This window comes from Pseudomonas sp. P4_C1, assembly GCF_056402155.1.
On the sequence record NZ_JBFUHY010000002.1, the window covers coordinates 177,636 to 226,420 of the forward strand.

Here is a 48,785-nt window from a genome sequence, read left to right on the forward strand (position 1 = left end):
CTTGCCGATGCCCGCAAGGAATTGCAGGACGCACTCGATGAGCTGGATAAATAAGAACAGATAACGAGCAAAGATCTTTGGTGTTGCCGAAGCAGTCTTCGCGAGCAAGCTCGCTCCCACAGGGTCATGCGCTCACCTGTGGGAGCGAGCCTGCTCGCGAAGACGCCAGACCGGGCACCGCTGGGTCAATGATCCCGAAACGCCTTATGACAAGCACTGCAAGCATCTTCGACTTTCTGCACCGACGGCCCCAGGTTACTGGCCTTGTAGGGTTGAACCTGGCTGGCGATCACCAATTCACCGGTGGCGGATTCAAGGTCACGGGCCATGGCCTGGAAGCGCGCCTGCTGCTCCCAGACATCGCTCTTGGCGCTGGTGTGATCTTCTTCGCGGACCTGCGGAAAGTGTTGCCACGGCTCACGGGACAGCGCATCGAGTTTCACCGAGCCCTCGGCGAACTTCGGGCCATCGAACGCAATGCGCCCACGCAGCATGCCGCCCAGGTCTTCGCCAGTCTTGAGCATTTGCTTGAAAATGGCCTTGCGCTGGCCGAGCGGCGAGTTGGGGTCGACTCCGCCACAAGCGGACAACGTCAGGCAGGCCAGCAATACAACAGAAAGTCTTTTAAGAGTCATGGTGGCTTCAGGTCACGGGAAACGGCGGCCAGTATCCTCGCGTCATCGGCAAAGACCAATAGCCCTATTATCAATAAGGGTTGCTTGAGCGCATGGAGCACTCAAGCAACCGGCAAAGGAATCACTCCATGAACAGCCGTATCAAGGCATGGCGTCACAGTCTGGCCTGGACCCTGCCGATGGTGGCCCTGCTCGCAGGCTGCACCGGTGGCGACAACCAACAACCGAAGACCCATGCTCTGGCGACCTATTCCAGTGCCACATGGGAAGCGCTGCCGACGGTGTCCGACATCGACCTGGTCGCCGGCTTCGGCTCATGGCGTAGCGCCTGCACCCGACTCAAGGCCGACCCGGTCTGGGGTGGCACCTGCGCAGCGGCTGCCAACGTGCCGCAAACCGCCAGCGACATTCGCGGTTTTCTCAAACAGAACCTCGATGTCTATGGCTTGCGCGCCGCCAACGACAACCCCAGCGGTCTGATCACCGGCTACTACGAACCGGTCTATCCCGGGAGCCTGACCCAGACCGGCGCTGCCAATGTCCCGGTCTATGGCGTCCCCGAAGACATGATCATCGTCGCCCTCGACAGCATTTACCCGGAACTCAAGGGCAAACGCCTGCGCGGTCGGCTCGAAGGTCGCGTGCTCAAGCCGTACGACGATGCGGCAACCATTGATAGCAAAGGGGTCAAGGCGCCGGTCGTGGCCTGGCTGACCGATCCGATGAACCTGCAGTTCCTGCAAATCCAGGGTTCGGGTCGTATCCAGCTCGACAATGGCCGCCAGTTGCGCATTGCTTACGCCGATCAGAACGGCCATCCGTATCGACCGATCGGCCGCTGGCTGGTGGAACAGGGCGAGTTGAAAAAAGAAGACGTGACCATGGGCGCCATCAGCACCTGGGCCAAGGCCAATCCGTCGCGGATTCCCGAACTGCTCGGCAGCAACCCCAGCTACGTGTTCTTCACCCGTAACCCGGACAGCAACGAAGGCCCCCGCGGCTCGCTGAACGTACCGCTGACCGCCGGTTACAGCGCGGCAGTGGATCGCAAGGTCATTCCGCTGGGCAGCCTGTTGTGGCTGTCCACCACCAAACCGGACGGTACCGCCCTGGTTCGCCCGGTGGCCGCACAGGACACCGGCGGCGCCATTGCCGGCGAGGTCCGGGCGGATCTGTTCTGGGGCACCGGCGATGCGGCCGGGCAATTGGCCGGGGACATGAAGCAGCAGGGACAGATCTGGATGCTCTGGCCCAAAGGTGCGGCGCTGCCGCAAGTGCCGCAGGTGGCGGATGCGGTGAAGGCTAATCCTTGAAATCAGCATCGCCAGCTAGATAGTTATCGCGGGCAAGTCGAATCGTCGCACCGCCGCTCCCACAGGGTTTTCGGTGTACACAGAATCCATATTCACTATAGAAACCTGTGGGAGCGGGCTTGCCCGCGATAAGGCCATCAGCATCACCCGAGATTCAGACCGACACCACAAAGAAACTCACGATCAACGCCATCCCCACGAACCACACCAGCGACCGCAGCGCCGCCCAGTCCGCCAGGTAGCAAATGATGTAGAGCAGGCGGCTGGTAATGAACAACACCGACAGCACATTGACCGTTACCAGTTCGGCATTGCCGACCAGGTGCGCTACGATCACCGCCGCGGCGAACGCCGGGGTCACTTCGTAACTATTCAACTGCGCCGAGTGTGCCCGCCTGCCCAAGCCTTCCAGAGAGTCGAGAAAATCCCGAGGGTCATGATTGTCTTTCAGCCGGAACCCGCCACTGATCTTGGCGATCCACGTACACATATACGGCAGTAAAATCGCAATCAAAATGCACCACAGAGCCACCGTCATAACGTCGTCCTTTCTTCTGGTTGTCTAGTTGTGGAGAGTTGAATTCCATCCGGGCGATCAAAACTTCATCACCAGTATGCCGATCATCACAAGGCTACAGGCGAGCAACCGTGGCCCGCCAAGCGGTTCTTTCAGGTAACGCATGCCAAACAGCACCACCAGAATCACGCTGATCTCGCGCAACGCTGCCGCCTCGGCTATCGAACCCAACTGCATCGCCCACAGCACCAAAGCGTAGCTGAACAACACGCAGAACCCGACCGCCAGGCCCAGCCGCCACTGCTCGCGCCAGAACAGCAAGAACGCGGGTCGTTTACGCACCAACGCCAATAGAGGAAACGGCCAGGCGCTGAGCAGAGTGACCCAGACCAGGTAATCCAGTGGATGGGACCAGCGCCGCAATGCCTGCCCGTCGATGTAGGTGTAGCAACCGATGCACAGGCCGATCAGCGCCACCACCGGTAGCATCGACCATGGAAGGCGCGTTCCGCCGCCGCCCTGCCAGAGCAGGCACAGCATGCCGAACGGGATCAGCAGGATTCCGAAAATCTGTTGGTGGGTCAGCTCTTCCCCGGCAAAGATCAGCGTCAGCGCCAGCACCACCAACGGCGACAGGCCGCGCATCAACGGGTAAACCAGCCCGAGGTCGCCGACCCGATAGGCCTGGATCAACAAATAGCGATAGAGCAACTCGAACGCCGCCGATGCCAGGATCCACGGCCAGATCTCCAGCGGCGGCACGCTCAGCAATGGCAACATCAGCGCGACAAATAGCAGCGCCACGCTGTCCATGCAGGCCACCACCAACAACCGCTCCGCACTGAACTTGATCAGGGTATTCCACGCCGCATGCAACAGCGCCGCCACCAACACCAACGCCGTCGCAAGCACGGCCTACTCCTTTTGTTGTCTCCACGATCCTGCAAAACTCGCGCAGAGAATTGGTTCGCCATATGTCAGTGGCTGTTTATACTGCAAGCGACCACGCCGCACTCAGTTGCGCACAGACTAATTCCTATAAAAATTCTGCCCGGCCCGCACTCCTCGAGAACGGTCGTCGGCCTGCGTATGCCTGATCACAGCGTCAAGACTACCGACAGAGACCTTGCGCATGCCACTCGCTTTGCTTGCCCTCGCTGTTGCCGCGTTCGGCATCGGCACCACCGAATTCGTCATCATGGGTCTTTTGCCCGATGTCGCCCGCGACCTCGGCGTGAGCATTCCCGATGCCGGATTGCTGATCACCGGCTACGCCCTGGGCGTGGTGTTCGGTGCACCGATCCTCGCCGTCGGCACCGCCAACATGCCGCGCAAAGCCACGCTATTGGGCATGACGCTGATGTTCATCCTCGGCAACATGCTCTGCGCGCTGGCGCCGAACTACGCCACGCTGATGGCCGCGCGCGTGATCACGGCACTGTGCCATGGCGCATTTTTCGGCATCGGTTCGGTGGTCGCCGCCGGGCTGGTGGCACCCAACAAACGGGCCCAGGCGATTGCCATGATGTTCACCGGCCTGACCCTGGCCAACGTGCTCGGCGTACCGCTGGGCACCGCACTCGGGCAATACGCAGGTTGGCGCTCGACCTTCTGGGCGGTGTCGGTGATCGGCGTACTGGCGGCGATTGCGCAATGGGTCTGGTTGCCGAAGAACATCGCGATGGATAAAGCCAACCTGGCCAGCGAGTTCAAGGTGCTGGGCAAGGCCAACGTACTGCTGGCGCTGGGCATGAGTGTGCTGGCCTCGACCAGCCTGTTCAGTGTGTTCACTTACATTGCGCCGATCCTGCAGGACATCACTGGCGTCAGCCCGCACGGTGTCACCATCATGCTGCTGTTGTTCGGCGTTGGCTTGACCGCCGGCAGCATGCTCGGTGGTCGTCTGGCGGACAGCCGCTTGCTGCCTTCACTGGTAGGCATGGCGCTGGCGGTACTGGTGGTGCTGGCGGCGTTCACGCAAACCAGCCATTCGGCCATTCCGGCAGCGATCACGCTGGTGCTGTGGGGTACGTTCGCCTTTGCGCTGTGCCCGATCCTGCAACTGCTGATCATCGATCAGGCCATTGAGGCGCCAAACCTGGGTTCGACCTTGAACCAGAGCGCCTTCAACCTCGGCAACGCCGCCGGAGCCTGGATCGGCGGCCTGGTGGTGGCCAGCGGCGCGGACCTGGCGGACTTGCCGTGGACCGGCGCGTTGGTCAGCGGGCTGACCGTGTTGACTGCATTGTTCTTCATCTATCGCCAGCGTCGCGTTGCGGCTGCGCTTGATGTGGCGGGTTGAGCATCAACTTGATTGCATGCTCGCGATGGGAACACCACCGATCTCACTGAGCGGCATCATCATCCTTGAACTGGTCTTTGACGTACTTGATCTCGGTTCGGCCATGGGGCGCGGGCAAGCCGTCTTCACCCAGGTTGACGAAGACCATTCTCTCCACCGTCAGGATGCTTTTGCGGGTGATCTTGTTGCGCACTTCGCATGTCAGGGTGATCGAGGTGCGGCCGAATTCGGTCGCCGTGATGCCCAGTTCGATGATGTCGCCCTGGCGCGAGGCGCTGACGAAGTTGATTTCGGAAATGTACTTGGTGACCACACGCTGGTTGCCCAACTGGACGATGGCGTAGATCGCCGCCTCTTCGTCGATCCAGCGCAGCAGGCTACCGCCGAACAGCGTGCCGTTGGGGTTGAGGTCTTCGGGTTTTACCCATTTGCGGGTGTGGAAATTCATGTTCACTCCTGACCATCTTGCCGATTGATGCCTGGCATCATGGCAGAGCCCGGGCTAGAGCTCTATCAAGCTTCGACTATGGTCTCGATTACCGTTCGGACATTGACCAACAGAAACGCTTTGGAAGATCAGCATAGCCCGCTATAATCGCCACCGTTTCAAAACGGTCATCATCGCTTGATACCGTTTTCCCGCCACCTGTCCGAGGGGCGCTGCAGCAGGTTCGACCTGTCAGGCTCGGATGGGGCGTTGCCAGGCCTTGATCGGCCCGACACTAAACGCACAACGGCGCCCATTCGCATACATTACGAATGGAGGCTCTTCATGAGCGCTGTTATCACGCCTGCAGATTTTACCGATTACAAAGTCGCCGACATGTCCCTGGCTGCCTGGGGCCGTCGCGAAACCATCATCGCTGAATCTGAAATGCCAGCCCTGATGGGTCTGCGTCGCAAGTACTCCGAAGAGCAACCGCTCAAGGGCGCGAAGATTCTCGGCTGCATCCACATGACCATTCAGACTGCCGTGCTGATCGAAACCCTGGTTGCCCTGGGTGCCGAAGTACGCTGGTCGTCCTGCAACATTTTCTCGACTCAGGACCAGGCCGCCGCTTCCATCGCCGCTGCCGGCATCCCGGTTTTCGCCTGGAAAGGCGAAACCGAACAAGAGTACGAGTGGTGCCTGGAGCAGACCATCCTGAAAGATGGCCAGCCATGGGACGCCAACATGATCCTCGACGACGGCGGCGACCTGACCGAGCTGCTGCACAAGAAGTACCCGCAGGTTCTGGATCGCGTCCACGGCGTGACCGAAGAAACCACCACCGGCGTTCACCGCCTGCTGGACATGCTGGCCAAGGGCGAGCTGAAAATTCCGGCCATCAACGTCAACGACTCGGTGACCAAGAGCAAGAACGACAACAAGTACGGCTGCCGTCACAGCCTGAACGATGCCATCAAGCGCGGCACCGACCACCTGCTGTCCGGCAAGCAAGCGCTGGTCATCGGCTACGGCGACGTGGGCAAGGGTTCCGCTCAGTCCCTGCGTCAGGAAGGCATGATCGTCAAGGTTTCCGAAGTCGACCCGATCTGCGCCATGCAAGCCTGCATGGACGGTTTCGAAGTGGTTTCGCCATTCATCGACGGTATCAACAACGGTACTGAAGCAAGCATCGACAAGTCACTGCTGGGCAAGATCGACCTGATCGTGACCACCACCGGCAACGTCAATGTTTGCGATTCGAACATGCTCAAAGCCCTGAAGAAGCGTGCCGTTGTCTGCAACATCGGTCACTTCGACAACGAAATCGACACCGCTTTCATGCGCAAGAACTGGGCATGGGAAGAAGTGAAGCCGCAGGTTCACAAGATCCACCGTACCGGCGCTGGCGATTTCGACCCACAGAACGACGACTACCTGATCCTGCTGGCCGAAGGCCGTCTGGTTAACCTGGGCAACGCCACCGGCCACCCGAGCCGCATCATGGACGGTTCGTTCGCCAACCAGGTTCTGGCGCAGATCTTCCTGTTCGGCCAGAAGTACGCCGACCTGTCGCCAGCCCAGCAAGCCGAGCGCCTGACCGTTGAAGTACTGCCGAAGAAACTCGACGAAGAAGTGGCCCTGGAAATGGTCCGTGGCTTCGGCGGCGTCGTGACTCAACTGACCAAGACCCAGGCCGACTACATCGGCGTGACCGTCGAAGGCCCGTTCAAGCCGCACGCTTACCGCTACTGATCGGCCGGATCTTCCTGTGTAGGAGCGAGCTTGCTCGCGATGGACGTTAACGAAAACGCGCGCTATCTGGCTAAACGCGTTGCCCTGACGTTTTTCGCGAGCAAGCTCGCTCCTACAGGGGCCAGCGTCCGCCTTACGCGTTTTCAAGGGTATTCCCATGTCCCAAGATCGTCGCTACAGCTTCGAGTTCTTCCCTACGAAGACCGATGCCGGGCAAGAAAAGCTGCTCGCCACTGCTCGCCAGTTGGCTACCTACAACCCCGATTTCTTCTCCTGCACCTACGGCGCCGGCGGTTCGACCCGTGATCGCACGCTGAACACCGTGTTGCAGCTCGAAAGCGAAGTCAAAATCCCTGCCGCTCCGCACCTGTCCTGCGTGGGCGACAGCAAAGCTGACCTGCGCGGCCTGCTGGCCGAGTACAAGGCTGCCGGCATCAAGCGTATCGTCGCTCTGCGCGGTGACCTGCCTTCAGGCATGGGCATGGCCAGCGGTGAATTGCGCCACGCCAACGACCTGGTTGAATTCATTCGTGAAGAAACCGGTGATCACTTCCACATCGAAGTCGCCGCTTACCCGGAAATGCATCCGCAAGCGCGCAATTTCGAAGACGATGTTGCCAACTTCGTGCGCAAGGCCAACGCTGGCGCCGACAGTGCGATCACCCAGTACTTCTTCAACGCCGACTGCTACTTCTACTTCGTGGAACGTGTGCGGGCGCTGGGTGTGGACATCCCGATCGTGCCGGGCATCATGCCGATCACCAACTACAGCAAGCTGGCGCGCTTCTCCGATGCCTGCGGTGCAGAAATCCCGCGCTGGATCCGCAAGCAACTGGAAGCCTACGGCGACGACACCCAGAGCATTCAGCGCTTTGGTGAACAGGTCATCACCGAAATGTGCGAACAATTGCTGCAGGGCGGCGCTCCAGGGCTGCACTTCTACACATTGAACCAGGCTGAAGCGAGCCTGGCGGTGTGGAGAAACCTGAAATTGCCGCGTTGAGGCAGCTACAAGCTGCAAGTTGAAAGCTACAAGCAAGATCAAAAGATCGCAGCCTGCGGCAGCTCCTACCCCGGAATGTGTATTCCCTGCAGGAGCTGTCGCAGGCTGCGATCTTTTGCTTTCAGCGCACTATTAATGTGCAGCAATCCACGGAGTTAGAGCATCTGCGGTCAGTTTCTGGCTCTTTCCGGTTTCTCGTCGTAATCTCAAACCCATGCCTTTGATCACGCAGTTAATCGCCATGCTTGTCTTCGCTTGCCTGAGCTTCGCCGCTCGGGGCGAGAAGCTGCGCATTGTCACGGAACCGTGGGCGCCTTATGTGTACGAAGACAACGGCAAAGCGCTGGGCCTGGACTACGAAACCACCGCCATTGTCTTCAAGCGCCTGGGCATCGAAGTGGAGTGGCAGTTCCTGCCATGGAAACGCTGCCTGTCGATGCTTGAAACCGGGCAGGCCGACGGCGCGCTGGACATCTTTCACAGCGACGAACGCGATGCGACCCTGCTCTACCCCAGCGAACCACTGTCTGAAGTCCAGTTCGTGATGTTCTACGCCAATGACCGACCCCATCCGTTTCGCACCCTTGATGACTTGCGCGGCCTGACCATCGGCACCTCGCCGGGTTACCTGTACAGCAAGGACTTCAGCGATTCGACGCTGTTCACCCGCGAGCCGGCTCCCACCCATGAAGCCAACTTCGGCAAACTGGTGCGCGGGCGCATTGACCTGCTGATTACCGACCGCCGGGTCGGCCAGCATTTGCTCGATGAACTGGGCATCCGCGGCAAGATCACCGAAAACCCCACCGTCATCAGCCAGCAAAGCCAGTTTCTCGCGGTACGTCGCAATGCGGGCATGGATCTGCTGGTGCAGCGTTTCGGCGCCGAACTCAAACGCTTCAAGCGCGAGCCCGCCTATGCTGAACTGAGTGCCCGCTACGGCGCGGAACCGGCCGCCAGCGTGAAGACTGAAAAAACCACGGCTGCCACGGAAAAAACCGTTGAGCAGCAGGAAAGCGGCGCGCAGTGATTGCTCTGTTATACTCCGGCCTTCCCGCCAGGCTCACGCCCGGACGCTCGGAATCGTTAAAGGCATCTCAACCCCGCTACTGCGCAGCTTTCAGCCCGCGCGAGCGCTTGCAGACGAGCCTTCGAGACCCAGCAGGACCGGACGGGATTGCGTCCTCTTAAACGCCATTCGCGCCAGGCAAGACTCCCATTGGGCCAAGCCCTAACTTAAAACAGGATTACTCATGTCCTTTGCTTCCCTCGGTCTCTCCGAGGCTTTAGTCCGCGCCATCGAGGCAGCGGGCTATACCGAGCCTACTCCGGTGCAACAGCGGGCCATTCCCGCCGTGTTGCAAGGTCGCGACCTGATGGTCGCGGCACAGACAGGTACTGGTAAAACCGGCGGTTTCGCCCTTCCGATCCTGGAGCGGTTGTTTCCCAACGGTCACCCGGACAAATCCCAGCGTCACGGCCCGCGCCAGCCGCGCGTACTGGTCCTGACCCCGACTCGCGAACTCGCCGCGCAAGTGCATGAAAGCTTCAAGGTCTATGCCCGTGACCTGAAGTTCGTCAGCGCCTGCATCTTCGGCGGTGTCGGCATGAACCCGCAGGTTCAGGCCATGTCCCGTGGCGTGGATGTGCTGGTGGCCTGCCCTGGCCGCCTGCTCGACCTCGCCGGCCAAGGCAGCGTCGATCTGTCCCACGTGGAAATCCTCGTGCTGGACGAAGCCGACCGCATGCTCGACATGGGCTTCGTCCATGACGTGAAAAAGGTCCTGGCCCGTCTGCCGGCCAAACGCCAGAACCTGTTGTTTTCGGCGACCTTCTCCAAGGACATCACCGACCTCGCCGGCAAGCTGCTGCACAACCCGGAGCGCATCGAAGTCACGCCGCCGAACACCACGGTCGAGCGTATCGAACAGCGTGTGTTCCGTCTGGCCGCCAGCCACAAGCGTTCGCTGCTGGCGCACCTGATCACCGCCGGCGCCTGGGAACAGGTGCTGGTGTTCACCCGCACCAAGCACGGCGCCAACCGCCTGGCCGAGTACCTGGACAAGCATGGCCTGAGCGCCGTCGCGATCCACGGCAACAAGAGCCAGAACGCCCGCACCAAAGCCCTGGCCGACTTCAAGGCCGGCGAAGTGCGCATCCTGGTCGCCACCGACATCGCCGCTCGCGGTCTGGACATCGACCAGTTGCCTCACGTGGTCAACTTCGAACTGCCGAACGTCGATGAAGACTACGTGCACCGCATCGGCCGTACCGGCCGTGCCGGTCGTTCGGGCGAGGCGATTTCGCTGGTAGCCCCGGACGAAGAAAAACTGCTGAAAAGCATCGAACGCATGACCCGACAGAAAATCGCCGACGGCGACCTGATGGGCTTCGATGCCAGCGCCGTGGAAGCCGAGAAACCGGAAGTGCGCGAGCGTCCGGACATGCGTAACCCGCGCAATCCACGTGGCCCGCGCGGCGACGGTCCGAACGGCAGCGGTGGCGGCGGCGGCGGCGGTCGCAAGGACAAAGGCAAAGACAAGGGCAAGGAAAAACCGGCCGGCGAACGCGGCGAGCGCCCTGCCCGTCAGCAAAAGCCCCGCGAAGGTACTCCGGCCCGTGAACAGCGTCAGCCGAGCCAACAACCCCGTGCCGCCGCTGACCGTGCCCCGGACGAGTTCCTGGACGACGATATCGATAACTTCGGTAACCGCGTCGACTACGTGCCGCAGCAGAAACCTGCTCAAGGCCGTGGTCGCCGTCCGGGTGCTCCGGCACAAGGCACCGCCGCCGGTTCGGGCGCTCCACGCTCCGGCAAACCACAAGGTCGCCAGAGCGGTCCGCGCAGCAGCGATGGCGCCAGCACCGGCACCCCACCGGCCAAGCGTAGCGGTCCTCGCAGCGGCGCACCGCGCGACGGCCAGGCTCGCCGCGAAGACTCACGCAACCGTCGCCCGGCCCGTGACGACCAGCCTCTTTCGGAACCGGCCGTGCAGAACCCGCGTGGCCCCGCGCCGAAGATCATGCACAAGGAGTCGAAGGCCGACCGCTTCCCGACACCTGAGCAGCTGGATCAACTGCCAAGCCGTCCTCGCGGTGAGAAACCAGCGTTGCTGACTCGTAATCGCTGAGTTATCGCTGCAATGAAAATGCCCCGAACCAAAAGGTCCGGGGCATTTTTTATGGCTGATGAAATCCTGTAGGAGCGAGCCTGCTCGCGATGGCGTCTGTTCAGCCAACATGGATATCGACTGATACACCGCTATCGCGAGCAAGCTCGCTCCCACAGTGAATTTGTAGTGTTGATAAAATTTCGCCAGCCAAAAAAACGCCCCAGACCTTTCGATCAGGGGCGTTTTTATGTCAGAGCGAAAATTACTTCGCCTTGACACCTTCAAACGAGATGTACAGATCAACCGCGTCGGACTGTGGACCCAGGTCCATCATCTTGCCGAAATCGGAACGCTTGATGCTGGTAGTACCCTCGAAGCCTGCACGGTAGCCGCCCCATGGATCCTTGCCTTCACCCAGGAAAGTGGCCTTGATCACGACTGGCTTGGTTACGCCAGCAATAGTCAGGTCGCCGGCCACGTCGGCTGTGTCTTTGCCAGCAGCGTTCTTACCGGTGGCTTTAACGCTGGTGGACACGAACGTGGACTTAGGGAAATCAGCCACTTTCAGGAAGTCTTTGCTGGAGACGTGCTTGTCACGTTCGGCGTTGTTGGTGAAGACGCTGGCAGGGTTCACGTTGAACTCGATCTTGCTGTCTTCAGGCTTGGCAGCGTCGAAGCTGAACTTGCCGTCCATGGTCTTAAAGGTACCGGTGATGAAGCTGTAGCCCAGGTGGCTGATCTTGAAGTTGACGAAGGCGTGCTGGCCTGTTGTGTCTACAACGTAGTCAGCCGCCATCACGTTGGCGGACAGCAGAGCGGAACCGATTGCCAGAGCGGCGAGAGTCTTTTTCAACATGCTTTGTTTTCCTTGGGAGTCGAGGTTGAACTTCAGGCTTTGCGACCCAGCATTCGCTTGAGGGTCGCATCACGGTCGATAAAGTGGTGCTTCAATGCTGCCAATGCATGGAGGCCGGAAAAAATTACCAGCACCCACGCCAGGTAGAGGTGAATCGCACCGGCGTTATCTGCCTGGTCCGGTAGTCCGGAAACCAGGGCAGGCACTTCAAACCAGTCAAACACCGGAATCCCGGCACCTTCTGCGGTGGAAATCAGGTAACCGGCAATCATCACGGCGAACAGACAGAAATACAGAAAGGCATGACCGAACATGGCGCCAAGACGCGTCATGCGGCTGTAACTGGCCAAGGCCGGTGGTGGCGGGCTGATGAAACGCCACAATACCCGCAGCACCATGACGCCCAGCAAGATCAAGCCAATGCTCTTGTGCAGATCCGGCCCGGTCTTGCGCCAAGGGTCGTAATAGCCGAGGCCGACCATCCACAGCCCGAGGGCGAACAAACCGAACACGGCCAGTGCCACGCCCCAGTGCATGAAGATGCTGACCCAGCCGTAGCGGGAGGTAGAGTTACGTAGCTGCATTGCCTAGATCCCTGTAAGTGCTGGCCCAAGACTATCGAGTTATCTATCGAATTAAAGCGGAAAATTTCGCTTTGAAATATCGAAAAATGCGATCAAGAGTCTGAAGCCGACGAGTTAAGGAAAGATTAAAGTCGAAAAGTGTTAGAAAAAATGAATACAAACCGGAGAACACCTGTACCAAATGTTTTATTCGATTTTTGATCTCGGCCTTCTTCAGGCAAAAAAAACGCGGCATTTACGCCGCGTTCTTTTTGTCCCAGGGCTTACTACGCCTTGGCATCCATTGCCGGAGTCGCCGCAGGTTTAGCTGCTGGCTTCTTCACCGCCTCGGTTTTCTTGGCCGGTGCCTTGACCGGGGCTTTTTTCGCCTCGGTCTTGGCAGCCGGTTTTGCCGGAGCCTTTTTGGCCGGTTCGGGTTTTACCGGGGTCGCAGGCTTCGGTGCTTCCACCGGGGCTGGCGCGATGGCCGGGGCTGGCGCCGGAGCAGGCGCTGGCGCTGGCGGTGCAACCGGCTCGGATGCCTTGACCAGCTCTGGCTTCTTCTCGTCATCGGAGCCGCCAAACAGGTTGCTGAAGAAATTGCCTTTCTTCGCCGCCACCGCACCAGTGCCCGCCGCAGCGGCAGCGGCCGGGACCACTTTCGCCGGTTCGAACGACTTGCCCGCCGCCAGGTCTTCAACCTGGCTGGCTGCACGCTGACCAGTGCGCAACGCGCCTTCCAGGGTGCCCGGGTACAGGGTGTCGGTGTGTTCGCCAGCGAAGGTTACGCGCTGAATCGGGCGTTCCCACAGGCGCCAGAACTTGCTGATCTGGCCCGGACCGAAGGCCAGGTAGGCGCCGCCAGTCGACGGATCGGTGCTGTAACGACGGATTTCATAACCGGTGAACGAACCGCGAGCCTGTGGATAGAACTCATGCAGGCGAATCAACACCTGATCGACCATCTGCTTGTCGCCGAACGCCTGCATCACTCGCGCATTGTCGCCGGACAGGTTGATCACCACATTGGCACCGCCCTTCAGGGCAGGCTCGATCCACAACATGCCCAGGCCGGTGTTGCTGTAGATCTCGCCGGACATGCGCGCCTTGGATTCCCACACCGGCGTCTTGAACTTCAGCATGATCTGGTCACGCCATCCGTAGTTGGTGCCCTTGATCGCCGCCAGGTGCTGGGCGTCCAGCGCCGGGATCATCTGGATCTTGTTCAGGGCGCGCAGTGGCACGGCCAGCACGACGTAGTCAGCCTGATAGCTGACGCTGTCGACTTTGACGGTCACACCGTCCTTGTCCTGAATGATCGACGAGACCCGGGAATTGGTCTTGATGGTTTTCAGCTGCTTGACCAGGGCCTGGGCCAGCACCGGGCTGCCACCGACCAGGCGCGAAGCCCGCAGGTCACGATCGGAAACACCACGGTAAACGCGGCTCTGCTGCGCGAAGTACAGCAGCGACAAGCGCGAAGGTTCGTCGTAGCGGGTACGGATCTGCTGGTTGATCAGCTGGCGGGCGGTGGCCGGCAGGTTCTGCTTGTCGAGCCAGCTCGACACGTTGATCTGATCCAGCGCGTACAGCGTGTTGTTGGCGGCCGGGTTCTGCGGGTCGTCGATCGAGCGCGCCAGATCGTCCACGGTCTTGTCGAAGCGCTTGAGCGCCTCGGCGGTGGCCGGCTGTTTGGTCGCAAGGTCGGCGGTGGAGAAATACTCACCATCGATCAGGTAACCTGGAGTCCGCACGAATTCAGGGGCCGGGGTGGTGCTCAGCTTGAAGTTCGATACGTATTTGTTCAGCACCGGTTGAGCCTTGTCGTTGCCGATCCATTCGCTGGTGGCCATGCCGGAACGGCCGCCCAGGCTCGACTTGGCTTCCAGCAGAGTGACCTGCCAGCCCTTGTTCTGCAGCTCGTACGCGGCAGTCAGGCCCGACAGGCCGCCGCCGATCACGATCGCGGTTTTATCCTTGGCCAGCGCAGACACGCTGAACAGCCCCAACATCACCAGCGCACAGGCGCGCAGCCAACCCACAGACATTCAGCGAACTCCGGAATTACACGAGGAAAACAGCGGTTTTTGCGAGCCAGACGGCTCAAGAACCGCGAAGGATACGTCAGCCTTCAAACACCCGCCAGCAACGTCTATCGGCCTGGATAAAGTAGCTCATTCGACACAATGGGTTGTCCCCGTGGCACGCATTGCATAGGCTTGCGCGATTGTTTGTCCGCGCTGGTCACGGACCGCCTCCAGGAGAGTGAAAATGGGCCTGAATAATCAGTGGATGCAACGCGATCTCGCCGTGTTGTGGCATCCCTGCACCCAGATGAAAGATCACGAACAACTACCGCTGATCCCGATCAAGCGCGGTGAAGGCGTGTGGCTGGAAGACTTCGAAGGCAAGCGCTACCTCGATGCGGTCAGCTCCTGGTGGGTCAATGTGTTCGGGCACGCCAACCCGCGGATCAACCAGCGCATCAAGGACCAGGTCGATCAGCTCGAACACGTGATCCTCGCCGGTTTCAGCCATCAACCGGTGATCGAACTGTCCGAGCGCCTGGTGAAGATGACGCCGGAAGGCCTGACCCGGTGCTTCTACGCCGATAACGGTTCGTCCTGCATCGAAGTCGCGCTGAAAATGAGCTTTCACTACTGGCTCAATCGCGGTACGCCTGCCAAGAAGCGCTTCGTCACCCTGACCAACAGCTACCACGGCGAGACCATGGCGGCGATGTCGGTGGGCGACGTGCCGCTGTTCACCGAGACCTACAAAGCGCTGTTGATGGACACCATCAAGGTGCCGAGCCCGGACTGTTACTTGCGTCCGGAGGGCATGAGCTGGGAAGAGCACTCGCGCAACATGTTCGCCGCGATGGAGCAGACCCTCGCGCAGAACCATGACAGCGTGGCGGCAGTCATTGTCGAGCCGCTGATCCAGGGCGCCGGTGGCATGCGCATGTACCACCCGGTGTATCTCAAGCTGCTGCGCGAAGCCTGCGACCGCTACGGCGTGCACCTGATCCATGACGAAATCGCTGTCGGCTTCGGCCGCACCGGGACGATGTTCGCCTGTGAACAGGCCGGCATCCGCCCGGACTTCCTGTGCCTGTCCAAAGCCCTGACCGGCGGTTACTTGCCCCTGGCCGCGTGCATGACCACCGACGAAGTCTACAGCGCCTTCTACGACGACTACCCGACCCTGCGCGCCTTCCTGCACTCCCACAGCTACACCGGCAACCCGCTGGCGTGCGCGGCGGCCCTGGCGACCCTGGACATCTTCGAAGAAGACAATGTCATCGAGAACAACAAGGCCCTGGCGCAGCGCATGGCTTCCTCCACCGCGCATCTGGTCGACCACCCGAACGTGTCCGAAGTGCGCCAGACCGGCATGGTGCTGGCCATCGAGATGGTCAAGGACAAGGCCAGCAAAGAGGCTTACCCATGGCAGGAACGTCGCGGCCTGAAGGTGTTCCAGCACGCCCTGGAGCGCGGTGCTTTACTGCGTCCACTGGGTAGCGTGGTGTACTTCCTGCCGCCGTATGTGATCACCCCGGAGCAGATCGATTTCCTTGCCGAAGTGGCCAGCGAAGGGATCGACATTGCGACCCGTGACAGCGTCAGCGTAGCGGTGCCGAAGGACTTCCACCCGGGGTTCCGTGATCCGGGTTGATGATGCGGTCAATGTGGGAGCGAGCTTGCTCGCGATAGCGGTTTTTCAGACACCATCAATGGTGAATGTCAGATCGTCATCGCGAGCAAGCTCGCTCCCACAGAAGTCCCACCGATCCATGACCAACACCCTTTTTCAGAGACCCAGCATGAGACTGTCCCGCTTCTTCATCGACGCCCCCCTGAGCACCGGCGAGCACGAGTTGCCCGAAGCCCAGGCCCATTACATCAGCCGTGTGCTGCGCATGGCCGAGGGTGATGCGTTGCAACTGTTCGACGGCTCGGGCCAGGAGTTTTGCGCCCGGCTGGTCGAAGTCGGCAAAAAGCGCGTGGTAGTGCAGGTCGACGAAAGCTTCGCCGGTCAGGTCGAGTCGCCGCTGCAAATCCATCTCGGCCAGGGCCTGTCCCGGGGCGAGCGCATGGACTGGGCAATTCAGAAAGCCACGGAACTGGGCGTCACTGAAATCACCCCGATCTTCACCGAACGCTGCGAAGTCCGGCTCAAGGACGAGCGCGCCGACAAGCGCCTGCTGCATTGGCGCCAGGTGGCGATCAGCGCTTGCGAGCAATGCGGGCGTTCAAGGGTACCGGTGATTCATCCGCCGTTGTTGTTGGCCGATTGGTTGAAACAGACCCAGGCCGAGTTGAAACTGGTGCTGCACCCGGTGGCCGAACCGCTGGTGAGCCATGCCAAGCCTGCAAGCCTGGCATTCCTTATCGGTCCGGAGGGTGGTTTGTCCGATGCCGAAGTCGATCAGGCCAAGGCCAGCGACTTCCACGCCGCCCGCCTCGGTCCACGGGTGCTGCGCACCGAAACCGCGCCGGTTGTCGCACTGGCGGTGGCCCAGCAACTCTGGGGTGACTTCTAGGCCCTCATCGCGAGCAGGCTCGCTCCCACAGTAGATCTCCAGTGATCACAAAATTTGTGAGCACCACAGGTCCAAGGTGGGAGCGAGCCTGCTCGCGAATGGCCACGACACAGTCTGGATGACTACTGCACCGGATCACTCACCGGCTTGGCAATAATCGCCTTGAGTTCGCTGGTCATCGGGAACTCGAGGTTCAAACCCTTCGGCGGGATCGGCTGCTCGAACCAGCGTTTGTAGATGCCGTTGATCTCGCCCGAGCTGTACAGATCCGCCAACGCGCCGTTGACCAGCGCCAGGAACTGCGGGTCGTCCTTGCGCACCATGCAGCTGTAGATCTCCCGCGATTGCTCCTCCCCGACCACCACCCACTTGTGCGGGTCATTGGCCTTGGCGCGCTCGCCGTAGAGCAGCGAGTCGTCCATGTAGAACGCCACCGCCCGGCCCGATTGCAGCATCTGGAAGGCTTCGCCGTGGTCCTTGGCGCTGATCACGAACATGTCGATCTTGTGATCGACGTTGTAGCTTTTCAGGTAGCGCTCGTTGGTGGTGCCGGCAGTGGTCACCACGTTCTTGCCGCGCAAGTCTGCGAAGCTCTTGATCCCGCTGTCTTTCGCGGTCAGCAACTGGCCTTTGACGTAAATGAAGCCATAAGAGAACGCCACCTGCTTCTGCCGTTCGGCGGTCACGCCGGTGGAGCCGCACTCCAGGTCCACGGTGCCGTTCTGCACCAGTGGAATGCGGGTCTGCGAGGTCACCAGGTTGTACTTCACCTTCAAGTCTGGCAGCGCCAGTTGCTGCTGGATGCGCTCGACGATCTTGCCCGCCAGATCCACCGAGTAACCCATCGGCTTGCCGCTTTGATCACCCACGTAGGAGAACGGCACCGAAGCATCGCGATAGCCCAGGGTGATGCTGTTGGCGCTGGCGATCTTGCTCAGGGTGCCGGTCAGCGGCGCTTCATTGGCCTGAACCTGACTGCCGAGCAACAGGCCAAGCGTACAAGCGAGCAACGTGATTTTTTGCATTGTTATTCTCCGTTGTGGGTGTTGGTTTATCAGACGCGTGCAGCGATGACGGTGATTTCCACCAGCACCTGCGGGCGGGCCAGTTCGGCCTGCACGGTGGTACGGCTCGGCGCCTGCCCCGGCGACAGCCAGGCCGACCAGACCTCGTTCATCGCGGCGAAATCCGTGGTGATGTTCTTCAGGTAAATGGTCGCGCTGAGCAGATGATCCTTGTCGCTGCCCGCCTCGGCCAGCAATGTATCGATTTTCGCCAGCACTTCGCGGGTCTGGCCGCCGGCATCCCGGGCATCGCCTGGCACCTGCCCGGAGAGAAACACCAGGCCGCCAAAGGTCACGGCGCCGGACAGGCGCGGGTTGCTGTGCAGTAAGGTAATGGTCATTGCAATGTCCTCTTCAGAAGTCGGTGTTCAGGCGGCCCGGTGGTTGAAACCGAGCAGGTCGATGGAAGGCTCGCGCTCGCCGATCAGCTCGCTGAGCAAGCGCCCGCTGCCGCATGCCAGGGTGAAGCCCAGCGCACCGTGGCCGAGGTTGAGCCACAGATTGCGATACGCCGTCGCACCGAGCAACGGCACGCCGCTGGGGGTGGCCGGGCGCATGCCGGCCCACTCGACGGCTTCGTCATAGGCGCCGGCATTTGGAAAGGTGTCATGGGCCTGACGCTTGATCAGCGCCAGGCGCTTGGGGTCTAGCGCAGGGTCGAAGCCGACGATGTCGACCATCGCCGCCACTCGCAATTGCTCGCCGATGCGGGCGTAGACGATCTTGCGGTCGTAGTCGGTGATGCTCACGTCCGGCGCCCGGTGACCGGCGCCGATCGGCACGGTCAGGCTGTAGCCCTTGAGCGGATAAAGCGGCAGTTGCAGCCCGGGAAGCGCCAACAGCGGGCTGCGGTGGCCGGCGGCGATCACCAGTTGCTCGACCGGCAGCACATGTTCGCCCAGTTCGATGGCGTTGACGCTGCCGTTGCTGTGACGAATGCCGGTCACCGCTTGCCCAAGGCGAAATTCGCAACGGCCAGACGCCTTCAGTCGTGCGGCCAGTTGCTGGCAGAAACCGTGGCAATCGCCGACCTCTTCGTCCGGGGTGTAGATCGCCCCGACAAAGGGCGCATCGATCAGCGCCGGTTCCAGCTGCGCGCATTCGGCCGGCGACAACACCTGCTGTTGCTGCGGGTCGGCCAAGCCCTGACGCGCATGCTCGAAACTGCTGTTCCGGCGGAAAGTCACCAGCTTGCCATTGCGCCGCCACTGGAATCCCGCCAGTCCATCGTCCTCGCGCCAGGACTTCAAGGTGTCCTGGCTGAACAGCGCCAGGCGCAGCAAGTGCGCGGTGTTCTCGCGGTTGACTGAGCGGCGACAGGCGCCGAGGAACGCCGCCATCCAGCGCCACTGGGCCGGGTCGAAGCGCGGGCGCAGCTTCAGCGGTGAATCGCCGCGCAGCATCCAGCCGATGGCTTGCCAAGGCACACCGGCGTCGGCCAGGGGCGCAACATAGCGATAAGACAACTGGCCGCCGTTGGCGAAGCTGGTTTCACTGCCCAGCGAATCCCGTGCCTCGACCACCGTCACCTCGAAGCCGTCGCGCACCAGCGCATAGGCCGTTGCCAGGCCAATCACGCCGCCACCGATGATGCACACACGCTGAGCCATGTCCGTCCCTAAAACCGTTGTGAAGACAAGGCCAAGGTTAGAGCCAGGTGACAGACGTTGAACAATGCATAAAGATGGCAACCCCATAAACAAAGGTTATGGACTTGCCATGCGCCTTCGCCATATCGAAATTTTCCAGGCCATCCGCCAGACCGGATCGATCAGCGCTGCCGCGCAATTGCTGCACGTCTCGCAACCAGCGGTGAGCAAGGTGTTGCAGCACGCCGAGCAGCAATTGGGCTTCCCGTTGTTCCTGCGGGTACGCGGCAAGTTGCAGGCGACGCCGGAAGCGCTGGAGCTGGAGCGCGAAGTGGACAAGGTCAGTGAAAGCCTGCAAGGCGTGCGACGCCTGGCGCAGAGCCTGCGCCGCGAGCCTGGCCACAGCCTGCGCATCGGTGCCACCCCGGCACTGGCCCTGTCATTGCTGCCGCCGGCCATTCACGAGTGGACCGGGCGTTACCCGGACATCGTTTGCGAACTCTCCAGCGCCCACAGTCGCGAACTGGTGCAGAACCTGTTGATGCGCGAAGTGGATGTCGCCCTGACCCTGCAACGCCCGGATCACCCGGGGCTCAAGGCCCAGGCGCTGGCGTCCGGCGTGCTGGTGGCGCTGGCGCCGAGTGGTTACTGGCCTCAGGAAGAGGCGGGTAAACCGTTGCCGCTGATGGCGCTGGCGGATGCACCACTGATCGGTTTATCCAGCGCTGATCCGCTGGCCGCGCGGCTCGACAGTTACCTGGAAGCGGTCGAACCGCCGCCGCGGGTACGCATCGCCGTGCAAACCTACTCACTGGCACGGGCGATGGTGGAATCCGGCGCGGGCCTGGCGGTGATCGATCCGTTCACCGCCCTTGGCGCCTCTTGCGCCAGCACAACCATCCGCCCTCTGACACCGCCGCTGCCCATCACCCTGTACGCAGTGACCCGCGCCGCCGAACCACCGCCCCACACCTTGAACGACCTGTTGCAGGTGTTCAGCCGTCGAGCCCGGGAGCAGCTGGATCGCCTGGTTCCGGTACAGCCTTAAAGCACATAAAAGAAAATCGCCACAAAGTGCAGCAGGCTCCCGGCGATCACGAACAGATGCCAGATGCCGTGGGCATGCCGCAGCCTGTCGTCCAGGGCAAAAAAGATAATCCCGACGGTGTACAACACCCCGCCTGATGCCAGCCACGCAAATCCGGCGGCGCCCAGCGCCGCGAGCAGCGGCTTGACCGCCACCAACACGATCCAGCCCATCACCGCATAAATCACGATCGACAGAATTCGTGCTTCCGAACGCGGCTTGATCTCTTGCAGGATGCCGATCAGCGCCAGGCCCCAGACAATCCCGAACAACGTCCAGCCCCACGGCCCGCGCAGGGTCACCAGGCAGAACGGCGTGTAGCTGCCGGCGATCAACAGGTAGATCGAGAAGTGATCGACCTTCTGCATGATCTCTTTCTTGCGCCCGCGCACGCTGTGGTACACGGTCGATGCGCTGTAAAGCACCAGCAAGGTAAAGGCGTAGATTGCCATGCTGACAATCTTCCACGGGCTGCCGTCGAGACTGGCCAGCACAATCAGCCACACTCCGCCGACAAACGCCGCCACTGCCCCGACCAAATGCGTCCAGGCGTTCAGTCTTTCCCCGTGATACATGCGCTACTCACCTCGAAGTTCATTGCCGCAGAGCGCAAGGCTCAGGCTTCAAGCGTAAAAGCGCAATGTTTCTGTACGACGGGCCCGGCGTAATTGGGCACAATCGAGTCATTCCAGAAAGAGTCCGCCCCATGCTGATCGATGAAGAGTTGACCCTGAAAAAACTCGAGGTGTTCCTGGCCTTCATGCGCACCGGCAACCTGGCGCGGGCCGCTGCCGAGTTGCAGACCAGTAACGTCAGCGTGCATCGGGCGATCCATTCCCTGGAAAGCGCCCTGCGCTGCCCGTTGTTCAAGCACGAAGGCCGCAGCCTGACGCCGCTGGAAAGCGCTTATGTACTGGAAGAGCGGGCGCAGAAGCTGATTCAGGACGTGGTTGAAAGCGTGCGCCTGACCCGCGAGGCCGCCGGGTTTTCGGCCGAACGCTTCAAGTTAGGTTCGCTGTATTCACTGACGGTGAAGACTGTGCCGCAGTTGATCATGGGTTTGAAGATCCGCCGCAGCGAGCTCAACATCGACCTGATTCTGGGTTCCAATATCGACCTGCTCTACAAGCTCAAGAACATGGAAGTCGATGCGATCCTGGTGTCGCTGGACGACAGCGTCAACGATCCGGATTGCGAGCAGATCCCGCTGTTTTCCGACGACATCTTCCTCGCCACGCCCGCCGATTCGAAGTTTGCCCAGCGAACCGAAGTCGACCTGGCCGAAGTCCGCGACGAAACCTTCATCACCCTGACCCAAGGCTTCGCCACCCATCAGGACGGCAAGCGGGTATTCGAGCAGGCAGGGTTCGAGCCGAAGGTGGCGATGCAGGTCAACGACATCTTCACCTTGCTGAGCATGGTCAGTTCGGGTGTGGGTTATGCGTTGCTGCCGGGGCGGATTGCGGCGGTGTACGAAAACCGGGTGAAGCTGATCCCGCTGCAGGAAAAGTACCGGTTGCAGCAGCACATTGGCGTGGTGTTCCTGAAGGCCAAGGAGCGAGATCCGAATCTGCTGGCGTTGCTGGCGGAGTGTCGGATGTATGCCAATCGGCAGGTCTGAAACCGAGTCGCGGCCATCGCGAGCAAGCTCGCTCCCACATTGGAATGCAATCCCCTGTGGGAGCGAGCTTGCTCGCGATGACGTCGGTACAGTAAGCGAAGATCCCGCGGCTTACCCGACAATCCCGCGAACAATGAAGAACAACAGCGAAGGCCCCAGCAGACAGCCCAGCCCGGTGTGGAAAGTCGCGGTCAACGCGCCATAAGGCACCAGGCGCCGATCCGTCGCCGCCAGCCCGGCGGTCACGCCACTGACAGTCCCGGCCAGCCCACCGAACACCATCGCCGAGCGCGGGTTGTCCAGGCCCATCCAGCGCGCCGCCATCGGCGTGCCGACCATCACCAGAATCGCCTTGATCAGGCCGGTGGCAATCGACAGCGCCATCACATCCGAGGTTGCACCAATTGCCGCACCAGTCACCGGGCCGACGATATAAGTCACCGCACCGGCACCAATGGTGGTCATGCTCACCGCGTCGCGGTATCCGAATGCCCAGGCCATGCACGCGCCGACAATAAACGGCAGCACCGTGCCCAACAGCAGCGCGATCACGCCGATCAAGCCGGCCTTTTTCGCTTCTGTGGCCTGCACCTCGAATGCCGTGGCAACGATGGCGAAGTCCCGCAGCATGGCGCCGCCCATCAGCCCGATGCCGGAAAACAGCGTGAGGTCCGCCAGGCCTTTTTGCCCGCCAGTCAATGTGCCGCCGACCCAGGCCAGCACCAGGCCGATGACGATGGCAATCGCCGAACCGTGGATGCGTCCGAAAGTCAGGCGCTTGGAAAGAATGACCGACACCCACATGATGATGCCGACGAAAGCGAATGCTGTGACCAGACTGTTCGTGGCCAGGCCTTTCTCGATGAGTTCCCACATATCAGCGACCTCCTGCCGGTGCGCCAACCGGCGTTACATCCGCCGGTTCATCGGGCAAGGGTTCGCCTTTATGGGTCCGACTGATCAGGGCAATGGTGCAGCCGCAGATCACCACCGATCCTATCGCCGCCAACACCGCCACCGGACCGCCATGCAGCGCCGTGACCACGTTTTGTTGCGCCGCCATCGCCACCACCACCGGGATGTACATCGCGCCCCAGAAGCCGACGCCCAGCTCGCAATCCTTGGTCATGCCGCCACGGTTGTGCATCCACAACCGTGCGCAAATCAGCAGGATCATCGCGATCCCGACACCGCCGACGTTTGACTTCACTCCCAGCAACACACCGAGCATGTCACCCATGATCACCCCTGCCAGCGTACAGATCGCCAACAGCGCCACACCGTAAATAATCATTGTTGTAGTCCTCAAAGTGCATCGTCGAATGTTGTTTTTGTTGTTCGAAGCCTGAGTCGGTTTTAGGAGTGACGGCTTCCCTCCTCACGCATCAGCGCCTGCAAGGTATCGAGCCGTGCACCGTCGAAGGCAATCACGGTGCCCTGCTCGAACACCCGGCGCGCCAGCCCGGTCAACACCGCGCCGGGCGGCAGTTCGATCTGCAGACGTACGCCGCGCTCGTAGGCGCTTTGTACCGTGCCGCGCCAATCGACGATGCGGCACATGTTGAAGGCCAGGTCGTCACGCAAGGCTTCAGGCTTGATCAGCGGACGCGCACGACTGCCGCTCAGGTAACCGATCTTCGGGGTGTGCAGCGGCACCTTGGCGAAGGCTTCGGCCAATCGTTGCGCAGGGGCATCAAGCAAAGGGCAGTGGGACGGCACGCTCACTGCCAGACGCTTGGCCAAGCCAGCCCCGCAACCTTTCGCCAACTCCGCCACCGCTTTCATCGCCGCGTCGCTACCGGCAATCACCACCTGGTTATCGGCATTGATATTGGCCAGATAAACCGGCATTTGCGCGCTGTGTACCTGGGCCAGTAATCCTTCCACCGTGGCTAGGTCCAGACCGATGATCGCGGTCATGCCATAGCCCTGTGGATATGCCTGCTGCATCAGCTCACCGCGCAGGCTGACCAGATGCAACGCATCGCTGAAACCCAGGGCGCCAGCCACCACCGCTGCCGGGTAAGCGCCGATCGACAAGCCGGCCACGTAGTCCGGGGCCATGGTCAACTGACGTGAAGCGGCGACCCCGGCGATCAGCAGGCAAAGCTGAACCGCCCTCGTCGACTGCAACGCCTCGGCAGAATCCAGCCGCGTGACATCTTCACCGAGCAGGTCGCTCGCTTCGTTCAATGTTTCCCGAGGCAAACGCGCCAGCATCCCGGGTTGTTGCGCGCCCTGCCCGGGGAACACCAGCAAGCTGCTCACGCTGCTTGCTCCTGTGGATTCCACGGATCAGTGACCAGGCTGGCCTGAGTGGCACTTTTCAACAGGACCCGCGACGAAGCACCGGCCCATTCGCGCAAGGCAACGGCGCCCGACGGTGTCTGCAATTGCAGGTCCACGCGGCACACGGCTGAATCAAGAACGGCCACCAACGCCCGCGCGTCGTCACGACTCAACGGACGCGGTGTACGCAAGATCAGATCGAGATCGCTGCCCTCATGCAAAGCGGCAAATCCACTGGCCAACTCGAACCCGGCGCTGCCGCTGACACCCCAGACCCAATCACAGTTTTCCAGGTGTGGGCGCAGTTGCGCCAAGGCTCGCAGCGCAGGGAAATCGCGCAGCCCTTGAACATGGCAGAGTTCTTCCGGCCGCACCTGCCGCGTAATGGCGGCGACGCCCATCACCGCCGCAAATCGCTGTTCGTGCATCGGCCCGCGCACGCCCACCGCCACCTGCCCCGCCGCGCACAAGGCGCGACGGACCACCACCGGCTGGCCGGCACTGATCGACTCGATCACCCAGGCAGGCGCATCCGCAGGCAACTGCTGCGGGGTCATGCCCCACAGCAGGTCATGGGCCAGTAGCGTGTTCACCACTGCGCTCTCAGCAATTGGCGAACCTTGCTCGACGCCGCACGATTGGCCGCACCGAGACGACCACTCAGATCACGACCACCGGCGGCCACATCGCCAATTGCCTGAAGCAGGCACTCGGTTACCCGCGCCAGATCCCCCGCCGTCGGCTGCTCGATCTGCTCCACCGACAAGGTTTCCCACAACAAACCCAGGCTGGCATAGCTGTCGATGTCATAGGCCATCGGCGGCACGCTGGCAGCCAGGGCTTCGAGCTCCTCAACGCTGCGCAAAGTCACCCGCGCCGCCGACGCCTTGCCCATGGCATGCACCATCACCCCCGGATCACGCAGGGCGATCAAGCGATTGGCCTGATAGCCGTGGGCCAGAAACGCCCCGGACATCGCCTTGCCCACCAGCAGACCGATCACCGCATGACCAGCGAGACGGGCGCGGGCATAACTGTCCGCCGCAGCGGCCAGCGCCTGATGGATACCGAGGGCTTCCTCGCGTCGACCGTAAGCCTGGCTCGGCACGTCGACGATGGCGATCAGGGCGCGTTTGTGTGCCTTGTTCTGATCGGCGGCGATGACTTCATCCACAGCCTTGGCCAGGCCCCAGCCTTCGAGCAAACCCACTTCGCCGTTGCGGGCACGGACGAAGCGGTTTTCCGGGTCGGCCACCACCGCGATGAAGCGCACAGGCTGAGCGCCCAGCGAACCGTCCGCGACCTTCAGTGAAGCCGGCAAACCCTCGACCGCTTTGGCCCCGGTACTCAAGGCGTTGAACCAGTTCAGGCCTCGCAGGGAATACGAACTCATGGGCGTTCTCCTTGGTACAGATCGCGAACCACGGACGGCTCGATTTGCGGTTCGGCGTCCAGACGCGCCAGGTGTTGCAGGAACAACTCGGCCTGCTGGCTGCGCGGCTGTGCAGGCAAACCCTGCTGGAGCAACTCAGCCACCTGCTGGCGAATCTGCGCCACATCGTCATCCACGTAACGATCCACCAGACCACTGGCGAAACGCTGTTCACCACCGGTCAGGCTCCAGATGAAGGGCCGGTCGCGGGAATCGTATTCTTCGAGTCCGGCTTCCTGCTCGATTACCTGCGGACCGTTCAAGCCGAGTCGCGCTTCCTGGGTCACCAACAGGTAGCTGCACAAGCCGGCGGCAATCGACATGCCGCCAAAGCAGCCGACGCTGCCCGCAACCACACCGACCACGGGTTGGTACTGCTGCAAGTCAACAATCGCCGCGTGGATGTCGGCAATTGCCGCCAGGCCGAGGTTGGCTTCCTGCAAGCGCACGCCGCCGGTTTCCAGCAACAGCACGGCGCGGGTCGGAATGCCGTTGCGGTTGTCTTCAGCGGCCAGTTCCAGTGCACCGGCAATTTTTGCTCCGCCGACTTCACCCAGGCTGCCACCCTGGAATGCGCCTTCAATGGCCGCAATCACCACCGGCAAACCATCGAGATTGCCCTTGGCGATCACCACGCCGTCGTCGGCTTGCGGCACCACGCCCTGGCGCGACAGCCATGGCGACATGATGCGCTGGAACGGATCGAGCAATTCGCGGAAGGTGCCCGCATCGAGCAGGGCCTTGGCCCGTTGCCGGGCACCGAGTTCGACGAAGCTGTGCTTGTTGAGCAAGGCTGCGCTGTCAGTCATGGCCGATCTCCTCGAAGCCCTGTTCCAGGCGCAGGCGCACCACGCCGGGTGTCGCGCCGAAATCGTGGATATCGATATCCATGGCCGGTGGCGTCTGGCCGTCGAACATCCGTGCGAACAGATGCTGCCAGCGTTGTTCGCTGCCATTGACCGAGGTCTGCACGTTGATCGTCAGCTTGCCGGCCTGGCCCGGTTCGATCAGCACTTCCAGATCACCAGAGCCGACACAACCCACCAGGGTGCGACCGCGTGGCGGCTGTCCGGCGGGGAATTCAAAGGATAAGGTTTCCATCAAAACACTCCCTGGATAAGGCCGTCGTCCGACCCGATACGGTCGACGAACAGGCAGGCTGCGAGCAGGTCGGCAGCGCCGCCGGGCGAGGCATTCAAAGCGATGAGTTGTTGGTCCAGCTCATGCAGGCGGCGACGTCCGGCGAGGCTGGCACTGCCACCCGCGTCGAGTACCGCCCGGGCACCCCGCTGCATGGTGCTCAGCCCTTCTTCCCCGGCGCGGTAAAGCACGCAGGTGTCGGCCAGATTGGTCATGATCGCCAGCAGCGCGTCGAGCCGGGCGTTCTGTTCGCCATGACCGGCTGCACGACTGCGTAGCAGTTGTGGCAGACCACGTTGGGTCACCGCCGGAAAACCCAGTTGCGCTTCTTCACGAGCACCCCGAGCGCCGTAGCGTTGGGCCACTTGCGCACCGTGACTGAGCGGACGTGGTGCATAACGGTCGTCGAGCAAGGCCAACCGCGCCACACGCAACGCCACGCTATTGGCGCTACAGGATTGAGGTTCCAGCGCAGCAGCCGTTACCAACAAGCCCAAGGCCCAGATTGCCCCACGATGAGTGTTCACGCCGCCCGTGGTGTCGAGCATCGCTTGCTCGCCTTCGCGACCGATGCGGCCCACGGCTTCGCGCAGGGGCAAGCCGACCTCGCCGAACTCGATGGCGGCTTCAGCCATATCTTTGAAGGCGGGCCACAAGGACAGCGCCGAAGCGTGCATCAACCCCAGATGCAAATCGGTGTGGGCGCCATTGCCGCGACGGTCGACCAGTGCCGGCTTCGGCGACAGATCAGCCTCGTCGATCAATGCGTCCACCGCCAGGTCCGCCAGCCGTTCGGTCAGGCTCAGGCTTTTTGGTTGCAGGTTAAGTGCGTGCATTACCAGCTCCTGAACTTGGCGGGCGGGTTGTAGAGGCCACCGGACCATTCCACCAGATCGGCCACGCTTTTCGCCGCGAGCAATTCGCGAGTGGCGTCGGTGCGGCGGATGCCGAGGTCTTCGGGCAAGGCGATCAGACCTTCGCGACGCATGCGTGCGGTGTCTTTGGGGTTGTGGCGCAGGCCGATGGCGGTGACCCCGGCGACGGCGGCGATCATCGCCTGGCGCTCTTCCAGCGAGCGCGCCTTGTACAGGTAGGCAATGCCTTCTTCAGTCAGCAGGTGGGTGACGTCGTCGCCATAAACCATGATCGGTGCCAGCGGCATGCCGCTTTTCTTCGCCACATCAACGGCATCGAGGGTTTCGACGAAGGTCGGTTTGCCGCCCTCCTGGAAGGTCTCGACCATCTGCACCACGAGTTTTTTACCGCGTTCGAGCATCGGCTCAGCCACATCTGTGTTGCGCATGTCGAGCCAGGCCGGTGTGCCGTGGCGACGACCGCGCGGGTCGTGGCCCATGTTCGGTGCCCCGCCGAAACCGGCCAGGCGCCCGCGCGTCACGGTGGAGGAGTGGCCGTCGCCATCGACCTGCAAAGTCGCGCCGATGAACAGGTCTACTGCGTATTGCCCGGCCAGTTGGCTGAACATCCGATTGGAACGCAGGGAGCCATCGCGCCCGGTAAAGAACACATCCGGCCGCGCCGCAATGTAGTTTTCCATCCCCAACTCGGTGCCGAAGCAATGCACGCTTTCGACCCAGCCGCTTTCAATCGCCGGAATCAGGGTCGGGTGCGGGTTGAGCGTCCAGTTGCGGCAGATCTTGCCTTTGAGGCCGAGGGATTCGCCGTAGGTCGGCAAGATCAGTTCGATGGCCGCGGTGTTGAAACCGATGCCATGGTTGAGCGACTGCACGTTGTGTTTTTCGTAGATCCCGCGAATCGCCATCATCGCCATCAGCACGTGCACGGGCTTGATGTGCCGAGGGTCGCGGGTGAACAGCGGTTCGATGTAGAACGGCTTGTCGGCCACCACCACGAAGTCGACCCAGGAGGCGGGAATGTCGACGCGCGGCAGGTCGCTGACATCGTCCACCAATTGGTTGACCTGGACGATGACGATGCCGTCGCTGAAGGCCGCCGGCTCAATCAGCGCCGGGGTGTCTTCGGTGCTTGGCCCGGTGTAGATGTTGCCGGCGCGGTCGGCCATGAACCCGGCCGAAAGCACGACGTTGGGAATCAGGTCCACCACCAGTCGTGCGTAGAGTTCGATGTAGGTGTGGATCGCGCCGATTTCCAGCAGGCCGTCTTCGAGCAACTGGCTGATGCGCAGGCTTTGGGTGCCGGCAAAAGAGAAGTCGAGCTTGCGGGCGATGCCGCGCTCGAACAAGTCCAGGTGCTCGGCGCGACCGACGCTGGGCATGATCATGTGCAGGTCATGCAGCTTCGCGGGGTCGGCCTTGGCCAGGGAGCGCGAGAGGAAATCCGCCTGCTTCTGGTTGTTGCCTTCGAGCACCACGCGGTCGCCAGGCAGAATCAACGCCTCCAGCGCCGCGACGATGTTGTCGGTGGGCAACACCACGCCGTCGGCAAGCCCTCGCACCAGCTCGAGGCGCCGCTGCTTTTCGCTGCGCCGCCGCGTCCATCGCGAGTCGGGGGATATTGTTGTTGTCATGACCACTCCACGGGTTCGCTGTCGTGGAGCTACCTTAGGAGCGTTGGGTGGGTGTATCAATCAAGCAGAGTGGTGGATCGTTACGCTCAGGGTAATGGTTGTCAGAACTGACGCCTTCGCGGGCAAGCCCGCTCCCACAGGGTTAGTGGTTGCCGTTGAATTTGGGCAACACACGGACACTGTGGGAGCGGGCTTGCCCGCGAAGAGGCCGGTCAGATCACCGCTGAATCGGGATCAGTTGATTAACCCGGCATCCACCAACAACGCCTCCAGCGCCAACAGATCCGGCACCTTGGCCACCTGCTCGCCCACCTGCACCGCCGCCTGTTCCAACGAACACAACGGCACATCCACATAACTCAACTGGCTATCGAGCTTGCAGGAGCGCGGAATGCCCTGCACCAATAGCGCGATGAACTTCAGCTCGGGGCGCCCGCCGAGGGCGTTGAGGATCACGATCCGCGCACGTTCGCCGATGACGACTTTCTGCGCGCAGGCCGATTCGAAACTCAGCAGCGGAATCTGCCGTTCGCGCCACATCACCAGGCCCAGGTACCACGGCGGTGTGTCAAGGTCGAAAGTCCCCGGCGGCTGGTAATCGATCAGCTCGGCAACGGCGACGTTGGGCAGGATCAGGTTACGGTCGGCCAACGGCAGCAGCAGGCCGGTGAGGTTGCTGGTGCGGTGCTCAAGCATGGGTCTTGCTCCACAAGGCGATGCTTTCGAGCAGCACCGATTCCTGGTACGGCTTGCCGAGGTAGTCGTTGACGCCGATGGCCATGGCGCGGTCGCGGTGTTTCTGTCCGGTGCGGGAGGTGATCATGATGATCGGCAGGTGTCGCAGGCGTTCGTCGTTGCGCACCTGGGTCGCGACTTCGAAGCCATCCATGCGCGGCATCTCGATGTCCAGCAGCATCAGGTCGGGCATGTGTTCTTCCAACAGCAGCATGGCATCGACCCCGTCCTTGGCGGTCAACACGTTCATGCCGTGGCGTTCGAGCAAGCGGCTGGTGACCTTGCGCACGGTGACCGAGTCGTCGACCACCATCACCAGCAGCGGCCGATGCGGTTCGGCCTCGACCTCTTGTCCTGCCGGACGCTGGGGCACACGGGCCTGCATGGCGCGGATCGGCGCCAGCAAATCCAGAATCAGCACCACCCGGCCGTCTCCGAGAATCGTCGCCCCGGACACCCCTTGCACCGCCGCGAACTGCGGCCCCAGGCTCTTGACCACGATTTCGCGAGTGCCGGCCATGGCGTCCACCAGCACCGCGATGTGCCGTTCGTTGCACTGCACCAGCAACACCGGCAATGGCAGGCTCTGGCCCAACAGCTTCGGGCGCGGGCTGGTTTTCAGCAGCTCACCCAGATAGCACAGCTCGTAACGTTGTCCGGCGTATTCGTAGGTTGGCGAATCGAAACGGAAATACCCTTCGAGTTCATTGGGCAGGACGCGCACGATGCCGTCGATGGTATTGAGCGGGATCGCGTATTGGTCCTCACCGCACTGCACCATCAGCGCCCGGTTGACCGATACGGTGAACGGCAGGCGAATGCGAAAATGCACGCCCTGCCCCGGCACCGAGTCGATGCTCATGGTGCCGCCCAGTTGCCGCACCTCTTCGTGCACCACGTCCATGCCGACGCCGCGCCCGGAGATCTGGGTGATTTTTTCGGCGGTGGAAAACCCCGGTTGCAGGATGAACTGCAACACGTCGTGATCACTGATGACACTGTCCGGGGCGAGCAGACCGCGCTTGATCGCCTTGCGCCGCACCGCGTCCAGCGGCACACCGGCGCCGTCGTCGCGGATGTCGAAAATGATGTCGCCCCCTTCGCGCAGCAGATCGAGGGTGATCTTGCCCTTGGCCGGTTTTCCCGCCGCCAGCCGTGCTTCGACGGACTCCAGGCCGTGGTCGACGGCGTTGCGCAGCATGTGTTCCAGCGGCGCGGCCATGCGTTCGAGAACGTTGCGGTCCATCTCGCCTTCGGCGTTATCGACGATGAAATCCACGTCCTTGCCCAGTTCGCCGGCCACCTGCCGAACAATGCGCTGCAAACGCGGGAGCATGCGCTCGAACGGCACCATGCGCGTGCGCATCAGGCCTTCCTGCAATTCGGTGTTGATGCGGCCCTGCTGTTGCAACAGGTTTTCCGCATCCTGATTGCGTCGTTCGAGGGTTTCCTTGAGGTCGAGCAAGTCAGAGGCCGATTCGAACAGCGCCCGGGACAGTTGCTGCAATTGAGAGTGGCGGTCCATTTCCAGCGGGTCGAACTCTTCGTAGCCCAGGCGCTCGGCGTCGACTTGCTGGCGGCTGAGGATCCGCCCCTGGGTTTCGGTATCGAGGCGACGCAACTGGTCGCGCATTCGCTCGATGGTGGTCTCCATCTCATTCAGGGCGATGTGCGCATCGTTGACCTGCTGCTCGATCCGGCCACGGAAGATCGATGTTTCACCGGCCAGGTTGACCAGATCATCGAGCAGCTCCGCCGAGACCTTGACCATGTCGGCGCCGGCATCGGACGGCGGCGTCAGCGGCTCGGCCTTGGGCGTGGCCGGCAGAGCAATCGGCGCGGGGGCTTCAGGCACGGCCGGGTGGCTGAAGTTCTTGATGGCATCGATCAAGCGATCGGCCGGCGGCATCGGCTCACCGGCGCGGGCCGCATCGAGCATCTGCGCCAGGCGGTCATGGCTGCGCTGCAACAGCGCGAACAACGGCTCCGTCGGTTGCAACACGCCGGTGGACAGGCCTTCGTAGAGGAACTCCAGTTCATGGGCCAGATCACCAATCGCGGCGATTTCCATCATGCGCGCGCCGCCCTTGAGGGTGTGCAGGTCGCGCAGCAGGGTTTCCACTTCCTGCCGATTCGAAGGCTGGACCTGCCAGCGCTCCAGCGCCGCCCCGGAGCTTTCAATGATGTCGAAACCTTCCTCGAGGAATATTTCCAGCAATTGCGGATCGTGCGCAGCCGAGTCGTTGTCGGTCGCCTGCCGGGCAGACTCGGCGATACCCGCATGCCCTTGACGGTAGGCACGAATGGCTTCGATCAGCTCTCGGGCATCGTCCAGTGGCTGGTTGAGCTGCAACTGTTCGAAATACAACGCCAGTCGCTCATGGCTCTGTTTAAGCAACACCGCCATTGAATCGCTGAAGGCATAACGACGGTCCACCAGGCCCTGGTAAAGACTTTCCAGTTCATGGGCCAGATCGCCGACCGGCCCGACCTCGGCCATGCGTGCGCCACCCTTGAGGGTGTGCAAATCCCGTTGCAGGGACGACAGCGGCGCGGCGTTGTCCGGGTCGCGCAACCAACGCTGCAAGGCATGACCGGCGCTTTCGAGGATATCCACCGCTTCTTCGAGGAAGATCGCAACGATTTCATCGTCCGGCCCCGTGGCCGTGGTGGCTTGGGCCAGCTCCTCGGTGGCAGAACCCAATTCGCGGATGCTCAGGCTACGGCTGCCATCACTGCGGATCAGGCCCATGGCCGACGGGTCGAGGCTCTCGTCGAGCAGTTCGCGCAAGGCCCTGATCCGTTGCGGTTGCGGGCTGACTTCCTGACCGGCGGCCAGTTCGTCGAGCATGTTGATCAGTGCTTCGTGGGCACCCTGTGCTTCATGGAAAAACCGCTCGCTGACCGCGAGGCTGCTTTCCTCCACGGCACCGTACAGGTCGAGCAGCGCTTCGCACAGCTCATCCACCGGGTGCAGGTCGGCCAGATGGGCGCCTTCGCCGAGGGTGGTCAATTCGTCCAGCAGTGCGCTGAGTTCCTGACGTTCGCCGGGGTGTTGCTGCCAACGCTGCAACAGGCTTTCGGCGTCCAGCAGGATGTCCATGCCCTGGGCGAGGAAGTTGTTGATCAGTTGCGGGTCGCGCTTGATCCGCAGCCCGGTGTTCGGCGTGAGGTTTTCCAGGCGCTCGGCCAACAACGCCTTGGCTCGCTCGGTCAAACCCCGGGCGCCGGGAATTTCCGCCAGCGGATCGCGTTTGAGCTGGCGTAAGCCGAGGCGGAACAGCCCTTCTGCCTCCAGCAGCAGTTCAACTTCGTCCAGATCCAGCGCAATCAGGTGTGCCTTGTATTCCCGGGCCAGTTGATCCAGCGGCGCGGCCAGTTCGGCAATCGGCAACACGCCGGCCATGGAGGCGCTGCCCTTGAGGGTGTGCAAGGCGCGCTGCAATTGGTCGCTGGCCTGCAACGGCACATGTTCGGCGGCCTGATCAAGGAAGCGATTGAGGCTGCCCAAGTGGGTTTCGGCCTCTTTGCGGAAGATCTCCAGCAACAGCGGGTCGAGGGCCGCGACATCCTGCGTATCCTCATCGGACACCGGCTCATCGCCCTTGGCCAGGGCATGGGCACGCGCTGCCAACTGGTCGACATCGTTGCGCTGACGCTGGGCATTGGCGGCGTATTCCGCCACCAGTTCCGGCAGCAGCTGCAGCACATCGCCGATCAGTCGTTGCACCGTAGCGCCCGGCTCCACGCTGTCTTCCAGTACGCGGTTGAGCAGGTTTTCCACAGCCCAGGCCAGCTCACCCAACACCAGGGCGCGCACCATCCGGCCGCTGCCCTTGAGGGTATGAAAGGCGCGGCGCAGCTCACTCAGGGCCGAGCGGTTGTCGGGGTTGACCGACCAGCGCGGCAAGTACTCGCGCAGGATTTCCAGGACTTCGTCGGTTTCCTCGAGGAACACCTCACGCAGTTCCTCGTCCACCGATTCTTCGCCTGCAGGTGGCGGCAGCAGGCTGCCCGGGGTGTTCAGCGCGGGCGGGTTCAGGCTCGAAACCGGGCTGGCAAGCACGTCGGCCAGGGTCTGGACGGTCTGCGGATCATCCAGCTCCTGCATCATCTGCATGACCTGCGCTTCGGTCGGGTTGAGCACATCATCAAGCACTGGCACATGCTGCTCACTGGGGAAAAACCCGAGGCTGGCCAGGCTTTTTTCCGCGACATCGAGCAGGTTTTCACCCTGTGCTTGCGGGTCATCGCTGAGGCGCTCGAGGTAGTACTCGATGCTGGTGATCACGTCGGCCAGGCTGTCCAGTTCCTGCCAGCCCGGTTGACCCGGTTCGAGCAACAGGTGCTCGCGGATAAAGTGATTGCAGGTTTCGACCAGACTCGCCGCCCGGCCCAGCGGAATCATCGCCAGCGCGCCGCGCACCTGGGTCAGCAAGGCCGGCAGCGCCTGCAAATGCTGGCGGTCCCAATCGGCGTCGATGTAGTCGACGATCATGTCTTTGGCCTGCTGCAAACAGATGCGGGCCTCCTTGATCACAATCTGATGGATCTGCGTCAGGTCGGTGGTCGGCAGGCGGTTGTCTTCCTGGCTCTCCGGCTCCACGGTACCGACCATGCCGGCCAGCGTCGCTTCGACGTACAACAAGGCCCCGGCAACGTCCATGAGGATCGCATCGTTGGGTTCGCGCTGGCCCTGGGCGAGGCTGAGCACCACCGCCAATTGATCGATGATCACCTTGCGCGGCTGGCCGAAGCCCAGGACCGCCAGGGTGTCGGCGATTTGCCGCAGCGGCGCCAGCAGGCTGTCGAGGTCAGAGGTGTGCTGGCGGTCACTGCGCACGAACAGGTCCAGGCGCTCCTTGACCCGCACCAGCTCTTCGCACAGCGCCGCCAGTACCGAGCGCATGGCATCACGGTCAGGACCGGCCAGCCGCGCGCGTTCTTCATCGACCATCGCGCTGTCGGGCAGCGCGTCGTCCAGTGAGTAGCGTTCTTTCATGGTCAGCATCTGCCCGGTGGGATGTTCGGCCTTGGCAATGTAGAAGAGCAAACTCTTGAGCAGCTCCGGCGGGGCCGCTTGGTTGATGCCTTGAATGCCTTGTTCGAGAAGACGCTTGAGCTCAATGTCGGCGTCCTTGAACAGGCTGCGCAAGGCCGGGCTGTTGGCGATCGCACCGCCCTGCATGCCTTCGACCAGCGCCGATGCCACCTGCCATAACGGGCTCAGGGGTGCATTGGCGCACAGTGCTTCGAGGCGGGTAAAGACCTTGGCCAGGTAATCGAGGTTGGTGTCGTTGTCCTGTTCACGCAGGAAACCGACCAGCGCCATTTGCAGCATCTGCCGCAGCTTGCGCAGCACATTGGGCAATTCGGCCGGCTCCAGCTGCGCCAGCGTTTCTGCGTCCAGCGCTGGTAACTCGGGCAATTGCGGGCTGAACAGGCTGGTTTCCGACAGCAGGCTTTCGCCGCGGGCGCTGCGCAGGTCGTTGATCAGTGGCAACACCACCAGAGGCAAGTCACGACGCGCGCCTTGCACCCGGTCGAGGTAGATCGGCAGCTGCCCCAGGGCCTGCATCAACAGGTGCAACGCCTCGTCGCGATGACTGACACGGCTGCCCTGCAAGGCCATGGCCAGTTGTTCCATTTCTTCGGCGAGCAACGCCGCGCCGTAGAACTCGACCATCTGCAAACTGCCGTGGACCTGATGGATGCATGCCAGGCAATCATCCAGCGCTTGCGTCGCCTGCGGGTCATCGAGCAGGTTTTCGATCGCGTGATGAGCCTGTTTCAGCGTTTCGGCAATCTCGCCCTTGACCCACTCGAGGGCCACATAGTCGTGCCGATCACCCATAACCACTCCAATCACAATTCAGATACCCATGGGCGGTTCAAGCTTTGTCCACAACCTGCGCCTTGGCATCCGGCAAGGTGAAACCGGACACCGAACGACGCAATTGACTGGCCATTTTCGCCAGGTTGCCGATGCTATCGGCCGTGGCGGTGGAACCCGACGACGTCTGCGAGGTGATCTGCTGGATCACGTTCATCGTCAGGGAAATCTGACCGGCCGACGACGTCTGCTGTTGCGCCGCATTGGAAATGCTCTGGATCAATGCCGCGAGCGTCTTGGAGACGCCTTCGATTTCTTCCAGGGCCACACCGGCATCCTGCGCCAGACGGGCGCCGCGCACCACTTCGGTCGTCGTCTGCTCCATGGAGATGACCGCTTCGTTGGTGTCGGTCTGGATCGCCCGCACCAGGGTTTCGATCTGCCGGGTGGCGGCGGATGAGCGCTCGGCCAGGCGCTGCACTTCATCGGCGACCACGGCGAAACCGCGACCGGCGTCACCGGCCATGGACGCCTGGATAGCCGCGTTGAGGGCAAGGATGTTGGTCTGGTCGGCAATGTCATCGATCAGGCTGACAATGTCGCCGATTTCCTGGGACGACTCGCCCAGGCGCTTGATGCGCTTGGCGGTGTCCTGGATCTGCTCGCGAATGTTGTCCATGCCGTGGATGGTGTTGTGCACCACCTCGTTGCCCTTGTTGGCGATTTCCACCGAGCGCTCGGCAACCGCCGAAGATTCAGCTGCGTTGGCCGACACCTGGTCGATCGACTCGGCCATGTCGTTGATTGCCATGGAGGCCTCGGAAATCTGCTGGGCCTGATGCTCCGACGCTTGGGCCAGGTGCATGGCGGTGGCCTGGGTTTCCTGCACGGCGGCTGCGACCTGGCCGGCGGTGAGGTTGATGGTCGCGACCAGATCGCGCAACTGGTCGACGGAGTAATTGATCGAATCGGCGATGGTGCCGGTAAAGTCTTCGGTCACCGAGGCGGTCACCGTGAGGTCGCCGTCGGCCAGGTCTTCGATCTCGTCGAGCAGGCGCATGATCGCGTTCTGGTTACGCTCGTTTTTCTCCGCGGTTTCGCGCAACTGACGATTGGTTTCGCGCACCATCACCATGCCGATCAGGATGATCGAAGCCAGCGCCAGCAAGCCCAGTACGTAACCACCAATGGTGTCGGTGGTGCGTCCACCGACCAGGTTTTCGAAACCGTTGGCCAAGTGCGAGGCTTCATCGAGCAGGGTTTGCGACAGACTGAAAATGTTCGAGGCCGATTCGCGGACCTTGAACAGCTCCGGCGAGGTTTCGAGGATCTCGTCCACCGAGCCCGAGACGAACTCGAACAGCTCGGAGATTTCCGCGAGACGCGCACGGGCGTCACGATCTTCGACCTGGCTGACCTTGAGCGCCGGGTCGCCCTGGAGCATGCCGTTGAGCACCTTGCCGAACTGCGTCGCATCACGTCCGAACGCATCGGCGGCCTGCTGTGAATTTTCGTCGCCGGCCAATACCGTGTTGACCGCGCCGAGGATCCGCTCGGCCAGCAGCGATTGGCGCTGGGCCATCGCCACCTGGGCCGCCGGAGCGCCCCGTTGCAGGAGAATCTCGACGACTTTTTCGTACTCGACCTGCAACTGCGGCACGGTTTCGGCCAGGGTCGCGGCGACCTGATGCAGCGACAGTACGGTTTGCTCGCTGGAAAGAATCGCATCGGTGTTTTTCAGCAGGCGTTCCCAGTCCTGTTGCACCGCGCGCATCTCCGGACGCACGGTAGCAGGGGCCGGCGGCAGGCCGGTGGCCGGGTCGCCCTTTTTCAGATAACCCCAGCGCTGGGCGAAGTCGTTGCGCGCATCGCTGAGCAACTTGAACGCGGCAGCCTTGCCGGCGGCGGCTTCGGTGGCGTTCTTGGCGATACGCTGGGACAGCACGCGCAGTTCGCCCGCGTGGCCGATGTACTGTTTGTCGTAGGTAGCCTGGGTGTTGAGGTACGCGAAGTTGGCGAACAGCAGCATGATGAAGACGATCAGCGCGATGAACAGCACGATAATCTGCGACCGGCTGCGCGACCCTTCCAATGGCTTGCCTGCTTTTGCTTTTATCATCGGTCCTCGCCTGTTAACCAGCACCTTCCAAGACTTACCGGGGAACCTGTGGGAGCGAGCTTGCTCCAACTACACCGCGACGTTCATGAACCCCTGAGACTGCGTCAACGCAAACGGGCTGAACACCTGCCAGCACTGCTCGCGCTGAAACCGGCCTTTGACGAACGCCGCCATAGGCCCTTTCAACTCTTCTGCCAGCACCGGCTCCAGGCTGTCCTGGGCAAAGTGCTGGAGGCCGAAGACTTCGTCGACCAACAACCCGGCAAACACCTCTTCATGTTCCACCACCAACACCCGCCGCTGCCCGCGCACCGCCGAAAGCTCGTGCCCGAAGAAGCCGCACAAGTCCATGACCGGCAGCAAACGCCCGCGCAGGTTGGCGACACCCTTGACCCAGGGTTTGACCCCCGGCAGCTGAGTGACGCGCGGCTCGTGCAGGACTTCGCTGACTTCGCTCATGGGCGCGACGTACCAGTGCTCGCCCAGGCGAAAACCGATGCCGCTCCAGCTGTCCCGCCGGGGTGGCTGGGACGGCAAGTCCGCCGCCAGCAAACGACAGCGCCGGTCGATTTGCAGCAGCAGCTCAAAAGCCGTCAGCGACTCGTTCATGACCTGACGATCAACCGGCCAGCACGTTGTTCAGGGTATTGATCAGGGTGTCTTCATCGACCGGTTTGGTCAGGTAATCCCTGGCGCCCTGGCGCGTGCCCCAGACCTTGTCGGTTTCCTGGTCCTTGGTGGTGATGATGATCACCGGGATGTGTCCGGTTTCCGGATCCTTGGTGAGCTGACGGGTCGCCTGGAAGCCGTTGAGGCCGGGCATGACAATGTCCATCAGCACCGCGTCGGGTTTTTCCTGGCGGGCCAGGGCCACACCGTCGGCGCCGTTTTCGGCTTTCAACACTTCATGACCGTGCTTTTCCAGCATGCCGGTCAGTTTGTACATTTCGGTCGGCGAATCATCGACGATCAGAATACGTGCCATGGTCTTCCCCATTCTTGTCGACGCCGGGCCCGATGGCCGAGCGTCACTGTGCGTGTCCTACTGCGGCAAAACGGCGGCGAAACCCGGTACATGGGCCTGGATCGCATCAAGCAATTCTTCCTTGCTGAAAGGCTTGGTCAAAAACTGGTCGGAGCCGACGATGCGCCCCTTGGCCTTGTCGAACAGCCCGTCCTTGGACGACAGCATAATCACCGGCGTGGACTTGAACGCGCTGTTGTTCTTGATCAGGGCGCAGGTCTGGTAGCCATCCAGGCGCGGCATCATGATGTCGACAAAGATGATGCCGGGATGGTTGTCGGCAATCTTGGCCAGGGCATCGAAGCCGTCGATGGCGGTAATGACTTCGCACCCGACGCTCTTCAACAGCGTTTCGGCGGTGCGACGAATCGTCTTCGAATCGTCGATCACCATGACCTTCAAGGCGCTGGGGTGCTGTTCCATAAATGCTCTACCGTCGCCTTTGCGAAACAATTTGTCCGTTTGCCGGTTAACGGCAGCTCGAAACCCTTGATGTTCAAGGGCCATTACCACTTGGCAGCCTTTTTAGCACAGTCTCCAAAACCAATCTATCGGCCGACCTTCAAGGTGGTTTTTCCTTGACCGGGAACACACTCAGCGCCACTCTGACGCCACTTTTATACGGCTCTTTGTAGGAGCGAGCCTGCTCGCGATGATCGCTAACGATGACGCGTGCTGGCTGGATGAACGCGGTGCTCTGACATCCATCGCGAGCAGGCTCGCTCCTACAGATCGGCACAAGCCCCCAAAATTTCGAGGAAAACCCAATGAGCGTTCGCGTCGGGATTGTCATGGACCCTATCGCCAGCATTTCCTATAAAAAGGATAGCTCGCTGGCCATGCTGCTGGCCGCGCAAAAGCGCGGCTGGGAGCTGTTCTACATGGAGCAGCGCGACCTCTATCAGGGCGAAGGCCAGGCGCGGGCGCGGATGCGTCCGCTGCAGGTGTTCGCCAACCCGGAAAAATGGTTCGAACTGGGCGCTGAAAGCGACGCACTGCTAAGCGATCTGGACGTGATCCTGATGCGCAAGGATCCGCCGTTCGACATGGAGTTCGTCTACTCCACTTATTTGCTGGAACAAGCCGAGCGCGCCGGTGTGCTGGTGGTCAACAAGCCGCAAAGCCTTCGCGACTGCAACGAAAAGCTGTTCGCCACACTGTTCCCGCAGTGCACGCCGCCGACCATCGTCAGCCGCCGCCCGGACGTACTGCGCGAATTCGCCGATCACCATGGCGATGTGATTCTCAAGCCGCTGGACGGCATGGGCGGCTCCTCGATTTTCCGCCACACCGCCGGCCACCCGAACCTCTCGGTGATCCTCGAAACCCTGACCCTGCATGGTCAGCAGCAAATCATGATCCAGGGTTACCTGCCAGCTATCGTCGATGGTGACAAGCGCATCCTGATGATCGATGGCGAGCCTGTGGATTATTGCCTGGCGCGGATTCCGGCCAAGGGCGAAACCCGTGGCAACCTCGCCGCCGGTGGCCGTGGCGAAGCCCGCCCGCTGACCGACAAGGACCGCTGGATCGCCGCGCAAGTCGGCCCGACCCTGCGTGAAAAAGGCCTGTTGTTCGTTGGCCTGGACGTGATCGGCGAGCACCTGACCGAGATCAACGTCACCAGCCCGACCTGCATTCGCGAGATTGATAACGCGTTTGGCACCGACATCGGCGGCATGCTGATGGATGCCATCGATCAGAAGCTCAAGGCACGTTGATTAGCCAAACCAACATTGCGTTATCATGCGCGGCCTGTGAAAACGCGATGTTGGTTTCCTTGTCATGACCCTCCCGTCCGATCTGCCTGCCGAACTCGCCCACCGTGGCGTGCGCCCGGCCGATCGCCTCGGTTTTACCCTGTTTCTGGCGGCGCTGATCCACCTGGCCTTGCTGTTGGGTGTCGGGTTTGCAGTGGTCGAACCAAAGCAGATCAGCAAAACCCTGGAAATCACCCTCGCCACCTTCAAAAGCGAAAAGAAGCCTGAAAAGGCCGACTTCCTCGCCCAGGAGAATCAGCAAGGCAGCGGCACCCTGGATAAAAAGGCGATTCCCAAGACCACCGAGGTCGCGCCGTTCCAGGACAACAAGGTGCAAAAGGTCACGCCACCGCCGGCCGCCAAGCCTGAAACGCAGGAAGCCCCGCCCAAGGCTGCCGTGACCACCGTGGCACCGAAACCGAAAAAAGCCCCCGCCAAGACCGAGGAGCCCAAGACCGAGGTCAAATCCCAGGTCCAGGCACCGACGTTCGACAGCGAGCAGCTGTCCAGCGACATCGCCAGCCTGGAAGCGGAACTGGCCGCCGAACAACAGCTGTACGCCAAGCGCCCGCGCATTCACCGCTTGAGCGCGGCCTCGACCATGCGCGACAAGGGCGCCTGGTACAAGGACGAATGGCGCAAGAAAGTCGAGCGCATCGGCAACCTCAATTACCCCGACGAAGCGCGGCGCAAACAGATCTACGGCAACTTGCGCCTGATGGTGTCGATCAATCGCGACGGTTCGCTGTATGAAGTACTGGTGCTGGAGTCTTCCGGCCAGCCGCTGCTGGACCAGGCGGCGCAACGAATCGTCCGGCTGGCGGCGCCGTTTGCACCGTTTACCGGGGATCTCTCGGATGTTGACCGGCTGGAGATCATCCGCACCTGGAAGTTTGCCCGTGGGGACAGGCTCTCAAGCAACTGACCACCCCCGAAACCCTGTGGGAGCGAGCTTGCTCGCGATGACAACTTCACATTCAACAGAGATGTCGACTGCCAGGCCGCCATCGCGAGCAAGCTCGCTCCCACAGGAATCCAAGTCGTCAGTGGGGATTTGAGGCATTTCCTGTGCATCCCCAGCTTGTCAGTTCGCCCCTCGAACGCCACACTAGCGCTCATGAAAAACGTCAGCCCCAGCTACCTCAAGCATCAATTCCTGATCGCCATGCCGCACATGGCCGACCCGAACTTTGCGCACACCTTGACCTACATCGTCGAGCACACGGCCAATGGTGCCATGGGGCTGGTGGTCAACCGTCCGCAAGAGCTGAGTCTGGCCGATATCCTTGAGCAATTGCGCCCGGATATCGAACCGCCAGCGCTCTGCCAGCATGTGCCGATCTTTGTCGGCGGCCCGGTGCAGACCGATCGCGGCTTTGTCCTTCACCCCAAGGGGCTGAGCTTCCAGGCAACCGTTGATCTGGAAGACGAATTATCCCTGTCGACCACCCAGGACATACTGTTCGCCATCGCTGACGGCGTCGGCCCGGCCAAAAGCCTGATTGCCCTCGGCTATGCCGGCTGGGAAGCCGGGCAGCTGGAGGCCGAACTGGCGCAGAACGCCTGGCTGACCTGCCCGTTTGACGCCGACATCCTGTTCAACACCAGCAGCGAACTGCGCCTGGAAGCGGCAGCCAAACATCTGGGCGTGAACCTCAGCCTGCTGACCAGCCAGGCGGGGCACGCCTGATGGCCCTGCGGCTGATTCTCGGATTCGACTACGGCACCAAACAGATTGGTGTTGCGGTCGGCCAGGTGGTGACCGGCCAGGCCCGCGAGCTGTGCACCCTGAAAGCGCAGAACGGCATTCCCGACTGGAACCAGGTCGAAGCCCTCATCAAAGAATGGAAGCCCGATGCCGTGGTGGTCGGCCTGCCGCTGAACATGGACGGCACCCCCAGTGACATGTGCGCCCGCGCAGAAAAGTTCGCCCGGCGCCTGAACGGCCGCTTCAACCTGCCCTTCTATACCCACGATGAACGCCTGACCACCTTTGAGGCCAAGGGCGAACGCCTGGCCCGGGGCGGCCAGAAAGGCAGTTACCGTGACAACCCGGTCGATGCCATCGCCGCCGCCCTGCTGCTGCAAGGCTGGCTCGACGAAAATGGCGCACTGTTCGAGTCCTGAAGAGCCGTTGTGCGTCTCCATTAGCTACAACCCGAGCCATTTTGCGCACAAGCTGGCTCGAACCCAAGAAGGAGCAACCATGAGCCTGCCCAATCCCGCCGAACTGGTCAGCCAGATGGCAACCCGACTTGACGCTTATTTGGCCAAACGAGGCATCAGCGACCCGCGTTTCATCGGCATCCGTACCGGCGGCGTCTGGGTGGCCCAGGCCCTGCTCAAGGAACTGGGCAGCAATGAGCCCCTCGGCACTCTCGACGTGTCCTTCTACCGCGACGATTTCAGCCAGAACGGCCTGCACCCGCAGGTTCGCCCTTCGGCGCTGCCGTTCGAGATCGAAGGCCAGCACCTGGTGCTGATCGACGACGTGCTGATGAGCGGTCGGACCATCCGCGCCGCCATGAACGAACTGTTCGACTACGGCCGCCCGGCCAGCGTGACGCTGGTGTGCCTGCTGGATCTGGACGCCGGCGAGCTGCCGATCCGCCCGAACGTGGTAGGCGCGACCCTGTCCCTGGCTGCCCACGAACGGGTAAAGCTGTCTGGCCCGGAGCTCGCGCTCGAACTGCAAGACCTCGCCCTTTAATTCGCCCTATTGAGAGTCCCCCTCGCGATGACGCCTCTAGAAACCAAGCGCCCGCTGCAGCTCAATGATCAGGGTCAGCTGCGCCACTTCCTCTCGCTCGACGGTTTGCGCCGCGAGCTGTTGACGGAAATCCTCGACACCGCCGACTCCTTCCTCGAAGTCGGCGCCCGGGCCGTGAAAAAAGTCCCGCTGCTGCGCGGCAAGACCGTGTGCAACGTGTTCTTCGAAAACTCGACCCGCACCCGCACCACCTTCGAACTGGCGGCCCAGCGGCTCTCGGCGGATGTGATTACCCTCAACGTGTCCACGTCGTCGGCGAGCAAGGGCGAAACCCTGCTCGACACTCTGCGCAACCTGGAAGCCATGGCCGCCGACATGTTCGTCGTGCGCCACGGCGATTCCGGCGCCGCGCACTTCATCGCCGAACATGTTTGCCCACAGGTGGCGATCATCAACGGCGGTGACGGCCGGCACGCGCACCCGACCCAGGGCATGCTCGACATGCTGACCATCCGCCGACACAAGGGCGGTTTCGAAAACCTTTCGGTGGCCATCGTCGGCGACATCCTGCACTCGCGGGTCGCACGCTCGAACATGCTGGCGCTGAAAACCCTCGGTTGCCCGGACATCCGCGTGATCGCGCCGAAAACCCTGCTGCCGATCGGCATCGAGCAATACGGCGTAAAGGTCTACACCGACATGACCGAAGGCCTGAAAGATGTCGACGTGGTGATCATGCTGCGCCTGCAGCGTGAACGCATGACCGGCGGCCTGCTGCCGAGCGAAGGCGAGTTCTACCGCCTGTTCGGCCTGACCACCGCGCGCCTGGCCGGTGCCAAGCCCGATGCCATCGTGATGCACCCGGGGCCGATCAACCGCGGCGTGGAAATCGAGTCGGCGGTGGCCGACGGCCCGCACTCGGTGATCCTCAACCAAGTGACCTATGGCATCGCGATTCGTATGGCCGTGCTGTCCATGGCCATGAGCGGGCAAACAGCCCAGCGCCAATTCGAGCAGGAGAACGCCCAGTGAAGCTCAGCATTCTCGGTGCCCGCGTGATCGATCCGGCCAGTGGCCTGGATCAAGTGACCGACATCCACATTGAAGCCTGCAAAGTCGTCGCCCTTGGCGTTGCGCCAGCCGGTTTTGTCGCCGTCGACACGATCGACGCCAAAGGCCTGGTGGCCGCTCCCGGCCTGGTTGACCTCAACGTTGCCCTGCGTGAGCCGGGTTACAGCCGCAAAGGCTCGATTGTCAGCGAAACCCGCGCAGCGGCGGCTGGCGGCGTGACCAGCCTGTGCTGCCCGCCAAAAACCAAACCGGTGCTGGACACCTCGGCGGTGGCCGAACTGATCCTCGACCGCGCCCGCGAGGCCGGCAACACCAAAGTCTTCCCGATTGGCGCCCTGAGCAAAGGCCTGGACGGCGAACAGCTGGCAGAGCTGGTGGCACTGCGCGATGCCGGTTGCGTGGCCTTCGGCAACGGCCTGGAGAGCTTTCGCAACAACCGCACCCTGTGCCGGGCGCTGGACTACGCAGCGACCTTCGACCTGACGGTGATTTTCAACTCCCAGGATCACGACCTGGCCGAGGGCGGCCTGGCTCACGAAGGCCCGACCGCCAGCTTCCTTGGCTTGCCGGGCATCCCGGAAAGTGCCGAGACCGTCGCCCTGGCCCGGGATCTGCTGCTGGTTGAACAGACCGGCGTGCGCGCGCACTTCAGCCAGCTCACCAGCGCCCGCGGTGTTGAATTGATCGCCCAGGCCCAGGCCCGGGGCCTGAAGGTGACCGCGGATGTCGCCCTGTACCAGCTGATCCTCACCGACGAAGCGCTGATCGACTTCAGCAGCCTGTATCACGTCCAGCCGCCGCTACGCACCCGCGCCGACCGCGAAGGCCTGCGCGCAGCGGTGAAATCAGGCGTGATCTCGGCCATCTCCAGTCATCACCAACCCCATGAGCGTGACGCCAAACTGGCACCGTTCGGCGCAACCGAGCCGGGCATCAGCAGCGTCGAACTGCTGTTGCCGCTGGCGATGACCCTGGTCGAAGACGGTTTGCTGGACCTGCCGACACTGCTCAAGCGCCTGAGTGCCGGCCCTGCCGAGGCCTTGCGCTTGCCAGCAGGCAAACTGGCGGTGGGTGGTGCGGCGGACATCGTACTGTTCGACCCGGCGGCCTCGACCGTGGCGGGTGAAACCTGGCTATCCAAGGGCGAAAACTGCCCGTTCATTGGCCACAGCCTGCCGGGTGTGGTGCGTTATACCCTGGTGGATGGGCGCATTAGCCACCAGGCGTAACTCCGCGTCGCCTGCATTCGCGAGCAGGCTCGCTCCCACAGTAGTTCTGCGTTGATGCAAATTTCGCAGCCAACCGATAACACTGTGGGAGCGGGCTTGCCCGCGATGGCGTCTTAGAAAGCGCCCCTACTCTGCGAGTTGCGCACGGAAACCTGATCATTCAACGTCCAGAAGCCATACAGCCCTCCTCCCCCTACTCCGTCATCCACTGCCTCTCCCTAACGACACATCTGCATCAAGAACATTTCCACAAACGATGGCGAATAAAACTATCCAGTGAATAGAACTTCCTGACTACTCACCACCTATGCGAAAGGAACTTCTCAATATTCAGAAACATCCTACAAACTTATTGAATGCAGATTCAACACCTATCATTTAACATAAAAACAGCACAAAGAAAAATCACTACAAACACCCTGAATACAAATGCTGTACAAACAAGGAGCGAGACATGAAAAATGGACTTACCACACTTCCTATCTAACGAAAGGAATAACGGGAAACTCAGGAGGCTTACAGTTAATCCTGTGTTCAACTGGGGACCTGTGCGACGGCCCGTCATTTCCTCAGCCGAAGTGGGTATGCTCCATGGTTGGCCGGAATGAAAAACGGTATAAATGCCTTTATTTATGAGCTTCTGCATTCAGGAAGAGCCAACATGAAGCCCCTCTACAAACACCTGAACTACATCTACCCTTTACTTTTAGCGCTCACTTCCAGCGTAGCAATATTTACCATAGAAAAAAATTTGAGCACCGGCATTTACGACATAGATCGAGATTCAATCGGAATACCAATAGGTGCGATCCTGATTGCGGGCTTAGTATTATTCATGTTTCACCTAATGCAAATATTTTTATACAGAAAAGCCCGCCACACCAATTCAACCTTGATAAAAATATCAGCATTAATAATTGCAATTGCATCGCTTGCGATTCTCGCCGACAGCATAAATTACTGGGCCACCCCAAACCACTTCATCATTTCAATCTTCTACAGCTTCAGCACAATGGCTTTTTTAACGCTTCAACTTCAATTACTGAAAGCATTTCAGTAACCACTCATGGGCTATAACTCAAGCAGGCAGATAGCTGGATCAGTCAACAGAAGTAAAAGCCTGCGGCGAGGGGGCCTGCCCCTCGCCGCAGAAATCAACGACTCTGTGCATTACGCACCGACACCTGGTCATTCAACGTCCAGAAGTCATACAGCACGCCAATAAAGAACAACCCGCCCGTCACCAGGTACAGCAGTCCGCTGATCCATTTCCCCTGATACATCCTGTGCACGCCAAACACCCCGAGAAACGTCAGCAGGATCCACGCCACGTTGTATTCGATCGGGCCGGCTGTAAACCGCAGGTCAGCCTCGCGATCCATCGCCGGGATCAGGAAAAGGTCGATCAGCCAACCGATCCCGAGCAAGCCGAAGGTGAAGAACCAGATCGTCCCGGTCACCGGCTTGCCGTAATAGAAGCGGTGTGCGCCGGTAAAACCGAAAATCCACAGCAGGTAACCGATCACTTTGCTGTGAGTGTCTTGCTGCTGGACAGCCTGTTGATAGGGGTTCATGAATGACCTCGATTCCCACGATAGATAAATATTCTTTAATTCTTTGTGACTTTTTTACAGGCATCCGACGTATGGCAAATGCTACCTTCACTCCCGTCAAAGCCTTGTAACACCGGACTTCTGTCCGACAATTGCGTCATTTTGCCGCTTTTTTGCCACTATTGCCCTCCAGATTGAATCGACCAACGGCCTCGGAAGCGGCAAAAAAGCTGTTATAAAGTTGCGCGCTGACCTATTAAGAGCCTTGCCTAATGCGTTCATTTTTCAAGACATGGCTAACCATTTGCCTTTTGATGCCACTGGCCGCCCACGCCACCAATCGTGAGCAACGTCTTCCTAACGTTAATGGTTACACCCCAAAATCCCATGCCTCTGCTCCTTCGAGCAAAGACAAAAAATCCGCCAGATATGCTCCGAGCCTGGCCAGCAGCAAAAGCGGCCTGGTTCCACCGATGGGCACCAAGGAAAGCAGCGACGTGCTGAGCCGCGCCGTGAACGTCCTTGGCACTCCCTATCGTTGGGGCGGCAGCAGCCCAAGCAAAGGCTTCGATTGCAGCGGCCTGGTGAAGTACGCGTTCAACGACGCCTCGTTCGACCTGCCACGCACCTCCAATGCCATGGCCAGCGGTCATGGGGAGAAAGTCGATCGCAATGACCTGAAGCCCGGCGACCTGATTTTCTTCAACATCAAGAGCCGTCGGGTCAATCACGTTGCCATTTACCTGGGCAACGATCGCTTCATCCACGCGCCACGTCGCGGCAAGTCGGTGTCCATCGACACTTTGAATAAACCGTACTGGGAAAACCACTACGTGGTTGCCAAGCGGGTTCTGCCGAAAGAGCCGAATCAGTTGCGCGTCGTTCAGCGCTGATTTCAGTGTCATGAATCTGCATCGAACATGATGCCCCCATCGCGAGCAAGCTCGCTCCCACATTGGGATGCGCCCCCCTGTGGGAGCGAGCTTGCTCGCG

General features: G+C 61.3%; 47 protein-coding genes and 1 riboswitch (1 of these 48 only partly in view). Of the genes, 20 read left to right on the forward strand and 27 right to left on the reverse strand.

Features of this window, described 5'->3' with window-relative positions; genetic code table 11:
* Positions 1-54 carry the end of a DUF1090 domain-containing protein gene (locus AC1DU9_RS02250; protein ID WP_108217011.1) on the forward strand. The gene continues 342 nt to the left of window position 1, outside the view, so the window shows 54 of its 396 coding nt (coding positions 343-396); its start codon lies off the left edge, out of view; the stop codon is at positions 52-54.
* A 131-nt stretch (positions 55-185) separates the two neighbouring features.
* Here AC1DU9_RS02250 and AC1DU9_RS02255 read toward each other — a convergent pair whose 3' ends face one another.
* Positions 186-635, reverse strand: a complete 450-nt coding sequence (locus tag AC1DU9_RS02255; RefSeq protein ID WP_108217012.1) for a c-type cytochrome — start codon at positions 633-635, stop codon at positions 186-188.
* Positions 636-763: 128 nt separating this feature from the next.
* Between AC1DU9_RS02255 and mltA the strand changes: the two genes are divergently transcribed.
* Entirely contained in the window at positions 764-1,948 is a 1,185-nt protein-coding gene (gene mltA, locus AC1DU9_RS02260; protein ID WP_108217013.1) for a murein transglycosylase A, read from the forward strand.
* 154 nt (positions 1,949-2,102) lie between these two features.
* On the opposite strand, the gene AC1DU9_RS02265 is transcribed toward mltA, so the two are convergent.
* Positions 2,103-2,486 (reverse strand): MAPEG family protein, encoded by a 384-nt coding sequence (locus AC1DU9_RS02265; protein WP_477809691.1) that lies wholly within the window; start codon positions 2,484-2,486, stop codon positions 2,103-2,105.
* A 57-nt stretch (positions 2,487-2,543) separates the two neighbouring features.
* Positions 2,544-3,377: an EamA family transporter gene (locus tag AC1DU9_RS02270; RefSeq protein ID WP_223456751.1), complete on the reverse strand. Its 834-nt coding sequence runs from the start codon at positions 3,375-3,377 to the stop codon at positions 2,544-2,546.
* Between the two features lie 220 nt (positions 3,378-3,597).
* Between AC1DU9_RS02270 and AC1DU9_RS02275 the strand changes: the two genes are divergently transcribed.
* Positions 3,598-4,767, forward strand: coding sequence for an MFS transporter (locus AC1DU9_RS02275; RefSeq protein WP_108217016.1), 1,170 nt, complete (start codon positions 3,598-3,600; stop codon positions 4,765-4,767).
* Positions 4,768-4,810: 43 nt separating this feature from the next.
* Here AC1DU9_RS02275 and AC1DU9_RS02280 read toward each other — a convergent pair whose 3' ends face one another.
* The gene (locus AC1DU9_RS02280) at positions 4,811-5,215 is read right to left on the reverse strand and encodes an acyl-CoA thioesterase (RefSeq protein ID WP_218431183.1); all 405 of its coding nucleotides are present in this window, start codon (positions 5,213-5,215) and stop codon (positions 4,811-4,813) included.
* Between the two features lie 198 nt (positions 5,216-5,413).
* Positions 5,414-5,516: riboswitch (S-adenosyl-L-homocysteine riboswitch) on the forward strand.
* Between the two features lie 23 nt (positions 5,517-5,539).
* On the opposite strand from AC1DU9_RS02280, the gene ahcY reads away from it, so the two are divergent.
* The 4 genes from ahcY to AC1DU9_RS02300 all read left to right on the forward strand — a co-directional run bounded on the left by ahcY (position 5,540) and on the right by AC1DU9_RS02300 (position 11,083).
* Complete coding sequence (ahcY, locus tag AC1DU9_RS02285) at positions 5,540-6,949, forward strand: adenosylhomocysteinase (protein ID WP_223456749.1); 1,410 nt, start codon at positions 5,540-5,542, stop codon at positions 6,947-6,949.
* Positions 6,950-7,106: 157 nt separating this feature from the next.
* Positions 7,107-7,952 carry a methylenetetrahydrofolate reductase [NAD(P)H] gene (metF, locus tag AC1DU9_RS02290; protein WP_223456748.1) on the forward strand — a complete coding sequence of 282 codons (846 nt, stop codon included), beginning with the start codon at positions 7,107-7,109 and terminating at the stop codon, positions 7,950-7,952.
* A 214-nt stretch (positions 7,953-8,166) separates the two neighbouring features.
* The gene (locus AC1DU9_RS02295) at positions 8,167-8,982 is read left to right on the forward strand and encodes a substrate-binding periplasmic protein (RefSeq protein WP_223456747.1); all 816 of its coding nucleotides are present in this window, start codon (positions 8,167-8,169) and stop codon (positions 8,980-8,982) included.
* A gap of 223 nt (positions 8,983-9,205) precedes the next feature.
* Positions 9,206-11,083, forward strand: coding sequence for an RNA helicase RhlE2 (locus AC1DU9_RS02300; protein ID WP_223456746.1), 1,878 nt, complete (start codon positions 9,206-9,208; stop codon positions 11,081-11,083).
* 244 nt (positions 11,084-11,327) lie between these two features.
* Here AC1DU9_RS02300 and AC1DU9_RS02305 read toward each other — a convergent pair whose 3' ends face one another.
* From AC1DU9_RS02305 to AC1DU9_RS02315, 3 genes are all read right to left on the reverse strand, one after another.
* The gene (locus tag AC1DU9_RS02305; RefSeq protein WP_223456745.1) at positions 11,328-11,921 is read right to left on the reverse strand and encodes a YceI family protein; all 594 of its coding nucleotides are present in this window, start codon (positions 11,919-11,921) and stop codon (positions 11,328-11,330) included.
* Between the two features lie 32 nt (positions 11,922-11,953).
* The gene (locus AC1DU9_RS02310) at positions 11,954-12,505 is read right to left on the reverse strand and encodes a cytochrome b (protein ID WP_223456744.1); all 552 of its coding nucleotides are present in this window, start codon (positions 12,503-12,505) and stop codon (positions 11,954-11,956) included.
* Between the two features lie 266 nt (positions 12,506-12,771).
* Positions 12,772-14,532: a flavin monoamine oxidase family protein gene (locus AC1DU9_RS02315; RefSeq protein WP_223456743.1), complete on the reverse strand. Its 1,761-nt coding sequence runs from the start codon at positions 14,530-14,532 to the stop codon at positions 12,772-12,774.
* Positions 14,533-14,755: 223 nt separating this feature from the next.
* Between AC1DU9_RS02315 and AC1DU9_RS02320 the strand changes: the two genes are divergently transcribed.
* Positions 14,756-16,162 carry an adenosylmethionine--8-amino-7-oxononanoate transaminase gene (locus AC1DU9_RS02320; protein ID WP_223456742.1) on the forward strand — a complete coding sequence of 469 codons (1,407 nt, stop codon included), beginning with the start codon at positions 14,756-14,758 and terminating at the stop codon, positions 16,160-16,162.
* Positions 16,163-16,310: 148 nt separating this feature from the next.
* Positions 16,311-17,030, forward strand: coding sequence for a 16S rRNA (uracil(1498)-N(3))-methyltransferase (locus AC1DU9_RS02325; RefSeq protein WP_477809692.1), 720 nt, complete (start codon positions 16,311-16,313; stop codon positions 17,028-17,030).
* 122 nt (positions 17,031-17,152) lie between these two features.
* Here AC1DU9_RS02325 and AC1DU9_RS02330 read toward each other — a convergent pair whose 3' ends face one another.
* From AC1DU9_RS02330 to AC1DU9_RS02340, 3 genes are read right to left on the reverse strand one after another with little or no spacing between them, the layout of a single operon-like run.
* Entirely contained in the window at positions 17,153-18,055 is a 903-nt protein-coding gene (locus tag AC1DU9_RS02330) for a transporter substrate-binding domain-containing protein (protein ID WP_477809693.1), read from the reverse strand.
* A 29-nt stretch (positions 18,056-18,084) separates the two neighbouring features.
* Entirely contained in the window at positions 18,085-18,435 is a 351-nt protein-coding gene (locus tag AC1DU9_RS02335) for a RidA family protein (protein WP_477809694.1), read from the reverse strand.
* A 27-nt stretch (positions 18,436-18,462) separates the two neighbouring features.
* Positions 18,463-19,704: a D-amino acid dehydrogenase gene (locus AC1DU9_RS02340; RefSeq protein WP_477809695.1), complete on the reverse strand. Its 1,242-nt coding sequence runs from the start codon at positions 19,702-19,704 to the stop codon at positions 18,463-18,465.
* A 109-nt stretch (positions 19,705-19,813) separates the two neighbouring features.
* On the opposite strand from AC1DU9_RS02340, the gene AC1DU9_RS02345 reads away from it, so the two are divergent.
* The gene (locus AC1DU9_RS02345; RefSeq protein WP_218431196.1) at positions 19,814-20,731 is read left to right on the forward strand and encodes a LysR family transcriptional regulator; all 918 of its coding nucleotides are present in this window, start codon (positions 19,814-19,816) and stop codon (positions 20,729-20,731) included.
* Here the strand turns inward: AC1DU9_RS02345 and trhA are convergent.
* A complete protein-coding gene (gene trhA, locus AC1DU9_RS02350) occupies positions 20,728-21,345 on the reverse strand; it encodes a PAQR family membrane homeostasis protein TrhA (protein WP_223456732.1) in 618 nt (205 codons plus the stop codon). The genes AC1DU9_RS02345 and trhA overlap by 4 nt on opposite strands.
* A 131-nt stretch (positions 21,346-21,476) precedes the next feature.
* Between trhA and AC1DU9_RS02355 the strand changes: the two genes are divergently transcribed.
* Positions 21,477-22,391: a LysR family transcriptional regulator gene (locus AC1DU9_RS02355; protein WP_095944414.1), complete on the forward strand. Its 915-nt coding sequence runs from the start codon at positions 21,477-21,479 to the stop codon at positions 22,389-22,391.
* A gap of 111 nt (positions 22,392-22,502) precedes the next feature.
* Here AC1DU9_RS02355 and madM read toward each other — a convergent pair whose 3' ends face one another.
* The 15 genes from madM to pilG all read right to left on the reverse strand — a co-directional run bounded on the left by madM (position 22,503) and on the right by pilG (position 39,892).
* The gene (madM, locus tag AC1DU9_RS02360) at positions 22,503-23,267 is read right to left on the reverse strand and encodes a malonate transporter subunit MadM (protein WP_108217031.1); all 765 of its coding nucleotides are present in this window, start codon (positions 23,265-23,267) and stop codon (positions 22,503-22,505) included.
* Position 23,268: 1 nt separating this feature from the next.
* The gene (gene madL / locus AC1DU9_RS02365; protein ID WP_223456730.1) at positions 23,269-23,685 is read right to left on the reverse strand and encodes a malonate transporter subunit MadL; all 417 of its coding nucleotides are present in this window, start codon (positions 23,683-23,685) and stop codon (positions 23,269-23,271) included.
* Positions 23,686-23,747: 62 nt separating this feature from the next.
* Entirely contained in the window at positions 23,748-24,659 is a 912-nt protein-coding gene (mdcH, locus tag AC1DU9_RS02370; protein ID WP_223456727.1) for a malonate decarboxylase subunit epsilon, read from the reverse strand.
* Positions 24,656-25,276, reverse strand: a complete 621-nt coding sequence (locus AC1DU9_RS02375) for a malonate decarboxylase holo-ACP synthase (RefSeq protein ID WP_477809696.1) — start codon at positions 25,274-25,276, stop codon at positions 24,656-24,658. The genes mdcH and AC1DU9_RS02375 overlap by 4 nt, the downstream gene beginning before the upstream one ends.
* Positions 25,270-26,073: a biotin-independent malonate decarboxylase subunit gamma gene (gene mdcE / locus AC1DU9_RS02380; protein ID WP_223456723.1), complete on the reverse strand. Its 804-nt coding sequence runs from the start codon at positions 26,071-26,073 to the stop codon at positions 25,270-25,272. Before mdcE ends, AC1DU9_RS02375 begins: the two co-directional genes overlap by 7 nt.
* Positions 26,070-26,921, reverse strand: a complete 852-nt coding sequence (locus tag AC1DU9_RS02385; protein ID WP_223456721.1) for a biotin-independent malonate decarboxylase subunit beta — start codon at positions 26,919-26,921, stop codon at positions 26,070-26,072. The genes mdcE and AC1DU9_RS02385 overlap by 4 nt, the downstream gene beginning before the upstream one ends.
* The gene (locus AC1DU9_RS02390) at positions 26,914-27,213 is read right to left on the reverse strand and encodes a malonate decarboxylase subunit delta (protein WP_007975424.1); all 300 of its coding nucleotides are present in this window, start codon (positions 27,211-27,213) and stop codon (positions 26,914-26,916) included. Before AC1DU9_RS02390 ends, AC1DU9_RS02385 begins: the two co-directional genes overlap by 8 nt.
* Positions 27,213-28,088 (reverse strand): triphosphoribosyl-dephospho-CoA synthase, encoded by an 876-nt coding sequence (locus AC1DU9_RS02395; RefSeq protein WP_223456719.1) that lies wholly within the window; start codon positions 28,086-28,088, stop codon positions 27,213-27,215. Before AC1DU9_RS02395 ends, AC1DU9_RS02390 begins: the two co-directional genes overlap by 1 nt.
* Entirely contained in the window at positions 28,088-29,758 is a 1,671-nt protein-coding gene (gene mdcA, locus AC1DU9_RS02400; protein ID WP_007987781.1) for a malonate decarboxylase subunit alpha, read from the reverse strand. The genes AC1DU9_RS02395 and mdcA overlap by 1 nt, the downstream gene beginning before the upstream one ends.
* Positions 29,759-29,992: 234 nt before the next feature.
* Positions 29,993-30,454 (reverse strand): chemotaxis protein CheW, encoded by a 462-nt coding sequence (locus AC1DU9_RS02405; protein ID WP_223456717.1) that lies wholly within the window; start codon positions 30,452-30,454, stop codon positions 29,993-29,995.
* Positions 30,447-36,347: an Hpt domain-containing protein gene (locus AC1DU9_RS02410; RefSeq protein ID WP_477809697.1), complete on the reverse strand. Its 5,901-nt coding sequence runs from the start codon at positions 36,345-36,347 to the stop codon at positions 30,447-30,449. Before AC1DU9_RS02410 ends, AC1DU9_RS02405 begins: the two co-directional genes overlap by 8 nt.
* Before the next feature lie 37 nt (positions 36,348-36,384).
* Positions 36,385-38,445 (reverse strand): methyl-accepting chemotaxis protein, encoded by a 2,061-nt coding sequence (locus AC1DU9_RS02415; protein WP_223456715.1) that lies wholly within the window; start codon positions 38,443-38,445, stop codon positions 36,385-36,387.
* Positions 38,446-38,514: 69 nt separating this feature from the next.
* A complete protein-coding gene (locus AC1DU9_RS02420) occupies positions 38,515-39,054 on the reverse strand; it encodes a chemotaxis protein CheW (RefSeq protein ID WP_223456714.1) in 540 nt (179 codons plus the stop codon).
* A gap of 10 nt (positions 39,055-39,064) precedes the next feature.
* Positions 39,065-39,430 (reverse strand): twitching motility response regulator PilH, encoded by a 366-nt coding sequence (pilH, locus tag AC1DU9_RS02425; protein ID WP_223456713.1) that lies wholly within the window; start codon positions 39,428-39,430, stop codon positions 39,065-39,067.
* A 57-nt stretch (positions 39,431-39,487) separates the two neighbouring features.
* A complete protein-coding gene (pilG, locus tag AC1DU9_RS02430) occupies positions 39,488-39,892 on the reverse strand; it encodes a twitching motility response regulator PilG (RefSeq protein WP_223456712.1) in 405 nt (134 codons plus the stop codon).
* A 344-nt stretch (positions 39,893-40,236) separates the two neighbouring features.
* Here pilG and gshB point away from each other — a divergent pair, with 344 nt between their 5' ends.
* The 8 genes from gshB to AC1DU9_RS02470 all read left to right on the forward strand — a co-directional run bounded on the left by gshB (position 40,237) and on the right by AC1DU9_RS02470 (position 47,299).
* Positions 40,237-41,190 carry a glutathione synthase gene (gshB, locus tag AC1DU9_RS02435; RefSeq protein ID WP_095944401.1) on the forward strand — a complete coding sequence of 318 codons (954 nt, stop codon included), beginning with the start codon at positions 40,237-40,239 and terminating at the stop codon, positions 41,188-41,190.
* Between the two features lie 64 nt (positions 41,191-41,254).
* Positions 41,255-42,154, forward strand: coding sequence for an energy transducer TonB (locus tag AC1DU9_RS02440; RefSeq protein WP_223456711.1), 900 nt, complete (start codon positions 41,255-41,257; stop codon positions 42,152-42,154).
* Positions 42,155-42,346: 192 nt separating this feature from the next.
* Positions 42,347-42,919 carry a YqgE/AlgH family protein gene (locus tag AC1DU9_RS02445; RefSeq protein ID WP_223456709.1) on the forward strand — a complete coding sequence of 191 codons (573 nt, stop codon included), beginning with the start codon at positions 42,347-42,349 and terminating at the stop codon, positions 42,917-42,919.
* Positions 42,919-43,356: a Holliday junction resolvase RuvX gene (ruvX, locus tag AC1DU9_RS02450; protein ID WP_057398155.1), complete on the forward strand. Its 438-nt coding sequence runs from the start codon at positions 42,919-42,921 to the stop codon at positions 43,354-43,356. Before AC1DU9_RS02445 ends, ruvX begins: the two co-directional genes overlap by 1 nt.
* A 79-nt stretch (positions 43,357-43,435) precedes the next feature.
* Positions 43,436-43,939 carry a bifunctional pyr operon transcriptional regulator/uracil phosphoribosyltransferase PyrR gene (pyrR, locus tag AC1DU9_RS02455; RefSeq protein WP_223456707.1) on the forward strand — a complete coding sequence of 168 codons (504 nt, stop codon included), beginning with the start codon at positions 43,436-43,438 and terminating at the stop codon, positions 43,937-43,939.
* Positions 43,940-43,966: 27 nt separating this feature from the next.
* Positions 43,967-44,971, forward strand: coding sequence for an aspartate carbamoyltransferase catalytic subunit (locus AC1DU9_RS02460; protein WP_007939362.1), 1,005 nt, complete (start codon positions 43,967-43,969; stop codon positions 44,969-44,971).
* A complete protein-coding gene (locus AC1DU9_RS02465; RefSeq protein WP_223456704.1) occupies positions 44,968-46,239 on the forward strand; it encodes a dihydroorotase in 1,272 nt (423 codons plus the stop codon). Before AC1DU9_RS02460 ends, AC1DU9_RS02465 begins: the two co-directional genes overlap by 4 nt.
* Positions 46,240-46,843: 604 nt before the next feature.
* A complete protein-coding gene (locus AC1DU9_RS02470) occupies positions 46,844-47,299 on the forward strand; it encodes a hypothetical protein (RefSeq protein ID WP_223456702.1) in 456 nt (151 codons plus the stop codon).
* Positions 47,300-47,393: 94 nt separating this feature from the next.
* Here the strand turns inward: AC1DU9_RS02470 and AC1DU9_RS02475 are convergent, their stop codons facing one another.
* Entirely contained in the window at positions 47,394-47,813 is a 420-nt protein-coding gene (locus tag AC1DU9_RS02475) for an NINE protein (RefSeq protein WP_046039250.1), read from the reverse strand.
* A 251-nt stretch (positions 47,814-48,064) separates the two neighbouring features.
* Between AC1DU9_RS02475 and AC1DU9_RS02480 the strand changes: the two genes are divergently transcribed.
* Positions 48,065-48,685 (forward strand): C40 family peptidase, encoded by a 621-nt coding sequence (locus AC1DU9_RS02480; protein WP_223456700.1) that lies wholly within the window; start codon positions 48,065-48,067, stop codon positions 48,683-48,685.
* Positions 48,686-48,785 lie beyond the last annotated feature (100 nt).

Coding starts and splice junctions, on each gene's coding strand:
- AC1DU9_RS02470 (WP_223456702.1), top strand. CDS start 46,844: ATGAAAAACGGTATAAATGCCTTTATTTATGAGCTTCTGCATTCAGGA.
- AC1DU9_RS02275 (WP_108217016.1), top strand. CDS start 3,598: ATGCCACTCGCTTTGCTTGCCCTCGCTGTTGCCGCGTTCGGCATCGGC.
- AC1DU9_RS02410 (WP_477809697.1), bottom strand. CDS start 36,347: ATGGGTGATCGGCACGACTATGTGGCCCTCGAGTGGGTCAAGGGCGAG.
- AC1DU9_RS02445 (WP_223456709.1), top strand. CDS start 42,347: ATGAAAAACGTCAGCCCCAGCTACCTCAAGCATCAATTCCTGATCGCC.
- metF (WP_223456748.1), top strand. CDS start 7,107: ATGTCCCAAGATCGTCGCTACAGCTTCGAGTTCTTCCCTACGAAGACC.
- mltA (WP_108217013.1), top strand. CDS start 764: ATGAACAGCCGTATCAAGGCATGGCGTCACAGTCTGGCCTGGACCCTG.
- AC1DU9_RS02255 (WP_108217012.1), bottom strand. CDS start 635: ATGACTCTTAAAAGACTTTCTGTTGTATTGCTGGCCTGCCTGACGTTG.
- AC1DU9_RS02310 (WP_223456744.1), bottom strand. CDS start 12,505: ATGCAGCTACGTAACTCTACCTCCCGCTACGGCTGGGTCAGCATCTTC.
- AC1DU9_RS02300 (WP_223456746.1), top strand. CDS start 9,206: ATGTCCTTTGCTTCCCTCGGTCTCTCCGAGGCTTTAGTCCGCGCCATC.
- trhA (WP_223456732.1), bottom strand. CDS start 21,345: ATGTATCACGGGGAAAGACTGAACGCCTGGACGCATTTGGTCGGGGCA.
- pilG (WP_223456712.1), bottom strand. CDS start 39,892: ATGGAACAGCACCCCAGCGCCTTGAAGGTCATGGTGATCGACGATTCG.
- AC1DU9_RS02340 (WP_477809695.1), bottom strand. CDS start 19,704: ATGGCTCAGCGTGTGTGCATCATCGGTGGCGGCGTGATTGGCCTGGCA.
- gshB (WP_095944401.1), top strand. CDS start 40,237: ATGAGCGTTCGCGTCGGGATTGTCATGGACCCTATCGCCAGCATTTCC.
- AC1DU9_RS02440 (WP_223456711.1), top strand. CDS start 41,255: ATGACCCTCCCGTCCGATCTGCCTGCCGAACTCGCCCACCGTGGCGTG.
- AC1DU9_RS02355 (WP_095944414.1), top strand. CDS start 21,477: ATGCTGATCGATGAAGAGTTGACCCTGAAAAAACTCGAGGTGTTCCTG.
- AC1DU9_RS02480 (WP_223456700.1), top strand. CDS start 48,065: ATGCGTTCATTTTTCAAGACATGGCTAACCATTTGCCTTTTGATGCCA.
- AC1DU9_RS02385 (WP_223456721.1), bottom strand. CDS start 26,921: ATGACTGACAGCGCAGCCTTGCTCAACAAGCACAGCTTCGTCGAACTC.
- AC1DU9_RS02395 (WP_223456719.1), bottom strand. CDS start 28,088: ATGCACGCACTTAACCTGCAACCAAAAAGCCTGAGCCTGACCGAACGG.
- madL (WP_223456730.1), bottom strand. CDS start 23,685: ATGATTATTTACGGTGTGGCGCTGTTGGCGATCTGTACGCTGGCAGGG.
- AC1DU9_RS02420 (WP_223456714.1), bottom strand. CDS start 39,054: ATGAACGAGTCGCTGACGGCTTTTGAGCTGCTGCTGCAAATCGACCGG.
- mdcE (WP_223456723.1), bottom strand. CDS start 26,073: ATGAGTTCGTATTCCCTGCGAGGCCTGAACTGGTTCAACGCCTTGAGT.
- AC1DU9_RS02405 (WP_223456717.1), bottom strand. CDS start 30,454: ATGCTTGAGCACCGCACCAGCAACCTCACCGGCCTGCTGCTGCCGTTG.
- pilH (WP_223456713.1), bottom strand. CDS start 39,430: ATGGCACGTATTCTGATCGTCGATGATTCGCCGACCGAAATGTACAAA.
- AC1DU9_RS02305 (WP_223456745.1), bottom strand. CDS start 11,921: ATGTTGAAAAAGACTCTCGCCGCTCTGGCAATCGGTTCCGCTCTGCTG.
- AC1DU9_RS02345 (WP_218431196.1), top strand. CDS start 19,814: ATGCGCCTTCGCCATATCGAAATTTTCCAGGCCATCCGCCAGACCGGA.
- pyrR (WP_223456707.1), top strand. CDS start 43,436: ATGAGCCTGCCCAATCCCGCCGAACTGGTCAGCCAGATGGCAACCCGA.
- madM (WP_108217031.1), bottom strand. CDS start 23,267: ATGTGGGAACTCATCGAGAAAGGCCTGGCCACGAACAGTCTGGTCACA.
- AC1DU9_RS02325 (WP_477809692.1), top strand. CDS start 16,311: ATGAGACTGTCCCGCTTCTTCATCGACGCCCCCCTGAGCACCGGCGAG.
- mdcA (WP_007987781.1), bottom strand. CDS start 29,758: ATGACAACAACAATATCCCCCGACTCGCGATGGACGCGGCGGCGCAGC.
- AC1DU9_RS02280 (WP_218431183.1), bottom strand. CDS start 5,215: ATGAATTTCCACACCCGCAAATGGGTAAAACCCGAAGACCTCAACCCC.
- AC1DU9_RS02415 (WP_223456715.1), bottom strand. CDS start 38,445: ATGATAAAAGCAAAAGCAGGCAAGCCATTGGAAGGGTCGCGCAGCCGG.
- AC1DU9_RS02315 (WP_223456743.1), bottom strand. CDS start 14,532: ATGTCTGTGGGTTGGCTGCGCGCCTGTGCGCTGGTGATGTTGGGGCTG.
- ruvX (WP_057398155.1), top strand. CDS start 42,919: ATGGCCCTGCGGCTGATTCTCGGATTCGACTACGGCACCAAACAGATT.
- AC1DU9_RS02390 (WP_007975424.1), bottom strand. CDS start 27,213: ATGGAAACCTTATCCTTTGAATTCCCCGCCGGACAGCCGCCACGCGGT.
- AC1DU9_RS02330 (WP_477809693.1), bottom strand. CDS start 18,055: ATGCAAAAAATCACGTTGCTCGCTTGTACGCTTGGCCTGTTGCTCGGC.
- ahcY (WP_223456749.1), top strand. CDS start 5,540: ATGAGCGCTGTTATCACGCCTGCAGATTTTACCGATTACAAAGTCGCC.
- AC1DU9_RS02320 (WP_223456742.1), top strand. CDS start 14,756: ATGGGCCTGAATAATCAGTGGATGCAACGCGATCTCGCCGTGTTGTGG.
- AC1DU9_RS02460 (WP_007939362.1), top strand. CDS start 43,967: ATGACGCCTCTAGAAACCAAGCGCCCGCTGCAGCTCAATGATCAGGGT.
- AC1DU9_RS02475 (WP_046039250.1), bottom strand. CDS start 47,813: ATGAACCCCTATCAACAGGCTGTCCAGCAGCAAGACACTCACAGCAAA.
- AC1DU9_RS02295 (WP_223456747.1), top strand. CDS start 8,167: ATGCCTTTGATCACGCAGTTAATCGCCATGCTTGTCTTCGCTTGCCTG.
- AC1DU9_RS02265 (WP_477809691.1), bottom strand. CDS start 2,486: ATGACGGTGGCTCTGTGGTGCATTTTGATTGCGATTTTACTGCCGTAT.
- AC1DU9_RS02335 (WP_477809694.1), bottom strand. CDS start 18,435: ATGACCATTACCTTACTGCACAGCAACCCGCGCCTGTCCGGCGCCGTG.